Origin of the sequence: Rhodanobacter geophilus (assembly GCF_040812275.1) — a bacterium.
Taxonomy (GTDB): domain Bacteria; phylum Pseudomonadota; class Gammaproteobacteria; order Xanthomonadales; family Rhodanobacteraceae; genus Rhodanobacter_A; species Rhodanobacter_A geophilus.
Genome location: NZ_JBFOHL010000004.1, coordinates 172,150 through 227,760 on the forward strand (window position 1 = coordinate 172,150; position 55,611 = coordinate 227,760).

Genomic DNA, 55,611 nt, shown 5'->3' on the forward strand with positions numbered 1-55,611 from the left:
TCCGGCCTCCACTGCCGCCGCTCCGGCTTCCACCGCCGCTGCTCCTGCCTCCACGGCTGCTGCCCCGGCTTCCACTGCCGCTGCTCCTGCCGCTGCCAGCACCGCGAAGGACGCCATGGGTCACTGATCCACGGCTTTGTGGTTCGAAAAACGGCCGCCCCGCGCGGCCGTTTTTTTTGGGATTTGCTTATGCGTTCATCCTTGAACGCGGGAGTCAAACGGGCAGCCGTCCCCTGGCCGCACTTTTCGAGAAGAATCACTCCGAACCCGATTTTGGGGCACGCGCGATTTCGCCGCGCGCCGCTGCCGGTATCATCCACGGTTTCATCTCGACGGCAGCCGCGCATGAGTGTCATCGTCTCGCAGATCGATCCGCGTACCCCCGAGTTCCAGGCCAGCAACGAACGCCTGCGCCAGCTCACCGACGAACTGCGCCACGAACTGGCGAGCAGCGCCGAAGGCGGCGGCGCCAAGGCCCGCGAGAAGCACGTGGCGCGCGGCAAGCTGTTGCCGCGCGAACGTATCCGCGCCCTGCTCGATCCCGGCTCGCCGTTCCTCGAGCTCTCCCCGCTGGCCGCCCACGGCATGTACGACGATGCCGCTCCCGCGGCCGGCATCATCACCGGCATCGGCCGGGTACATGGCACCGAGGTGGTGGTGATCGCCAACGACGCCACGGTGAAGGGCGGCACCTACTTCCCGATGACGGTGAAGAAGCATTTGCGCGCGCAGGAAGTGGCGCTGGAGAACCGCCTGCCCTGCGTCTACCTGGTCGATTCCGGCGGCGCCTTCCTGCCGCTGCAGGACGAGGTGTTCCCGGACAAGGAGCACTTCGGCCGCATCTTCTACAACCAGGCGCGCATGTCGGGACTCGGGATTCCGCAGATCGCGGTGGTGATGGGCTCGTGCACCGCCGGCGGCGCCTACGTGCCGGCGATGAGCGACGAGACCGTCATCGTGCGCGGACAGGGCACCATCTTCCTGGGTGGCCCGCCGCTGGTGAAGGCCGCCACCGGCGAGGTGGTGGACGCCGAGACCCTGGGCGGCGCGGACGTGCATACCTCGATCTCCGGCGTGGCCGACCACTACGCCGAGAACGACGCCCACGCGCTGAGCATCGCGCGCGACATCGTCGCCAGCCTCAACCGCAGGAAGGCCATGCCGCTGGCGCTGCGCGAGCCGGTCGAGCCGAAGTACCCCGCCGAGGAGCTGTACGGCGTGATCCCCGAGGATACCCGCCGGCCGTTCGACATCCGCGAGGTGATCGCGCGCATCGTGGACGGTTCGGAGTTCCACGAGTTCAAGGCGCGCTACGGCAAGACCCTGGTGTGCGGCTTCGCGCACATCCACGGCTACCCGGTGGGCATCGTCGCCAACAACGGCATCCTGTTCGCCGAGAGCGCGCTCAAGGGCGCGCACTTCATCGAGCTGTGCAACCAGCGCAACGTGCCGCTGGTGTTCCTGCAGAACATCACCGGCTTCATGGTCGGCAAGAAGTACGAACAGGCGGGTATCGCCAAGGATGGGGCCAAGATGGTCACCGCCGTGGCCTGCTCGCACGTGCCGAAGTTCACCGTGGTGATCGGCGGCAGCTTCGGCGCCGGCAACTACGCGATGTGCGGCCGCGCCTACGGCGCGCGCTTCCTGTGGATGTGGCCGAACGCGCGGATCAGCGTGATGGGCGGCGAGCAGGCCGCCAGCGTGCTGGCCACGGTGAAGCGCGACGGCATCGAGGCCGCCGGCAAGTCGTGGAGTGCCGAAGAAGAGGATGCCTTCAAGGCGCCGATCCGCGAACAGTACGAACGCCAGGGCCACCCCTACTACGCCAGCGCGCGGTTGTGGGACGATGGCATCATCGACCCGGCCGACACCCGTCGCGTGCTGGGGCTGGCGATCTCCGCGTCGATGAACGCGCCGATCGAGCCGCAACGCTACGGCGTGTTCCGCATGTAGCGATCGCAGGCTGCCCTGCCGCGATCGCCGACGGACTCAGCGGCTGCGCGGGCGGAAATGCAGCGGCAACGCCTCCACCGCCATCCGCGCCTGCCCGGAAGCACCGGGGCCGTGCGACGTCGGCGGTGCCGGCGAAGCGGCAACCGGCCTCTTCGGCCCACAGGCGCCGCAGGTGGCACAGCCATCGGCACAATTGCCGGTGGCCTGTTTCGGCTGCAGGCGACGGCTGAGCGCCTGCGCGAGACGCGAATCGCGCCGCCGTGCGAGGCGGATCGAAGTCGCCGCCAGCCAGCGGTTGCTGAGTTGCGGCGCCAGCTTGCGGAACACCACCAGCACGCTGGCCGCCACGACCAGGCCGAGCACGATGTACTGGATCAGCAGGCCGGCGCTCATGCCAATGCGCTCGCGATCTGGAAGGTCAGGAACGAGGCCACGTAGGCCATCACGAACATGTAGCCGAACGAGATCGCCACGTTGCGCCAGGAATCGGTCTCGCGCTTGATCACCGCCAGCGTGGACATGCATTGCGGCGCATAGGCGAACCACACCAGCAGGGACAGCGCGCTGGCCAGCGAGATGTGCGAAGCCAGCGCCGGGCCGAGGCCGGCCGCGGTCTCGCCGCCCACGGCGTACACCGTGGCCAGCGCGGCCACCGCGGTCTCGCGCGCGGCGAAGGCCGGGATCAGCGCCAGGCTCATCTGCCAGTTGAAGCCGATCAGGGCGAAGATGTGCGCGAAGGCGCGGCCGAGATAACCGGCGAAGCTGTAGTCGATCGCCGGGCCGGTGGCGCCCGCCGGCGGCGCGGGAAAGCTGGACAGCGCCCACATCAGCACGGTGAGCGCCAGGATCACGCCGGTCAGCCGCTTCAGGAAGATCATGCTGCGCTCGTACAGGCCGATCCCGACATCGCGCACCTTGGGCAGGCGATACGAGGGCAGCTCCATCAGCAGCGCGTGCTCGCTGCGGTCGCGGCGGATGCGTTTCATCACCCAGCCCACCAGCATCGCGCCGGCGATGCCGGCCGCATACAGCGCGAACAGCACCAGGCCCTGCAGGTTGAACATGCCGAGCACCGCCCGCGAAGGGATGAAGGCGGCGATCAGCAGCGCGTACACCGGCAGCCGCGCCGAGCAGGTCATCAATGGCGCCACCAGGATGGTGGCGAGGCGGTCGCGCGGGTCGGTGATCGAGCGCGTGCCCATGATGCCGGGGATCGCGCAGGCGAAGCTGGAGAGAAGCGGGATGAACGAGCGCCCGGTCAGCCCCACCGACACCATCAGCCGGTCGAGCAGGAAGGCCGCGCGCGGCAGGTAGCCCGACTCCTCCAGCACGAGGATGAAGAAGAACAGCACCAGGATCTCGGGCAGGAAGCCCAGCACGGTGCCCAGGCCACCGCAGAGGCCGTCGGTCACCAGCCCCTGCAGCGGGCCCGCCGGCAACCACGTCGCCAGGTGGTTGCCCAGCCAGCCGAAACCGTCGCCGATCAGGTCGCTCATCGGCTTGCCGGCGGCATACACCGCCTGGAACACCAGGAACATCACCACCGCGAGGATGGCGAGGCCGAACACCGGGTGCAGCGCCCAGCGGTCCAGCGCGTCGTCCAGCTCCGCGGTCTGGCGCGGCATGCGCACGGTGGCGGCGAGCAGTTCGCGCACCTGCGCGTGCAGGTCGGCGCGGCTGGCCGCATCGTCGGCTTGCGCCGGCGACGGCTGCGGCAGCTCGCCGTCCACCCGCTCCACCAGTGCCTGCGCGCCACCGCGCTTCACCGCGACGGTTTCCACCACCGGCAGGCCGAGGCGACGCGACAGTTCCGCCACGTCGATCACGATGCCGCGCCGGCGCGCCGCATCCATCATGTTCAGCGCCAGCACCACCGGGCGGCCCAGCCGCCGCACCTCCAGCAGGAAGCGCAGGTGCAGGCGCAGATTGGTGGCGTCGGCCACGCAGACGATCAGGTCGGGTGGCGCCTCGCCGGGATAGTTGCCTTCCAGCACGTCGCGGGTGATCTGCTCGTCGGGGCTGACCGCGTCGAAGCTGTAGGCGCCGGGCAGGTCGAGGATCTGCAGCATGCGTCCGGACGGCGCCACGAAGCGCCCTTCCTTGCGCTCGATGGTGACGCCGGCATAGTTCGCCACCTTCTGCCTGCCGCCGGTGAGCAAATTGAACAGCGCCGTCTTGCCGCAATTCGGATTGCCGACCAGGGCGATGCGCAGCGCGTCCGCACTCATGCCGCCACCTCGGACCGGACCGCGACCCGCGCCGCCTCGGCACGCCGCAGCGCGAAGCGGGTGAAGCCGATCCGGATCAGCAGCGGATCGGCCCCCAGCGGCGCACAGGCCACCACCTGCACCGATTCGCCGTCGACGAAACCGAGGTCGCGCAGGCGCTGCGCGATCGGATCGTTCGCATGGGCGTCGTCCACGCGATCCACCACGGCGAGGGCACCCTTCGGCAAATCGGACAAGCGCACGGTCGACCCGATCACAAATAAGAATGGTTCGCATTGTACCCGCATTTCGCATTTGTTGCAGCGCCGCCCGGCCCTGGTTGCCCGACGATTTAAGATGTCGGCTTCCCCCAGCAGGATCCGTCGATGACCGCCTCCGTCCTGATCTCCGACCATGCCGGTGTGCGCACCCTCGCCATGCACCGCCCCGAGGTGCACAACGCCTTCGACGATGCGCTGATCGCCGAACTCACCGCCGCCATCGAGGCCGCCGGCCACGATCCGGCAACACGCGCCATCGTGCTCACCGGCAGCGGCGCCAGTTTTTCCGCCGGCGCCGACCTGAACTGGATGCGCGGCATGGCCAAGGCCAGCGAGGCGGAGAATCGCGCCGACTCGCTGCGCCTGGCGCGGCTGATGCGCAGCCTGCAGTTCTGTCCCAAGCCCACCGTGGCGCGCGTCAACGGCGCGGCCTACGGCGGCGGCGTGGGCCTGGTCGCCTGCTGCGACATCGCGATCGGCACGGACGCCGCGAAGTTCGGCCTCACCGAGGTGAAGCTGGGCCTGGTGCCCGCGGTGATCTCGCCCTACGTGGTCGCCGCGATCGGCCTGCGCCAGGCGCGCAGGCTGTTCCTCACCGGCGAGGTGGTGGACGCCGCCGAGGCGCAGCGCATCGGCCTGCTGCACCAGGTCGTCGCGCCCGCGGCATTGGACGACGCCGTGAACGGCGCGCTCAAGCTGCTCACCAAAGCCGGCCCCGAAGCGCAACGCCAAGCCAAGCAACTGGCCTTCCGCATGGGCGGCCTCGACGAGCACGCCGCCGAACGCGCCGACCATCGCAACGCCGAGCTGATCGCCCGCCTGCGCGTGTCGCCGGAAGGCCAGGAAGGGCTCGGCGCCTTCCTCGACAAGCGCGCGCCGGCGTGGATCGCTTCCTGACGGCGGCAGTGGCAAGCCGCATCTTTGCTGCGCTGCGCATCGGCGTGGCGCGACGCATCTGCTAATTTTCCGAGGCTTTGCCCCGGCCAAGGAACCCGCATGTTCGAACGCGTACTGATCGCCAACCGCGGCGAGATCGCCTGCCGCGTGATCCGCACCTGCCGCCGGCTCGGCATCCGCAGCATCGCGGTGTATTCGGAAGCGGACCGCGACGCGCAGCACGTGCGCCAGGCCGACGAGGCCTGGCCGATCGGCGGCCCGCGTCCGGCCGATTCCTACCTGCGCGTAGCCGCCATCCTCGACGCCGCGAAGAAGAGCGGCGCGCAGGCGATCCATCCCGGCTACGGCTTCCTGTCCGAGAACACCGCGTTCTCGCGCGCCTGCAGGGAAGCCGGCATCGTGTTCATCGGGCCGGATCCGGAGAGCATCGAGGCAATGGGTTCCAAGTCCGCCGCCAAGGCGCTGATGGCGAAACACGCCGTGCCGCTGGTGCCCGGCTACAACGGCGACAACCAGGACAACGCCTTCCTGGCTGCACAGGCGCACAAGATCGGCTACCCGCTGATCATCAAGCCCTCGGCCGGCGGCGGCGGCAAGGGCATGCAGATCGTGCGCGGCGACGCGGAATTCCCGGAGGCACTGGCCACCGCGCAGCGCGTGGCGCTGGCCGCGTTCGGCGACGCCAGCATGCTGCTGGAGCGCTACATCGAGCAGCCGCGCCACATCGAGTTCCAGGTGTTCGGCGACCGCCACGGCAACATCATCCACCTGGGCGAGCGCGAGTGTTCGGCGCAGCGCCGCTACCAGAAGGTGCTGGAGGAAACGCCCTCGCCCTTCCTCACGGACGAAACGCGGGCGGCGATGGGCGCCGCTGCCGTCGCCGCCGCGCGCGCGGTGGACTACGTGGGCGCGGGCACGGTGGAATTCATCGTGGGGCCGCAGGGCGATTTCCACTTCATGGAGATGAACACGCGGCTGCAGGTGGAGCACCCGGTCACCGAGCTCACCCACGGCGTGGACCTGGTGGAATGGCAGCTGCGCATCGCCGACGGCGAACCGCTGCCGCTCGCGCAGGACGAGGTGGTCTCGCGCGGACATGCGATCGAGGTGCGCCTGTACGCGGAAGACCCGGAGCAGAACTTCCTGCCCGGCTCCGGCAAGCTGCAGGCGCTGCGCCTGCCCGCGCCCTCGCGCCACGTGCGCATCGACGGCGGCGTGGCGCAGGGCGACACGGTGACGATCTTCTACGACCCGATGATCGCCAAGCTGATCGTGTGGGACGCCAATCGCCCGCAGGCCCTCGAGCGCCTGCGCCAGGCGCTGGCCGAATGCGAGATCGCGGGCCCGAAGTCCAACATCGCCTTCCTCGAACGGCTGGCGCGCCACCCGGCGATCACCGAGGCGCGCATCGACACCGGCTACCTCGACCGCCACCTCGACGAGTTCGTCGCCGGCCACAGCGAGCCTGATGCACGCACGCTGTTCGCCGCCGCCACTGCCGCGCTGCTGCATGACGAGGCGCACGTCGCGGCGAATCCCGCCGACCCGCATTCGCCCTGGGCCAGCGCCGACGCCTGGCGCGTGGGCCATGCCGGCAAGCGCGTCGTCGCGTTCACGCGCGGCGAGGCACGCTTCGAGATCGAAGCGCACGGCCACGCCGGCGACTACCGCCTGCGCCACGGCGACAGCACCTGCGACGTGCGCGGCGCGCGGCTGGACGGCAACGCGCTCAGCGCCCGCTACGACGGCGAGGCCGAACGCTACGCCCTGCGCGCCGATGCCCGCCGCGTATTGCTGCACGACGCCGCGGGTCGCCGCTGGCGCCTCGACCGTGCCGCCGCCTACGCCTGGGCGTCGAAGGGCGCCACGGGCGGCAACCAGGTCATCGCGCCCATGCCCGGTCGCATCGTGCTGGTGAAGGCCCGTCCCGGCGACAAGGTCGACGAAGGCCAGGAACTGCTGGTGATGGAGGCGATGAAGATGGAACTGGCCTTGAAGGCGCCTCGCGCCGGCACCATCGAAAGCGTGTCGGCCGCGCAAGGCGAGTTCGTCGAGGCCGACGCGGTGCTGGTGCGCTTCGCCAGCTGATCGGGGAGATCCGCCGTGGCCGAACTGTTCTACCGCGATCCCTACCTGCGCGAATGCGCGACCCAGGTCGTGCGCCACGACGAGGGCGGCCTGGTGCTGGCCGACACCATCTGCTACCCGGTCGGCGGCGGCCAGCCCGGCGACACCGGCACGCTGCGCCTGGCCGACGGTCGCAGCTGGCCCGTCCTCGACACCCGCCGCGACCGCGAGACGCGCGAGATCCTGCACCAGCTTCCCGCCGACGCGCCGCGGCTGGCGCCCGGCACGGCGGTCACGCTGGTGCTGGACTGGGAACGCCGCCACCGCCACATGCGCATGCATACCGGCCTGCACCTGCTCGGCTCGCTGATCAAGGCCGGCGTCACCGGCGGCAACCTCACCGACCATGGCGGCCGGCTGGACTTCGACCTCGGCGGCCTCGACATCGCGCTGGCCGCGGACGAGCTCACCGCCGGCCTGCAACGCCTGGTGGCCGCCGACGCGCCGCTGCACATCAACCACATCAGCGGTGCCGAGCTGGCCGCGCGGCCGGAGCTGATCCGCACCATGTCGGTCACCCCGCCGTTGCACCTGCCGCAGATCCGCCTCGTCGAGATCGAGGGCGTGGACCTGCAGCCCTGCGGCGGCACCCACGTGGCGCGCACCGGCGAAGTCGGCGCGCTGCGCGTGAGCAAGATCGAGAACAAGGGCAGCCACAACAAACGCGTGGCCGTGACTTTCGCGGACTGAGCCTGACCATGAACACTGACAACCACGTCCGCATCGTCGAAGTCGGCGCCCGCGACGGCCTGCAGAACGAGAAGACCCTGCTGCCGGCCGAGGTGAAGATCGCGCTGATCGACCGGCTCTCCTCCACCGGCCTGAAGACCATCGAGGCCACCAGCTTCGTCAGCCCCAAGTGGGTGCCGCAACTCGCCGACGCGGCCGAGGTGTTCGCCGGCATCCGCAAGGTGCCGGGCGTGGGCTATCCCGTGCTGGTGCCGAACCTGCAGGGCTACGCGCGGGCGCGCGAAGCAGGCGCCAGCGAGGTCGCCGTGTTCACCGCCGCCAGCGAGGCGTTCAACCGCAAAAACGTCAACGCCTCCATCGACGAATCCATCGAACGCTTCGCGCCGGTGCTGGAACGCGCGAAGGCCGATGGCGTGGCGGTGCGCGGCTACGTTTCCACCGTGCTCGGCTGCCCCTACCAGGGCGAGGTGCCGGTGGGCGACGTGGTGCGCGTGGCGAAGCGGCTGCACGCACTCGGCTGCCACGAGATCTCGCTCGGCGACACCATCGGCGTGGGCACGCCGGCGAAGGCGCGCGCGATGCTGCGCGCGGTGGCGCAGGAGGTGCCGATGGCTGCACTGGCCGTGCACTTCCACGACACCTACGGCCAGGCGCTGGCGAACATCCTGTCCTGCCTCGAAGAAGGCGTGCGCGTGGTCGACAGCGCGGTCTCCGGCACCGGCGGCTGCCCCTACGCCAAGGGTGCGACCGGCAACGTGGCCAGCGAGGACGTGGTCTACATGCTGCACGGCATGGGCATGCAGACCGGCATCGACCTCGACCTGCTGGTCGCCACCGGCGCCTGGCTGGCCGCGCAACTGCACAAGGACACCGCCAGCCGCGTCACCCGGGCGCGCACGGCCGCCGGCTGAGCTTCCCGCAACCCCTGGCGCGCTCGCTATCATCGGCCTCTCGATTGGCAAGGGGACGAACGATGCGCACAAGCCCGATGCTCCGGTGGACGACGGCACTCCTGCTGCTCCTGCTGTGTTCCCTGGCTGCCGCCGCAACGGCGCCCAAGGGCGACTGGCTGCTGCTGCCCGACCGGGTGTGGACCGCCGACGGCGACGCCGCGCATGCCGGCTGGGCCGTGCTGGTGCATGACGGCAGGATCGCCGCGGTGGGGCCGGCGGCGTCGATCGACGCGCCGGCCGGCGCGCAACGCATCGAGCTGCCGGGCACCACGCTCACGCCCGGCCTGACCGACCTGCACTCGCACCTGTTCCTGCATCCGTACAACGAGACGCTGTGGAACGACCAGGTGCTCACCGAGCCGCAGGACTACCGCACGCTCGAAGCCGCGAAGCACGCGCGCGATACCCTGCTCGCCGGCTTCACCACCTTGCGCGACCTCGGCACCGAGGGCGCCGGCTTTGCCGACGTGTCGGTGAAACGCGCCATCGACGAAGGGCTGATTCCCGGCCCGCGCCTGTTCGTGGCCACCCGCGCGATCGTCGCCACCGCCAGCTACGGCCCGGGGCCACGCGGCTTCCGGCCCGACCTGGAGCTGCCGCAGGGCGCGCAGCCGGTGACCGGCGTGGATGCCGCCGTGGCCGCCGTGCGCGAGCAGGCCGCCCGCGGCGCGGACTGGATCAAGCTCTATGCCGACTACCGCGTCGGCGACCACGGCGAAACCATGCCCACGCTGTCGCCGGCCGAGATCAAGGCCATCGTGGAGGCCGCCCACCAGATCGGCCGCCCGGTGGCCGCACACGCAGCCAGCGAGGCCGGCGTGCGCAACGCGGTGGAGGCCGGCGTGGACACCATCGAGCACGGCTACGGCGCCAGCGAGGCCACCTTCCGCCTGATGAAGCAGAAGGGCGTGGCCTACGAGCCCACGCTCACCGCGGTGGAGGCCACCTCCGAGTACTTCCAGCACTACGTGCCCGGGCAGTCGGCGCCCACGCCGGCCATGCAGGAATCCGAGCGCGCCTTCCGCACCGCGCTCAAGCTCGGCGTCACCATCGGCAACGGCAGCGACGTGGGCGTGTTCGCGCATGGCGAGAACTGGCGCGAGCCGGCCGCGATGGTGGCCGACGGCATGACGCCTGCGCAGGCGCTGCACGCCGCCACCGACGTGGCGGCGAAGATCCTCCGGCAGCAGGCCGTGTTCGGTCGCGTCGCCCCCGGCCTGCACGCCGACCTCGCCGCCTTCACGGGTGATCCGAGCGTGCACATCGGCGACCTCGCGCATCCGGTGTTCGTGATGAAGGACGGCGTGGTGTACCGCACGCCGGCGGGCACCCCATGAGCGCAGCCTTCCTGATCCGCCCCATCGAACCGCGCGACGACGCCGCGATCGCCGCGATCATCCGCGCAGTGATGCCCGAGTTCGGCGCCAGCGGCCCCGGCTTCGCGATCCACGACGCCGAGGTGGACACGATGTGCGCCGCCTACGCACAGCCGCGCTGCAGCTACTTCGTGGTCGAGCGCGACGGCATGGTGGTCGGTGGCGGCGGCGTGGCGCCGCTGGCCGGCGGCGAGCCGGACGTGTGCGAGCTGCGCAAGATGTACTTCCTGCCGGAAGCGCGCGGCATCGGCGCCGGTACGGCCATGATGCAGCGCTGCCTCGATGCAGCGCGCGGGCACGGTTTCGGCCGCTGCTACCTGGAGACGCTTACCGGCATGGATGCGGCCCAGGCGCTGTATCAGCGCAGCGGCTTCGTGCCGATCTGCGCCCCGCTGGGCGGCACCGGCCATCACGGCTGCGACCGCTGGTTCATCCGTGAACTGTGAGGCGACGAGGCGACGCCATGAGCACCCGTGACCCGCGCGTCGACGCCTATATCGCCGAATCCGCCGAGTTCGCCCGGCCCATCCTCGAACAGCTGCGCGCCGCGGTGCATGCCGCCTGCCCCGAGGTGGAGGAAGGCATCAAGTGGAGCATGCCGTTCTTCAGCTACAAGGGCTCGCCGATGTGCCACATGGCCGCGTTCAAGCAGCACTGCAGCTTCGGCTTCTGGCTGTCGAAAGATGTCATCGGCGGCAACGACGGGGACGGCATGGGCCAGTTTGGCAAGCTCGCCACGCCCAAGGACCTGCCCCCGAAGAAGGAACTGGCTGCCCTGCTCCGCAAGGCGATGGCCCTGAACGAAGCCGGCGTGAAGCATGCGCGCCCGAAGGCGGGCGGCAAGCCGCCGCCGGTAACGCCCGAGGATCTCGCCGCGCTGCTCGCGAAGCGGCGGCACGCCCCCGCGCGCAAGACCTGGACGGCTTTCCCGCCGGGCGCCCGGCGCGAGTATGTCGACTGGATCACCGGGGCAAAAACCGCAGCCACCCGCCAGCGGCGCCTCGCCACCACGCTGGAGTGGCTGGCCGAGGGCAAGCGGCGCAGCTGGAAATACGAAACATGCTGAGGGCCGTCCGCCGATGATCCGCATCGCCCGCGAGCAAGACGCCGCAGCCATCCAGGCGATCTATGCGCCGCATGTCAGCGACGGCACCGCCACCTTCGAGAACGTCGTGCCCGGCGTGGCGGCGATGCGCGAACGCCTGTTGGCCCGCCTGCCGCACTATCCATGGCTGGTGTGGGAAGAAGGTGGCGAGGTGCTGGCCTACGCCTATGCCGGCCGCTTCCGCGAACGCGCCGCCTACGACTGGATCGCCGAAACCTCGATCTACGTGCATCCCGACGCGCAGCGCCGCGGCATCGCACGCCGGCTCTACGGTACCCTGCTGGAGGCGATGCGCCTGCAGGGCCTCACCCAGGCGGTAGGCGTGATCACCCTGCCCGGCACGACCAGCGTGGCACTGCACGAATCGATGGGCTTCGTACCCGCCGGCGTATGGCGGCAAAGCGGCTACAAGCTGGGGCAATGGTGGGACGTGGGCGTGTGGCAGAAGACCTTGCAGCCGGCGACGATTCCGCCGCCGGCTGCCATGCCGTTCCAGTCGATTGCCGCGACGCCGGCGCTGCGCGCCTTGCTGGACTGAACGCCCGGCGCACCGGCCGCCATGCCTCAGTGGTTGAGCAGCAGATCGACGATCACGCCGGTGGTGACCGCCACCAGCAGGAAGTCGCCGGTGTCACTGCGCACCCAGTGGTAGCCACGCGGCGGCTCGCGCAAACGGGCGGCGCGCCAGTCGTACACCACATAGCGAGGGCCGCGGTATTCCGCCGGCAGGTAGCCGCCGCGCCTGTACCAGCCCTCGTGCATGCCGCGGTCATGCCAGCTCTTGTAGTGACCATAGGCGTGGCCGTCGCCATGCCCGTGGTCACGATCATCGTCGTGCCCGCGATCATGATGGCCATGGTCCTGCTGGTGGTGATCATGGTCGTGCCCCCAGTCGTTCCCGTGATCCTGCGCCAGCGCGGCGCCACTGGCCAGCATCAGCGTCACGCCGCAGGCGGCAGCCAGAACAAGCAGTTTCTTCATGCGTCCGATTCCTCCGAATGAGCCATGCGGCCCACCCTCATCGTATATGCAACCGCCTGGCGCCAATGCGCGATCCGTCACCAGGCGACCAACAGGCCGGCCGCCGGCCTGAACCGGCATCCAGCACCTGCCCCAGAAAAATAGAAAAATAGGGTACTGAGCGCGGTCGACGCGAAGCCGACGTCGCCGTCCCGGTCCCGCATGCCGGGCGACCACGCGCGAACGAATCACGGATCCGCACCGGACGAGGCCCTGCCGATCCCCCGGGGATCGACAGGGCCTCGCAGGCGACCTCAGTGACTGGCGGCAATGATGCTGGCGATCACGCCGGTGGTGATCGCCACCAGCAGGAAGTCGCCATTGTCACTGCGCACCCAGTGATAGCCGCGCGGCGGCTGGCGCAGGTGCGAATGGCGCCAGTCGGTCACCACGTACTGCCGGCCGCGATAGGCCTGTGGCACGTGGCCGCCCTTCTTGTACCAGCCCTCGTGGCGGCCTTGATCGTACATGCCGTGATACTGGCCATGATGCTGATGCTGATCCTGTCCATATCCCTGCGCGAACGCAGCGCCGCTCGAAGCCAGCAAGGAACCGCACAACACGAACGCGCCGATAACCTTTTTCATGGAAACCTCCTCAATTGGAAATCCATCGGATACGCATGCCTTGGCATGCCCCCCTCGATCCTGTGCGGGCCGGACCGCGGTGTGGCCACAATCCGCCAAGTCTCCCAAACCTGGCGTGAATTCGAAGGCAGCCCCACCGCCCTCGTTCGGTCATCATTGGGCTTTGACGCTGCGCTAACATAATGGTTTCGGCTTCCACGGAATATCCCAATCATGCAGCTCAACCAGGTCAAGGCGATCATCACCGGCGGCGCCTCCGGTCTCGGCCACGCGGTGGCGCAGCACCTCGTCGCCCACGGCGGCCAGGTGGCGCTGTTCGACGTCAACGAGGAGAAGGGCCACGCCGCCGCCAAGGCGCTGGGCGAGGCCGCGCGCTTCCACAAGACCGACGTGACCAGCGAAGACGGCGTGGCCGCCAGCGTGGCCGCCGCGCGCGAGGCGATGGGCGGGTTGAACGTGGTGATGAACTGCGCCGGCATCCTCGGCGCCGGCCGCGTGCTGGGCAAGGAAGGCGCGATGCCGCTGAACACCTTCGCCACTACCGTGATGGTCAACCTGGTCGGCAGTTTCAACGTGGCCAAGGCCGGCGCCGCGCTGATGCAGCACAACGAGGCGGGCGAGGACGGCGAACGCGGCGTGATCGTCAACACCGCCAGCGTGGCCGCCTACGAGGGCCAGATCGGCCAGGCTGCCTACTCCGCCTCCAAGGGTGGCGTGGTCGGCATGACCCTGCCGATGGCGCGCGAGCTGGCGCGCTTCGGCATCCGCGTGGCGACCATCGCGCCGGGCATCTTCTGGACGCCGATGGTGGACGGCATGCCCGAAGCCGTGCAGCAGTCGCTGTCCGCATCGATCCCCTTTCCCTCGCGTCTGGGCAGGCCCGAGGAATTCGCCGCCACTGTGGCCTTCATCCTCGCCAACCGCTACATCAACGGCGAAACGATCCGCCTCGACGGCGCGGTGCGGCTGCAACCCAAATAGATTAAGGATGAACCCACCCCGTGCGGGCCAAGGATGGTCGACGGCACCGGGCCAGTTCCCTTGCCGTCATTCCGGCGAAGGCCGGAATCCGGTCGAGTACGGGTGCGAAGCACGCAAATCTGTTTCGAATGCTTCGCATGGCGTATTTCACTGGATTCCGGCCTGCACCGGAATGACGAGCCCTCCATCACCCAACACCCGGTTCCAACCCATGAAAGCTTCCGACGTCAAGAAAGGCAACGTGGTCGAACACGAAGGCACCGTGTACCAGGTGCGCGACATCGAGCGCAGCTCGCCCACCGCGCGCGGCGGCAATGTCACGTTCCGCTTCACCCTGTATTCGATCCCCGGCGGTCGCAAGTTCGACCTCAGCCTGCGTGCCGACGACGACCTGAAGGAAATGGACCTGGTGCGCCGCGCCGCGAACTTCTCCTACAAGGACGGCGAGGCCTTCGTGTTCATGGACGCGGAGGACTACACCCAGTACCTGCTCGGCCCGGAACTGGTCGGCGACAACGCCGGCTACGTCGTGGAGGACGTGGAAGGTTTCTACGTGCAGCTGATCGACGACGCGCCGGTGGGCCTGCAGGTGCCCACCAGCGTGGTGCTCACCGTGGTGGACACCGCGCCGGAGCTGAAGGGCGCCAGCGCCACCAAGCGCACCAAGCCGGCCAAGCTCAACACCGGCGTGGAGATCCAGGTACCCGAATACATCACCAACGACGAGAAGGTGTGGGTCAACACGCTGACCGGGGAATTCGCCGGCAGGGCCTGAGCCACGCGACCGGTGGGCCGCGGACGGTTTTTGCCATACTCGCCACTCCCCCGCCATCGAGCGTTGCTCCATGCCCGCCAGCGGCTACTCCCTGCGCACCCAGCTCGTCGAAAGCCTGACGCTCATCAAGCGGCCGGACGTGCCGCTGTGGGTGGTGCTGCGCAATACCCTCGCGGTGGTATTGCCGCTGGGCGCAGGGCTGGCCACGGGCTTCCCGGAGGTCGGCCTGGGCGTGGCCGCCGGCGCGCTGGACACGATGTTCTCCGACCAGCCCGGCCCCTATCGCCAGCGCATGCGCCGCCTGCTGCTGGCGGCGCTGGTGGCGGGGCTGGCCGCACTGCTGGGCTTCACCATCGGCGGCCAGTTGCTGCCGATGCTGCTGGCCACCGCCGCGTTCGGCTTCTGCGGCGGCATGCTGGTGGTGTTCGGCGCGGACGCCGCGCGCGTGGGCATGACCAGCATGATCCTGCTGGTGATCGCCGCCGCCACGCCGATCTCGTCCGGGGACGCCCTGCTCGCTTCCGGCCTGATCGCCTGCGGCGGCCTGCTGCTCACCCTGTTCGCGGTGGCCGCCTGGCCGCTGCAGCGCTACCGGCCGGAACGCCATGCGCTGGCCGGGGTGTACGCCGGCCTCGCCGCGCTGGCGCGACAGCCGAACCAGGACGATGACGCGAACCTCGCGCTGACCGACGCGATGACTTCGCTGCAGCACACCCTGCTCGGCCGCGATCGCGCGCACGGCCGCGCGATGGAAGCATTCGCCGTGTTGCTGGAGCTGGCCGAGCGCATCCGGCTGGAGCTGACCGCGCTGCCCGAGCTGCATGCCGGCCCCGTCGCGCACGCGCGCGACCGCGACGACGCCGCCCGCGTGCTGGAGGCGGTCGCGCACGCGCTGGAAGCCGGCGAACCACCCCGCGAGGCGGAGCGCGCGCTGGCCGCCATGCGTGACCGGGCATCGTCCGGGCTCGACCACGGTGCAGGCGCCGGCGGCCTGGCCATGCATCTGGACGGCCAGCTCGCCGCCGCCGTGCGCAACGCGAACTGGGCGGGCAGTCGCGGCGAGCTGCGGGCGGCGGCGGCGGAAACCCGGTTGCCGCGCACCCTGCAAAGCGGCTCGGCGCGCGCCATGCTGCGCGCCAACCTCACGCCGCGCTCGGTGGCGTTTCGCCATGCCGTGCGCATGGCGGTCTGCCTCAGCGCGGCGCTGCTGGTCTCGCGCCTGCTGGCGCTGCCGCATGGCTACTGGCTGCCGATGACCACCGCGATCGTGCTGCGATCGGATTTCTCCGCCACCTTCAACTTCGGGCTGCTGCGCGTGGTGGGCACGGTGCTCGGCCTGGTGCTGACCACCGCGCTGCTGCACCTCACGCCGGATTCGCCGTGGGCGCACCTCGCGCTGATGGCGCTGCTGTGCATGGGGTTCCGCTGGCTGGCCAACGCGCACTACGGCATCGCGGTGGCCGCGCTCACCGGCACCGTGGTGATCCTGCTCGCGTACGAAGGCGTCGACTCCGGCGTGGCGGTGACCGACCGCGTGATCAACACCGCGCTCGGCTGCGGCATGGCGATGCTCGCCTACCTGGCGTGGCCGACCTGGGAGCGCGGCCGCGCGCACGATGCACTCGCCGAGATGCTGGGTGCCTATGCCGGCTACCTGCGCGCGCTGGCCGTGCCGGAGCAGCGCGAGGCGCAGCGCGAGACGCGCAGCCTGGCGCGCACCGCGCGCAGCAATGCGCTCGCCTCGCTCGAACGCATGCGGGCAGAGCCGGGGACGCCGCGCTCGCTGCTGGAACTGGCCCGTGCGCTGTTCGCCAACGGCAACCGGCTGGCGCGCACCGCGATGGCACTGGAGGCGCTGGGCGAGGCATCGCCGTCGCGGCCCGCCGCCATGAACGCGTTCGTCGCCACCTGCGCGGATGCCGTGCAGGCGATCGCCACCGCCCTGCGCGAGCGACGCGCCCCCGATGCGCTGCCCGACCTGCGCGCCCTGCAGCAGGCACTCCCCGCCGCGTTGCGGCAGGCCGGCGGACAGGCCGAAGCCGAGTCGCTGGTCCGGCTCGGCGACCGCCTGACCGACAACATCGACACGCTGGCCCACGTGCTGCGGCGTGCGTATCCCGCTACCGGAAACGCCTGACCCCGGTCAGCCGGCCAGTTCGCGCTGCAACCAGGCCCGCGCCAGCCGCCACTCGCGCTGCACCGTGCTGGTGGAGATCTCCAGCGCCGTCGCGATCTGTTCGGCGCTCATGCCCATGAAGAAACGCATCGCCACGATGTCCGCCTGGCGGCGGTCCAGCGTGGCCAGCAGGTCCAGGCACTCGACCAGGGCGCTGTAGTCGACCCCGTCGGACAGCTCCATGGAGATTTCGGTGATCTGCAGGCGGTCGGTCTCGCGCGGCCGCTTGGCGGCATTGCGACGGCGCGCCGAATCCACCAGCACTTCGCGCATCGCGCGTGCCGCCACGCCCAGCAGGTGGCGGCGATTCGCCCAGTCCGGCGCCTGCGTGCCGCCGAAGACCTTCAGATAGGCCTCGTTGACCAGGGCCGTGGCGCTCAGCGTGCGCTCCATCTGCTCGTTGCCGAGCTGGGCGCGGGCGATGCCGTGCAGCGCGTCGTACATCTGGCGCAAGGCCTCGTTCAGGGCTACCGGATCGCCCGCCTGGGCGTCGTGCAGCAGCCGGGTCACTTCGACCGTGTCGTTCAATGTCTCGCTCCTGTTCCGCCGGTCGCCTTCTCGGCGACCACGAGCAGCGGATCGTGACACGGCACCGATGACGAATCGACTGCCGGACCGCCCGGCATGGGCAAGCCGTCCGGCAATGGCCGGGCTGCCATCGCCCGGGGGCGGCAGTCCCTGCCGCGCGCCGGCGACCCGGGTGTCCGCCTGGTTCCTGCGGCAAGCGGCATCGTGCCGCTGCGCACCTGGCGCAGCCTGGCGTCCAGGCTTGCTGCATCGAGCGCCCGCGGATCCGTGGGCGCCGCCTTGCTCGCGCGGTTGAAGGCCGTCAGCCGGGCCAGCCATTGCGCCGCCTGGCCGGAGTGTCCGTCATGCAAGGCCGCTTCACCCTGCCCGGCCAGCGCACGGCCCCAGGCATCCGGCCGCTCCCGCGACCCGCGCGCGCCCAGCTGCGCCTGCGCCGCGCCGAAGTCCTGTGCAGCGGCGGACGCCTCGCCGCGCGCCAGCGCCGCTTCGCCCAGCACGATCAGGGCACTGGCGCGGTTGTCCTGCGCCCACGCCAGGCCGCTGCGCGCACGCGCGGCCAGCCGGGGCAGCTGCGGCTGCAGCAAGGCGACGGCATCGGCGCCGCGCCCCGTCTGCATGTACACCTTCGCCAGCTCGGTCAGCGTGTACAGCTCGAAATCGGGCGATTCGCCGGCGAAGGAGTGCACCAGTTGCGCGGAACGCTCCAGCGCGTCGCGTGCATCCGGCAGGCTGCCGGATCGGGCCAGCGCCACGCCGAAACAGGTAAGCAGCCCGGACATGCCGGGGCCGGCCGAGCCCACCTGCCGGTCGTAGTCGGCAACCGCGCGCCGGAACAGCTTCAGCGAGCCGGCGGGGTCCTGGCGCATCGACACCAGCGCCAGCACGAAGCGGTAGTAGACCAGCGCGGGGTCATCCTTCACGTACAGGCGCTGCGCCTCATCCAGCGCCTGCCGCGCGCTGGCGATCGCGCCGGCGTCGTCATCCATCGAGCCCTGTGCCATCGCCAGCACGGCCTCGGCCTGCAGATGCAGCTCGCGATCCGGCGGCGTGCGCGCGTCGAGCGAGGCGAGTATCTGGCGCGTTTCGCGCGCGATCGACCCGGCCGTCCCGGCCGGCCCACCCAGTTCGCTGTAGAGCAGGTTGATGCGCACCCGCAGGATCTCGTCGGCATGGTTGCCGGGCGCCCGTGCCAGCAGCGCCATGGCTTCGCGATCGAGCGGAATCGCCGCCGCCAGGTTGATCACGGTGGAATAGGCGCGCCCCAGCGCCGCCAGCACCCGCCCGCGCTCCAGCGCGTCGGCGTCGTAGGAGGCCTGCAGCTTGCGTGCCTCCTGCAGCAGCGGAATCGCCTGGCCACCGAGGCCGAGCTGGTTGTACGAGCGCGCCATCGACAGCAGCAGGCTGACCCGCACCGGCGCCGCGATGCCCCGTTGCGACATCAGGGTGGCCGCGCCGCGGTCGAGCACTTCGCGCACCGTGACCTTGCTGCCCTGCGCATGGGTGGGGTCGGCGTTCTCGAACAGGTCCTGCAGGAAGCCGGCGATCGCCGCCGTCTTGTCGCGCTCCAGTTCAAGCCGCCGCATCTGCTGCATCCGCTGCGTCGCGAAGGACACCAGCAAGGCCAGCACCAGCGCTGCCGCGCTGGCGCCCACCGCATGCCGGCGCAGGAACAGGCGCGCGCGATACCAGGCCGCGCCTTGCCGGGCGCGCACCGGCCGCGCGGTGAGGTAGCGCTGCAGGTCGGCGGCCAGCGCGTCCACGCCCGCGTAGCGCTCGCAGGGATCGCGCCGCAGCGACTTCATCACGATGGCGTCGATGTCGGCCGGCACCTCGCGCCGCAGCGACGTCACGTCGGATTTGCGCAGGCGCCGGCTCGGCGGCAGCAGCTTGCCGGTATCGATGGCCTGCGACAGCCTCACCGGCGAAACCTCGTCGCCGTCGCCGAACGGGCGCACGCCGCAGACCAGCTGGTACAGCACCACGCCCAGCGACCACACGTCGGCGCCGGTGCCCAGCGGCCGGCCGTGCAGCTGCTCGGGGCTGGCGTAGGCCAGGGTCAGGCTGCGCATGTCGGTCTGCGTCCGCGTGGCCGCCACGCCGCCGACATGGTCGAGCAGCCGGGCGATGCCGAAGTCCAGCAGCTTGGGCTCGCCCTCGTCGGTCACCAGGATGTTGCCGGGCTTGAGGTCGCGGTGGATCACCAGGTGCTGATGCGCGTAATGCACGGCCGCGCACACCTTGAGGAACAGGGCCACCCGCTCGCGCAACGGCAGGTTCTGGCGCTCGCACCAGCGGTCGATGCGCTCGCCCTGCACGTATTCCAGCGCCAGGAACGAGCGACCGTCGCTGGTGGTGCCACCGTCGATCAGGTGCGCGATGTTGGGATGGTTGAGCGTGGCGAGGATGCGGCGCTCCTCCGCGAAACGCCGCAGCGGTTCGTGCCCGGAGATGCCGCCGGCATGCAGGAACTTGATCGCCACCTGCTGGCGCAACTCGTCCGGCGTCCCCTCGCCCAGCGCCCGCTCGGCCAGGTAGACCACGCCGCCGCCGCCCTCGCCCAGGCGGCGCAGGATGCGGTAGCCGCTGCTGCCCGCCGCGTTGATCGTGGTGCCGACCACCTGCGGCGCCGCGGCCAGCCGCGGCAGGCTGCAGCCCACGGTCGCCTCGGCGGCCTCCAGCATCCAGCGCACTTCGTTGCGCAGGGTCTCGTCGCCGCCGCAGTTCGCGGCGACGTAGGGCTCTCGCTCCGTTTCGACCAGATCCAGCGCAGCCAATGCGATCGGTTTCGCGCGGAGGTAACGTAATCGACGTTCCTCGTTCACTGCAGTCCCCCTGTGCGCCTCGCTCCTTGACGCGCTTTCGGACTCCCGGAGTATAGGCTCCCGCCATCGCCGTGCGCATGTGCCTGGCCGGGCCAGGCTGGCGATGGCCAGCCTCCCCGGGAGCGGCCCCCGATGTGCGCTCGCGGCACGACGCAGGCAGGCCGGCGCTCTACACTCGCCGGATGCTCAAGATCGACACCCACGCCCACATCCTGCCCCGCGACTGGCCCAACCTCGCCGCCAAGTACGGCGACGAACGCTTCCCGGCGATGACCCACACCGACGGCCGCCACCGCATCTACAAGGACGGCAAGTTCTTTCGCGAGGTGTGGGACTCCGCGTTCGACCCGCAGACCCGCATCGACGACTACGCCCGCTTCGGCGTCGACGTGCAGGTGATCTCCACCGTGCCGGTGCTGTTCTCGTACTGGGCGCCGGGGCACCAGGCGCTGGAGCTGCACCGCCACCTCAACGACCACATGGCCGGCATCTGCCGCGACTTCCCGCGCCACTACGCCGGCATCGGCACCGTGCCGCTGCAGGCGCCGAGCCTGGCCATCCGCGAGCTGGAGCGCTGCATCGACGAACTGGGCCTGCAGGGCGTGCAGGTCGGCTCGCACTGCAACGACTGGAACCTGGACGCGCCGGAGCTGTTCCCGTTCTTCGAGGCCGCCGCCGACCTCGGCGCCGCCGTGCTGGTGCACCCGTGGGACATGATGGGCATGGCCGGCATGCCGAAGTACTGGCTGCCGTGGCTGGTGGGCATGCCGGCCGAGCAGGCGCGCGCGGCCTGCTGCCTCGCCTTCGGCGGCGTGCTGGAGCGCCTGCCCCGGCTGCGCGTGATGCTGGCCCATGGCGGCGGCAGCTTCCCCTGGACGATCGGCCGCATCGAGCACGGCTTCAAGATGCGCCCCGACCTGGTGGCCACCGACAACCCGCGCAACCCGCGCGAATACCTGAAGCGCTTCTATTTCGACTCCTGCGTGCACGACGACCGGGCGCTGCGGTGGTTGCTGGATGTGACCGGCGTCGAGCAGGTGATGCTGGGCACCGACTATCCTTTCCCGCTGGGGGAACAGGAACCCGGCAGCGGCATCGAGGCCCTTGGGCTGGACGATGCCGACCGCGCGCGCCTGTTCCACGGCACCGCGCTGGAATGGCTGGGCCTGCCCAGGCACCGCTTCGCATCCGCCACCACCGTCTGAGGACTTCGCATGGCCCTTCTGCGCTCCACCGTCATCGCCGTCGCGCTCGCCGCCGGCCTGCTGGCAACCGCCCCGTCCTCGGCCGCCGATGTCAGCATGGCCAACGGCAGCGTGAACTTCAGCACCCCGGACGGCTGGCTGGACATCATGCAGACCGACGGCGATCCGGAAGTACGCGTGTTCCAGGTGCCCGATCCCTCGCCCACCGGCCGCAGCACGCTGGCCCGCGTCACGGTGACGGTGAAGCAGGAGCCCGACATCAACGGCTTCCGCGGCTACATGGACCAGGCCACCGCCGCGGCGATGGCGCTGCCCGGCTACCAGGCCGCGGCCAAGGCGCCCGAACCCAACAGCTTCAGCTACACCGCGCGCGACGCCGGCGTGGCCTCCAGCTACCGCGAGCGCTACTGGTACCGGGACGGCCACGCGATCCAGCTGCGCTGCGTGCGCCCCGCCCAGAGCCAGGCCGGCGCCGCCTGGATCGCCGCCTTCGACCGCGGCTGCGACGCGATCGCCGCGCGGTTGAAGTAGGAGCGGCTTCAGCCGCGATACCTTTAGCCGCGATACAACGCCGGGGTCGTGGCTGAAGCCGCTCCTACGGTCGGCGCCCCACGCAGGAATCACCGATGTCCGACTTCCAAGCCACCATCGCCTGGGCCGAAGCCGCCGATGCCGCCGACCCGCTGCGCGCATTCCGCGACGAGTTCCTGATCCCGCCGCACGAGGGCCGCGACTGCGCATACTTCTGCGGCAACTCGCTGGGCCTGCAGCCGCGCGCGGTGCGCGCCGCGCTGGCCGCCGAGCTTGACGACTGGGCGCAGCTCGGCGTGGAAGGCCACTTCAAGGGCCGCCTGCCGTGGATGGACTACCACGAATTCGTGCGCGACCACCTCGCCGAGGTGGTCGGCGCGCAGCCGTCCGAAGTGGTGGCGATGAACACGCTGGGCGTGAACCTGCACCTGATGATGGTGAGCTTCTACCGCCCCACCGCCGCGCGCCCCGCGATCCTGATGGAGGCCGGCGCCTTCCCCACCGACCGCTACGCGCTGGAATCGCAGATCCGCTTCCACGGCTTCGACCCGGCCAGCGCGCTGATCGAGCTGGAAGCCGACGAGCCGAACGGCACGCTGTCGATGGCCGCGATCGAACGCGCGCTGGCCGAGCACGGCTCGCGCATCGCGCTGGTGATGCTGCCCGGCGTGCAGTACCGCACCGGCCAGGCCTTCGATCTCAAGGCCATCGCCGCACTGGGACACAAGCACGGCTGCCACGTCGGCTTCGACCTCGCCCACGCCGTGGGCAACCTGCCGCTGCGACTGCACGACAGCGGCGCCGACTTCGCGGTCTGGTGCAGCTACAAGTACCTCAACAGCGGGCCCGGCGCGGTCGGTGGCGCCTTCGTGCACGAGCGCCACGCACGTGCCGTGTTGCCGCGCTTCGCCGGCTGGTGGGGCCACGACAAGACCACCCGCTTCCGCATGGGCCCCGAGTTCGTGCCCACGCCCGGCGCCGACGGCTGGCAGCTGTCCAACCCGCCCATCCTCGCGCTGGCCCCGCTGCGCGTGTCGCTGGAAATCTTCCACCGCGCCGGCATGGCACGGCTGCGCGAGAAGTCGCTGCAGCTCACCGGCTACCTGGAATGGCTGGTGCGGACGCAACTCGCCGGGGTGCTGGACGTGCTCACGCCCGCCGATCCCGCCCATCGCGGCGCGCAGCTTTCCATCCGCGTTCGCGGTGGGCGCGAGCGCGGCCGCGCCCTGTTCGACCACCTGGTGGAACACGGCGTGGTCGGCGACTGGCGCGAGCCCGATGTCATCCGCATCTCGCCGGCCCCGCTGTACAACCGCTTCGCGGATTGCCTGGTGTTCGCGGAAGCGGTGCGCGCGTGGAGCCAGGCCTGGAGCCGGTCCGATATCTCCGCATGACGCGGGCGATTCGCATGACGCGGGCGATTTGGAAACATTGAGCAGGCACCCGGAGCCGGTTCAAGTCGATGCCGCGGTCAGCAAGCCCTGCGCGAACTCGTGCACGTAGTCGAGGAAGCGCGTCTGCACGCCGTTCAAGGGACTGTCCGGCCGGTAGACGGCGCGCAGGGTGACGTCCAGCTGCAGTTTCAGCGGGCGCATCTGCACCGGCTCCTTGCTGCACCGCGCGGTGAAGGGATCCACCAGCGCCAGACCGCCGCCGCGCGCGACCAGCGCGCACGCCAGCTGGTAGGTCTGCACCCATACGTTGATGCGCGGCGCGGGATCGACCTTGGCGAGATGGCCTTGCAGCATGTTGCCCAGCGCGTCCGCCACGGTGATGCCTATCATCGGCTGGCCGGCCAGCGCGGCTATCGGCAAGGGCTTGTCGAGTTCGCGCGCCGACCACCAGCCCGGCGGCGCGATCACCATCACGTTGCCGCCGCACAGCGGCTGCTCCAGCAGGCCGTGGTGACTCATGTCCTGCAGGGTGAGGCCGATGTCGCTCTCGCGCAGCATCAGCGACTCGCACATGGCCGCCGAATGCTGGGTGTACAGCTCGACGATGGTGCCGGGGTAGACCTTGCCCAGCCGGGCGATCGCGTCGGGCACCAGCATCTGCGCCATCGTGGGCGTGCAGGTGACGCGCAGCGGATGGCTCTCGGGCCGGGTGATGTTCGCCGAGAGGCGTTGCAGGTCGTACATCTCGCGCATGATGCGGTCGATGTGATGGCGCATCAGCAGCGCCTGCTGCGTGGGCTGCAGGCGGCCGCGGACGCGGCTGAACAGGGGAAAGCCCAGGTGGTTCTCCGCCTGCTGCAGCGCCTTGCTCGCGGCGGGCTGCGAGATGTTCAGGAGGTTCGCCGCGCCGGTCAGGCTGCCAGTGCTCAGCACGGCATGGAACAGCTCGATGTAGCGCAGGCGCATGTCTCTCCCCGTCCGGTTCGCGGCGACCGTCCGCGCCGAGTGCAACACATTGCGTTTTCGCAGGCAAACCATGCAGGCGGCACGGATCCGCCATGTCGCACGACATGCCGCATCCACAACCACCGGTTATGCCATCTGCCCGTCTTTTCATTGGCGACGCGCATCCGCCCATGACTATGCTCGCCGCGGCGCGCAACCCACGGAGCCCCAGCCACATGTCGAACCAAGGAGCAGAAACCGCAGTCCGGTGGGGGCCGCCGTACCTGCTGTACCTGGGCAGCGCGACCGACGACCTCTCGATCAAGACGGCACGCGGGCTGGCATATTGGCGGGCCGAGCATTGCCTCGGCCAGCACCGCCGCCCCGATTGCGCGGTGACGCTGGGCCTGCCCGACCTCGGCTTTGCCCAGGCCAAGGCCCGGGGCGCCGACACCATGGTGATCGGCGCGGCGAACGCCGGCGGCGTGATGGGCCCGGAGATCGTCGCCGACGCCGTCGCCGCGCTGGACGCCGGGCTCAACGTGGTCTCCGGCCTGCACCACAAGCTGCGCGACAACGCCGACATCGTGGCGGCCGCGCGCCGCAACGGCCGCGCATTGTTCGACGCGCGCGCCCCCGGCCCGAACATCCCGGTCGGCAACGGCAAGCCGCGCGCCGGCAGGCGCCTGCTCACGGTGGGCACGGACTGCTCGGTCGGCAAGATGTACACCACGCTGGCGCTGGAGCGCTCGCTGCGCGCACGCGGCCATGCGGCGGATTTCCGCGCCACCGGACAGACCGGCGTCCTGATCGCCGGCGCGGGCATACCGGTGGATGCGGTGGTGGCGGATTTCATCTCGGGCGCCGCCGAGGCCATCTCGCCGGCACGGGCGGACGGTGGCTGGGACCTGATCGAAGGCCAGGGCTCGCTGTTCCATCCCTCCTACGCCGGCGTGTCGCTGGGCCTGCTGCATGGCTCGCAGCCCGACGCCATCGTGCTCTGCCACGAGCCGACGCGGCAGCACATGCGCGGCCTGCCGCATTACCCGATCCCGGAGCTGGTGGCCTGCATGGAGGCCAACCTTGCCGCCGCACGCCTGACCAATCCCGCGGTACGGCCCGTCGGCATCGCGCTGAACACGTCGAAGATGCCGACGCACGAGGCGCAGGCCGCCTGCGGGCGGGTCGGCGCGCTGTTCGGGCTGCCCTGCCAGGATCCGGTCACCATGGGCGTCGAGGCCATCGTGGACAACCTCGTCGCATGCTTCCCGGGTTGAACATCCGGCATAGTGCTCCCTCCGTGGCCTGACCGCCGCCCGGGACAACCCAGCGTGCTGACACTCGATTCGATCCAGACCCTGGCCTGCGGCGGCCTGTTCCTGCTGGTCGGCTACATGATCCGGCGGCGCGTGCCGCTGCTGATGCGCTTCAGCATTCCCGCGCCGGTGATCGGCGGCCTGCTGGTGGCGCTGTTCATGCTCGCGTGCAGGCACTGGGGCGTCACCCCGATACGCTTCGACACCGCGTGGCAGCAGCCGCTGATGATCGCGTTCTTCACCGGCATCGGCTTCAACGCCAGCGCGACCCTGCTCAAGGTCGGCGGCCGCCAGATCCTGCTGTTTCTCGCCCTGGCCAGCGGGCTGGCGGTGGTGCAGAACCTGCTGGGCATCGGCATGGCCAAGGCCTTCGGCCTGCCCCCGCTGTTCGGCGTGATCACCGGCTCGGTCACGCTTGCGGGCGGCCCCGCCACCGGGCTGGCCTTCGCCCCGCTGTTCGACAAGGCGGGGATTCACGGCGCACAGAGCGTGGCGCTGGCCAACGCGATGGCCGGCATCGTCCTCGGTTCCATTTTCGGCTCGCCGATAGCGGCCATGCTGATCGACCGCCTCCACCTGCGCCCGGCCCATGCAGTCGCGGGCGCCAACATCGAAGCACCGGCGCCGATCGAAACCACGGACACCGGACGCGCCGCCGACCCGACCTATGCGGGACTCAAGAACCTGGTGTTCATGCTGCTGGCGATGGGCCTGGGCGCATGGATCAGCAACGGCCTGAGCCGGCTCGGCGTGACCCTGCCGAGCTACATCGGCGCGATGCTGGTCGGCGCGGCCATCCGCAACCTCGACGACTGGCTGGACTGGTTCGGCTTGTCGACGCGCGGCATGGAGCTGATCGGCAACACCGCGCTGTCGCTGTTCCTCGTGGTGGCGCTGATGAACCTGCACCTGTGGGACCTGGCCGGCCTGGCGTTGCCGCTGCTGGCGAACCTGGCGGTGCAGTCGATCCTGGTGCTGGCCTTCTGCTGCTGGCCGCTGCTGCGGTTGATGGGACGCGACTACGACGCCGCCGTGATGGCCAGCGGCTTCACCGGCTTCATGCTGGGCACCACGGCGAACGCCGTGGCCTGCATGAGCTCGTTGACCGAGCGCTACGGGCCCGCGCCACGCGCCTTCCTGGTGGCGCCGGTGGTGGGCGCGTTCCTGATCGACTTCACCAACGCGATCATCATCACGGGCTTCGTCAACGGCTGGCATTGACTGCAGCCTGGGCCTGCGAATCGGGCGATTCCGGTCATCTGCCGCAACTCGCTTTTCCCCTCTCCCGCTCGCGGGAGAGGGGAGCAAGGCGCTCATTGCTTCGGTGCGAGGATCTCGCTCAGGTAATCCGGCGTGCCGGGTATGCGCACGAGGTGCGGATACTTCAGCCCGCCGTCGTAGTGCACCGCATACGTGCGGCTGACGCCATCGGTCTCCGCCTGGATCCGGATCGGCTGCTTGTCCTTCTGCGCACGCACGATCGCATCGCGCAGGACGCGTGGCGTGTATGCGTGCCCGTCGACCGCCTGCAGCTTCATGCCCGGCGCAAGCCCGGCCTTGAAGGCCGGCCCCTGCCACAGCACGTCCATGATGCTGCCGTTGTGCCTGATGAACAGGCCCACCGAGAACGTCTCGTCGACGCCGGACGCGCTGAACTCGCTCTTGCCCACGTTCTCGACCGCGTTCTGGTAGCGCGAAGGCGTGTCGGTGTAGACCAGCTTCCAGCCGCTCTGCCCGATGCCGGACAGCAGCGGCACCTCGTCGCCCACGCCGTCCATCCAGCCGTGCAGGAATTTCGCCCAGTCCCAGGGCTGCACCGCGTTCAGTGCGGCCACGACGTCGTCGAAGGTGTAGGTATGGGTGACGTAGCTGCCGTCATCCACGCTGAAGAAGCGTTGCGCGAAATCGTCCAGCGTGCGCTTGTCGTGGCTGAGCGCGCGGATCCTGGTGTCCACCGCCAGCCACAGCAGCTGGCCTTCGCGGTAGAAGTCGGTGGCGCGGCGCCAGTTCACCCAGCCCGGATCGCCGCTGTACAGGAGTTGCGCGGCCCTGGTGGTGTCCGACAAGGGTCGCCATTCGCGGCCGGGGCGATGCGCGAACGTGGCCGCGCGATAAGCCAGCGCGTCGCGCCAGTCCTGCGCCGACCACAGGCCGCTGCGCGCGGTCAGCGCGTCGCCGAGGTAGACCGTGAGGCCCTCGTACACCCACAGCCCGTCGGCGATCTCGGGCTGCTCGAAGTCCGGCTGCCACAGGCCGGCCGGACGCATGAATTTGCCGTTCCACGAATGCGTGTACTCGTGCGGCAGCAACGAGCCGTCGAGCATGAAATGGTCGGGGTCGGCGAACATGCGCGAGCCGCCGCGCGCACGGTCGTCGCTGGACTGGTGATGCTCCAGGCCACCGACCGAGGTGTGGTCGCTCAGCGTCAGCAGGAAGTGGTAGTTCGCGTAGTGGTGCGAATGGAACAGGTCCTGCGCCTGCACGACCAGGTTGCGGTAACCCTCAAGCTGCCCGGGCTTGATCTGCAGCGCGGCATCGCTGTCGCCCACCATATCGAGCCAGCGATGCGCGCTGGAGTTCGCCGGGGTGACGTCGATCTGCCGGAAATGCTTGCCGGCGATCACCGGCGAATCGACCAGCGTGTTGAACGGCACGGGCTTGAAGCGGATGCGGCCGCCGTCACGCGCATCCGTCTCCAGCGCCGTGCCGTAACCCCAATCCGCCGGCATCTCCAGCGTGGGCCGGAACATCTGCGACTTGGTCGGCTCGCCGGCGCGGTACAGCGCCACGTGATCCCAGGTGAGGTCCATCAGGTTCGGCGTGATCCGGTCCGTGTCCGGAAACTGGAAGCCGATGTCGATGCTGTCCACGCCGGCCGGCACGTCCAGGTGGAAGGTGAACATGTCCACGGGATCGCGCTGCCACGCGATGTGCTTGCCGCCGGCGCTGATCTCCAGCCCCATCATCGTGCCGATGGGGCCGTCCGGCGCGTGGTCGCCCGGGATGTACTTCGGGTAATACAGCGTGAGCTTGCCCGGCGCGACCGGCATCGTCTCGCGCACGTACAGCACTTTCTGCGCCGGATTGGGCAGGCTCACCGTCAGTTCGACGGCTCGGGCTGGAGCGGCCGCCTCCGCCCATGCGATGCAGGATGCAGATGCGGCGAAGACAGACATCCCCAGCAGCAATGGCCAACGTTTCATGTATTTCCCCGCGCGCAAATGGAATGTGTGAGCAGCGAATGGAAACCCTTGCGCAAAAATTTTCAAGCGCCGAATGGCACGCATAACCCTCAGTTATGGCGCGAGCAAGATTTTTCATTGGCGACTTTTGCTTGTCACGGACTACGCTCGTTCAGCATTGTGGGCATGGAGGGTGTCCGCTTGATGCGCGTCGCCGGCAGGCGCGGGCTTCGTCCACGAGACGCCGCCACGCCGCACCCGTGCCGCGATGCCGCTCCATTCCGGCCACACCAAGCCCGTGTTCGATCTGCCGCCCCGCTTCTGTCGGAACCGGCGCACAGAGTTTCCATGGCAAAAGCATCGCGACTGCTGCGGTCAAAAGGGCTCCACGCGTCCTCGCTCCGCGCGATGCGATGAAACAACTGGCCCCGACGGGCCGAAGCTGCCGTACCCGGCGTTTCACCACAGTGGAGTGCATACATGAAGGGCAAATCCCGCAGCGCGCTGCATCGCAACGATGTCCTCAAGCGCAAGGCGCTGCCCCTTGCCATAGGCCTGCTCGCCTGTGGCGCCGCGGGCACGGCTTGGGCACAGGCGACCAACGGCACCATCTACGGCTCGGTGCCGGTGGCGCCGGGCGAAATCATCCAGATCACCAGCGGCGGCGGCTTCAACCGCAGCATCCCGGTGAGCGAGTCCGGCAGGTATTCGATCACCCTGCCGGTCGGCACCTACACGGTGTCGCTGCTGCAGAACGGCAAGGTCGTGCAGAGCCGCACCGACGTCACGCCGGTGGCGGCAGGCGCGGTGGCCGTCGATTTCTCGTCCACGGCCGGCGGTTCCGCCAACGCGGTCAACCTCAACGCGATCAACGTCACGGCCAACGCCATCCCGGCGATCGACGTGACCACCACCAACCAGGTCACCACGATCACCTCCAAGCAGCTGCAGCAGCTGCCGCTGGCGCGCACCGCCGAAGACATCGCCATGCTGGCCCCGGGCGTCAACATGGGTTCGCCCGAACTGGGCACCGGTCCGCTCGGCACGCCGATCAACGTGTTCGGCGGCGCCTCCACGGCGGAGAACGCCTACTACGTCGACGGCATGAACGTCACCGAGGCGCTCAACAGCCAGGGCGGCATCACCCTGCCCTACGGCGCCATCGACCAGCAGCAGACCTACATCAGCGGCTACGACGCCAGGTACGGCCGCTCCATCGGCGGCGTGATCAACCAGATCGGCAAGAGCGGCACCAACGACTGGCACTTCGGCGCACGCGTGCTGTGGCAGCCGGCCAGCCTGCGTGCGAACCCGGACAACCTCTATTACAACAACCCGCTGCTGGCTGGCGACCCGGTCTATTCGCCCGGCGACATGGCCGTTTACCGCAACGGCAACCGGTCCCAGGAAACGATCTATGACGCCTACGTCAGCGGCCCGCTCATCAAGGACAAATTGTTCTTCTTCCTGAGCGCGGAGCGGGACGACAGCCAGTACCGCAGCACGCCGGAGTTCGGCAACGGCGTCACCGACTCGTTCAGCGAGCACGATCCGAAGTTCTTCGGCAAGCTGAACTGGAACATCAACGACAGCAACGTGCTGACGCTGAGCTACCTGCAGAACGCGCACCAGACGCAGGGCACCTACTACGACTTCGACTACGACACGCTGAAGAGCGGCGCGTTCGACTATCTCGGCCAGTACAACAAGACCGTGTTCAAGATGGGGGTGCTGAACTACACCTCCTACCTCACCGACGACATCACGCTGAACGCCACCTACGGCAAGATGCACGGCCAGTACTACTCGACGCAGCCCGCGTATCCGGGCTACGACCCCGAACTGCCGCACATCGCCAGCGCGTCCCTGCAGGATCCGCGGTTCGCTCCGCCGGGCGGCATCGTCAACTCGCAGTCCAGTTCGGAACTCTCCGACCCCAACCATAGCGAATCGATCACCAACTACCGCCTCAGCCTCGACTGGAAGCTGGGCAGCCACGACCTCCAGGTCGGCATCGACAACATCAACTCCTTCGACATCGACGACGGCGCGCAGAACACCGGCCCGGGCTACCAGTGGATGTACGGCGCAACCGGTCCCAATACGCCGGTCTTCGGCGACGACCCCAACGTTCCGCCCTACGTCGCGCCATCGTCCCAATGCAGCCTCGGCTCCGACGGCAAGACCCACTGCTACTACGTGCAGAAGCACACCGACCTCAGCGTCGCCACGGTGCGCGTGACGCAACGCGCCCAGTACATCATGGACAACTGGCAGGTCACGCCGAACCTGCTGCTCAACCTGGGCCTGCGCAACGACCAGTTCGTGAACTACGACGCCTCCGGCGTGCCCTACATCCGCGAGACCAAGCCGCAATGGGCGCCCCGCCTGGGCTTCAGCTGGGACGTGCACGGCGATTCGTCGCTCAAGGTGTTCGGCAATGCCGGCAGGTACTACCTGGCGCTGCCCACCCAGGTGGCCCTGTCCATCGCCGCTCCCGTGACGAATGCCGGCATCTACGGCACCTATACCGGGATCGATCCGGTGACCGGCGTGCCAACCGGCTTCACGCCCCTGCCGCAAACCCCCTCGACCGGCGTGTCGATCGACAACGAATACGGCCAGGCGAAGGACCCGCGCGTTTCCGCGGCGCGCAACGCCAGGGCCGAATTCTCCGACAACTACGTACTGGGCATGCAGCAGCAGTTCCACATGCTGGGTACGAGCTGGGTGTTCGGCGCCACCGGCACCTACCAGCGGATGAGCCGCATCATCGACGATTTCGACGACGAACAGATCGAGTGCGCGGCCGGTCTCGCGCAGGGCTACTCCTGGATGACGCCGGCGGACTGCTCCGACTACGCGCAGAGCCTGGTGCTGATCAATCCTGGCGTGACCAACTACCTCTGGATGAAATCACCCAGCGGCGGTCTCGTGCCGGTGACGCTCAGCGCTGCCGACCAGGGCTTCCCGAAGGCGCCGGAACGCCGCTACTACTCGCTGGACCTGTCGCTGGAACACGCATGGGACGGCAAGTGGTTCGCCAAGTTCGACTACGTGTTCTCGCGCACCTGGGGCAACACCGAGGGCCCGGTGAGCACGTATTCGCAGCAGGGCGGCTCCTACGAATCCCTCACCACCGCATGGGACTTCCCGGAGCGCATGGAGTGGTCGGGCGGCGTGCTGCCGAACAACCGCGCGCACCAGTTCAAGATCTTCGGTGCCTACGCGCTCACCCCGGAATGGACGGTCGGCGCCGACCTGTACATCACCTCGGGCACGCCGGTGATGTGCCGCGGCGGCTACGGCCCGGCCCAGTTGGCGCTGCACGGTTCGCACACCTACTACTGGTGCGGCGGCGTGCCCGTGCCGCCCGGTTCGCTCGGCAACACGCCGTGGGTGCACAACGTCGACCTCAGCCTGGACTACAAGCCGGCGTGGGCACAGCACAAGCTCGACTTCAATCTCGCCGTGTTCAACGTGCTCAACGACCAGACGACGATCTTCTACAACGACTTCTACGGCACCACCAGCAGCCCCAACCCGGACTACGGCCGCGTGCAGGACACCCGTTCGCCACGCAGCGTCCGCTTCTCCATCGCCTACGACTTCTGATCTCCATACAAACTCTCCTCCCTGCGCCGGGTTCACGCCCGGCGTTTTTTTGCGGCTGCATGCTTGCGTCCGTCCATGAGCGCGAGGATCAGGAAGCGGCCATCCATGGCCACACTCTTCAAGAAGCCCCGGATACTCCCTCCAGGCGATCTTTTGCAGCCTTCCGGCGACTTGTGTAGTTTGACGACATGACCTCCGAGACCGCCCATTCCGCACCGTTGCCAGAGGCAGCCACCCGACTGCTGGCGCGGGCACGCGGCGAGTGGCAGCAACGGCAATCCGACGCCGCCGAACGCTCGATCCAGCAGGTGCTGGCACTCGCGCCCGGCAACGCGGACGCATTGCGCATGCTCGGCGTCATGGCCCAGCATCGCGGCGACCAGGCCAGGGCCGCCGACTGTTTCCGGCGGGTGCTGCCGGTCTGGCCCGACGACTCCGACCTGCATGTGGGACTGGGCATCGCCCTGCACGAACTCGGCGAGATCGGGGAAGCCATGTCGCACCTGCGGCGCGCCTGCGAACTGGCTCCCGCCTCCGCATCGGCCTGGTTCAACCGCGGCGAGGCCTGCTGGCGGCAGGCGTACACGGACGAAGCCATCGCCGCGTTGCAACGCGCGCTGGAGCTCGCACCGGCGCATCTTCCGGCCCGGCTGTCGCTGGCCAAGGCGCAGGCCAGCCTGGGCCAGGTCGACGACGCCGTCGCCGGCTTCCGCGAGGTGCTGCGCCTCGATCCCGGCAACGCCGAGGGCTGGTTCGGGCTGTCCAACCTCAACACCGTGCGCTTCGACGCCGCGGATGTGGCCAACCTGCGCCAGGCATGGGCGCGCGGCGGGCAACCGCCACGCCATCGCGAACTGCTCGGCTTCACCCTGGCCAAGGCGCTGGAAGACCAGGGCGATTACGCGCAGGCCTTCGAGCTGTTCCGGCAAGCGAATGCCTCGCGGCGCCAGCGCGTGCACTGGAACGCCGCGGGCGAACGGCAGCGCGTGGAAGCCATCCGGCGCATCTTCGCGCACGACATGCCACCGCCGCTGGATCCCGCGCTGGGCCACGAGGCCATCCTCATCGTCAGCGTCCCCCGTTCCGGCTCCACCCTGGTCGAGCAGATCCTGGCCTCGCACCCGGAAGTCGAGGGTGCGAACGAGATCAAGGACCTGTCGCAGGTGATCGATGCGGAAACACGCCGCCGCCACTCCGCGTTCCCGCTGTGGACGCCACACGCCAGTGCCGCGGACTGGCAACGCCTGGGCAAGGAATACCTCGCGCGCACCGCGCCGTGGCGCAAGACCAAGCCGCGCTTCACCGACAAGAGCCTGGTGACCTGGTACCTGGTGGGCGCCGCGCTGGCGATGCTGCCGGCGGCGCGCGTGGTGGTGGTGCGGCGCGATCCGTTGGAAACCTGCCTGGCGTGCTTCCGCCAGCTCTTCACCGAGCAGAGCGGCTTCACCTGCGACCTCGACGAGATGGCCGACTATTGCATCGACTTCCTGCGCCTGACGCGCTTCTGGCTGGAACGGTATCCGGGCCAGGTACTCGATCTCGAATACGAAACCCTGGTCGCCGAACCGGAACCGACCATCCGCCGCCTGCTGGACTTCTGCGGGCTGTCGTTCGACCCCGCCTGCCTGGCATTCCACAAGACCTCGCGCGCGGTGCTGAGTGCACCCAGCGCGGCGCAGGTGCGGCAACCCATGCGCCGCGACACCGCACGCAGCGCGCGTTACGGCGACAAGCTGGACCGCCTGCGCCAGCGCCTGCGCGATGCGGGCGTGGCAGTGGACTGAACTTCAGCCTGCCCGGCCGCGGAACACGGATCGCCGGCCACAACTGACAGTTATGCCGACTGTCCGTCTTTTCATTGGAGCCGCCGCCGCGCATGCGGCTATGCTCGTTCGTCGCAGCGTGGGAGGTTGAACGAATGTCCGACAGCAGCGCAGTGCAAGCCCGGGCCGGATCGAGCCGCACGATGGACAGGCAGCGCGCCACTCCGGGATGGCGACGTCACCTGCTGGCGGCGGCCCTCGCCGCCTGCTGCCTGCCGCTGCACGCACGCGATGCCGCTCCGCAGACTCCCGCGATCGCCAGCGCCCCCGCTGCCACCCGGGCGGTGCTGGCCAAGGCGCAGCCGGTCACCGCCAGGCACGGCATGGTGGTGAGCGCGCAGCACCTGGCCACCCTGGTCGGGCTGGACATCCTCAGGCAGGGCGGCAACGCCATCGACGCCGCGGTGGCGGTGGGCTACGCCGAGGCGGTGGTGCATCCCTGCTGCGGCAACATCGGCGGCGGCGGCTTCATGACCATCCACTTCAAGGACGGCCGCAACGTCTTCCTCGACTTCCGCGAGAAGGCCCCGCTGAAGGCCACGCCGACCATGTTCCAGGATGCCAAGGGCAACCTGGTCCCCGGGCTCAGCACCGACACCTGGCTCGGCGTGGGCGTGCCCGGCACGGTGATGGGGCTGGACGAGGCGCTGAAGAAGTACGGCACGCTGTCGCTCAAGCAGGTCATCGCGCCGGCGATCAAGCTGGCGAAGCAAGGCTACGTGCTCGAACAGGGCGACGTGCACATCCTCGACGACAGCGTGAAGGACTTCGCCAAGTACCCGAACGTGGCGGCGATCTTCCTCGACCACGGCAAGCCGTACGTGGCCGGCCAGCGGCTGGTGCAGACGCAACTGGCGCACACGCTGGAGCAGATCGCCGCGGGCGGCACCGACGCATTCTACAAGGGCCCGATCGCGCGCAAGCTGGTCGCGGCCAGCGAGGCCAACCACGGCATCCTCTCGATGCAGGACTTCGCCGACTACACCGTGCAGTGGGACAAGCCGGTGCAGTGCGACTACCGCGGCTACACCATCGTGTCCGCGCCGCCGCCCAGCTCCGGCGGCGTCACCGTGTGCATGATCCTCAAGCTGGTCGAACCCTACGCGCTCGGGCGCTGGGGCTACGGCTCAAGCAAGAGCCTGCACTACCTGGTCGAGGCGGAGCGCCGCGCCTTCGCCGACCGCAACACCTACCTCGGCGACCCGGCCTTCGTACACAACCCGATCGACCGGCTGCTGTCGGTCGACCACCTGGCCAGGCTGCGCGCCACCATCCTGCCCGACAAGGCCACGCCCTCGTCGGAGGTAAAGGGCAGCCTGGGCCAGGCCGAGGGCAACCACACCACGCACTACTCGGTGATCGACAAGGACGGCACCGCCGTCGCGGTGACCTATACCATCAACTACCTGTTCGGCATCCGCCAGATCGCCGGCGACACCGGCTTCTTCCTCAACGACGAGATGGACGACCTCACCGGCAAGCCCGGCGAGGCGAACGGCGCCGGGCTGGTGCAGGGCACGGTCAACCAGGTCGAGCCGGGCAAGCGCCCGCTCAGCTCGATGACGCCCACCATCGTGCTGCGCAATGGCAAGCCGTTCCTGATCACCGGCAGCCCCGGCAGCGCCACCATCATCTCGACCACGATGGAGAGCATCGTCAACGTGGTCGACTACGGCATGAACCTGCAGCAGGCCATCGACGCGCCGCGCATGCACCACCAGTGGTATCCCGACGTGGTGTACGTCGAGCCCGGGCTGCTCACGCCGCAGACGCGGAAGTCGCTGGAATCGATGGGCTACACGTTCAGGACGCGCCATTCGATCGGCGCCGACGAGGCGATCATGGTCGATCCCAAAACCGGCCTGCTGGAAGGTGCCAACGACCCCAGGCGCCCGGCCGGGCTCGCCGCGGGTTACTGACGCCTTGCGCGGCTCTCCGCGTGCCGCACCTGGCCGTCGCCGCGCACCACGAAACGCTCGATGGTGAGCGACTCCGCTCCCATCGGGCCATAGGCATGCAGGCGGGTCGTTGAAATACCGATCTCGGCGCCCAGTCCCAGCTCGCCGCCGTCGCTGAAGCGCGAGGAGGCGTTGACCATCACCACCGCCGAGCGGATCGCCTGCACGAAGCGCCGGGCCGCCGCCTCGTCGCGGCTGGCGATCACCTCGGTGTGGTCGGAGCCGTAGCGACGGATATGGGCAATGGCTTCGTCGAGATCGTCCACCACGCGCACGGCGAGGACCAGGTCGAGGAACTCGGCGGCGTAGTCGTCGTCGGTGGCGGGCTGCATCGCCGGCACCCGCGCGCGGCTGGCTTGGTCGCCGCGCAGCTCGACACCGCGTTCGCGCAAGGCCTGCGCCGCCAAGGGCAGGAAGGTATCGGCGACGTCGCGATGCACCAGCAGGGTCTCCAGCGCATTGCACACGCCGGGGCGCGAGGTCTTGCCATCGATCAGCAGGTCCAGCGCCAGCCGCGGATCGGCGGCACGGTCCACGTACAAGTGGCACACGCCCTTGTAGTGCTTGATCACCGGCACGCGCGCGTGTTCGGCGACGAAGCGGATCAGGCCCTCGCCGCCGCGGGGAATGGCAAGGTCCACGATGTCGGTCAGCTGCAGCAGAGCGACCATGGTTTCGCGGCTCAGGTCTTCCACCAGCGCCACCGCTGCTTCCGGCAAACCGTGCGAGCGCAAGGCCTGGTGCAGCGCGGCGGCGATCGCGGTGTTGGAATGGATCGCCTCGGAGCCACCGCGCAGGATCACCGCGTTGCCGGCCTTGAGGCACAACGCGGCGGCATCCGCTGTGACGTTGGGGCGCGCCTCGTAGATCATCGCCACCACGCCGAGCGGGATGCGCACGCGCTCCACCACGAGGCCGTTCGGGCGCGTCTCGCGGCGCGTCACCAAGCCAACCGGGTCGGGCAGGCCTGCCACCTCGCGCAAGGCGGCGGCGATGCCTGCCACGCGCGCCTCGTCCAGGCGCAGGCGATCCAGCATCGCGCCCTGCACGCCCTTCGCCGCGGCGGCCACCATGTCGCGTGCATTGGCGGCGAGCACGTCGTCGCAGTGCTCGTCCAGCGACGCCGCCATGTCGTGCAGCAAGGCCGCCTTGGCCGCGCTGCCCAGCGCCGCGATGGCCGGCGCCGACTCGCGGCAGGCGAGTGCCAGGGATCGGATCTCGTTCATGCTTCGATGCCTCCGGCATTTTCGGCGGGGACCACGGTGATCAGGTCGTCGCGATGCACGATCTCGTGACCATGGGTATAGCCCAGCACGTCCTCGATATCGCGGCTGTGCCGTCCGGCCAGCCGGCGCACCTCGCCCGCGGCATACTGGCTGAGGCCACGCGCCACGGCCCTGCCGTCGGCATCCGCGATCTCCACCAGGTCGCCGCGCTGGAACTCGCCCAGCGCAGTGGCCACGCCGCCCGGCAGCAGCGAGGCGCGTCCGCCGGCCAGTGCACGCGCCGCGCCTGCATCCACGCGGATGCAGCCCGGTGCGGCCGGCGCATGGCGCAGCCAGTACTTGCGCGCCTGCATGCGACTGCTGGCGGCATCGATCAGGGTGCCGTGCAGGTGGCCATTCGACAGTGCGCCCACCGTGGCTCCATCGCGGCCGCTGAACAGCGCGGTGGGAATGCCTGCCGCCGCGGCCTTGGCCGCGGCTTCCAGCTTGGTGCGCATGCCGCCGGTGCCGACCGTGCTGCCGCTGCCGCCGGCCATGGCGAGGATTTCCGGCGTGAGCGCGGCGACGCGCGGCAGTGGCACGGCGGCGGCATCGCGCCGCGGGTCGGCGCTGTACAGCGCGTCCACGTCCGAGGCGATCAACAGCAGGTCGGCATCGACCAGGGCGGCGACGATGGCGGCGAGGTTGTCGTTGTCGCCCAGCTTCAGCTCGTCCACCGCCACGGTGTCGTTCTCGTTCACCACCGGCAGCACGTCCAGCGCCAGCAGGCCGCGCAGGGTGGCGCGCGCGTTGAGGTAACGGCGGCGGTTGCGCAGGTCGTCGTGGGTGAGCAGCACCTGCGCCACCGGCCGCGCGGACAGCGACTGCCACAGCGCGATCATCGGCGCCTGGCCCAGTGCCGCCAGTGCCTGCCTTGCCGCCAGGTCGCCCGCGGCCGGCGCGTGCTCGCGCAGCAGCGCGCGGCCGGCCGCCACCGCGCCGGACGAGACCAGCACCACCTGCCGTCCCGCGGCGTGGCTGGCGGCCACGAAACCGGCCAGCGCCGACGCGTGGCGCGCCGTGAGGCCGCCACCGTCGGCCGCCAGCAGGTTGCTGCCGACCTTGAGCACGGCGCGTCGCCAGTGCGGCAGCAACTGTCCATGCAGCCCGCGTTCGGGAGACGACCGGTTCATGACGTGGCATCCGGCGGCGCGGGGATGCGGTCGCCATGGCTCTTCGGCGCCGACACCACCAGGAAGCGCACGTAGCCGCTGCTTTCGTTGCGCATCTGGTGTGCCGCGCCCGGCGGCACGTGCAGGCCTTCGCCACGGCGCAGGCGATGCGGCATGCCGTCCATCTCCAGCACGGCCTCGCCGTCCAGCACGTAGAAGAACTGGCGTGCGTGCGCATGGCTATGGGGCTGCTCCGCCGTTCCCGGCGGCATGCGCTCCTCGATCACGCTGAGGTCGTCGCCGGCCAGCAGGTGCCAGCCGTCGCAACCCTGCCCCCAGCGGTAGTGCTCGGCATTCCCCGTACCGATCGCCGCCATGAATCCTCCCGTTCAGCCGTCCAGATGCCCGAGCCTGGCGCGCAGCTCGTCCAGGCGCAGATCGTTGCCCGCGCCCGGCGACACGCGTTGCGCCAGGCTGCCTTCGGGCGTGCGCCCCTGCCCCGCCGAACCGGCCGCCTCGGCGGCGGCGCGATAGGCATCGCGGAACGGCACGCCGGCGGCGGCCTGCTCGATCGCCACGTCGGTGGCGTACATCGCCGGCTCGATCGCCGCACGCATCGCCCCCTCGTTCCACTGCAGGCGCGCCAGCAGGTCCGGTACCAGTTCCAGCGCCATCAGGCCGTGGCGCACGCCGTGGAAGATCGAGCCCTTGGAGAACTGCAGGTCGCGCTGGTAGCCCGAGGGCAGCGACAGCAGCTGCTCGATCTCGGTGCGTGCGGCGGCCACGCTGGCGTAGCTGGCGCGCAGCAGTTCCACCACGTCCGGGTTGCGCTTGTTCGGCATGATCGAGCTGCCGGTGGTGTATTCCGGCGGCAGCGACACGAAGCCGAACTCGGCGGTGGTGAACAGCGACAGGTCCCAGGCCAGCCGGCGCAGGTCGAGCAGCGCGCCGGCGATGGCTTCCAGCACGGCCATCTCGTACTTGCCGCGCGAGAGCTGGGCGTAGATCGGGCTGACCTGCATGCGCGCGAAGCCGAGCGCGTCGGTGGTGTGCCCGCGATCCAGCTTCAGGTTCACGCCATAGCCGGCGGCGGTGCCGAGCGGGTTGGCGTCGATCAGCTCGCGCGTGCCGCGGGCGCGGAAGGCGTTGTCGATGAAGCCTTCGGCGAAGCCGGCGAACCACATGCCGGTGGACGACACCACGGCGCGCTGCAGGTGGGTGTAGCCCGGCAGCGGGATCGCCGGCTGCGCGGCGCGCTGCAGGCAGACGTCGGCGATGGCGCGGCAATGCGTTTCCAGCGCCGCCAGCTTTTCCTTCAGCCACAGCCGCGTGGCGACCAGGATCTGGTCGTTGCGGCTGCGCCCGGTATGCACGCGGCGGCCGGCGTCGCCCAGGCGCTCGGTGAGGCGCGCCTCGATGGCGGAGTGGCCGTCCTCGAAACGCTCGTCCAGCACGAAGGCGCCGCTGCGGAAGTCATCCGCCAGCACATCCAGCTCGCGCTTCAGCGCGGCGGCCTCGTCGGCGCCCACCACGCCGATGTTCGCCAAGCCTTCCACGTGCGCCTTGCTGGCGGCGATGTCGTGCAGGAAGAACTCGCGGTCCAGCACCACGTCGTCGCCGGCGAGGAAACGCATGATCCTGGCGTCGATCTGGATGCCGGATTTCTGCCAGAGGGGTTGGGTCATGGAGGTGTCCTGAAAGCGGGATACGGCAATGATTTTTCGTAGGAGCGGCTTCAGCCGCGATTTTTTGGTATCGGGAAGAACATCGCGGCTGAAGCCGCTCCTACGGAAGGTTTTACGCGGGAATCGCGGTGTATTCGTCCACGCCAAGCACGCGGTTGATGTTCTGCATCGCCTGCGTCGCCGCGCCCTTGAGCAGGTTGTCCAGCGTGGCCACCACCACCACGCGCCTGCCGTCGGCCGACAGCGCGAAGCCGCCGATCTCGGCATGGTGCCGATGGGCGATGCGGCTGACCCAGGGCGCCTCGTCCAGTACTGTCACCAGCTTCTCGCCGTCGTAGGCCTGGTGGAAACGCGCCAGCACGTCCTCGCGCTTCAGCGGCCTGGCAAGGTAGAGGTTGGTGGTGACGGTGAGTCCACGGAAGTGCGGCGCCACGTGCGGCATGAACTCCACCGGCAGGCCGAGCTGGAAGCTCACTTCCTTCTCGTGGGTATGGCCGGTGAGCGCATACGGCATCAGGTTGTCGCGCAGCTTCTCGGGATCGTTCTTGTCCGAGGGCGTGGTGCCGGCGCCGGAATAGCCGGAAACGCCGAAGCACACCGGCGGCGCGGCGAGCAGATCCTTCAACGGCGCGATGGAGAGTTCCATCGCGGTGGCGTAGCAGCCCGGGTTGCTGATCCGCTTCTCGCCGCGCCACTTCTCGCGGGTGAGTTCGGGCAGGCCGTAGTACCAGGCCTTGTCGAAGCGGTAATCGGCGGAGAGGTCGACGATCAACGTGTCCGGCGTCGCCCGGTCGATCGCCTCCACGTAAGGCGCCGCCTTGCCGTTGGGCAGCGCCAGGATCACCACGTCGGCGCGCTTGGCCGCCACGGCGGCCGCGTCAAGGTTCTCGTAGCGCAACTCGCCCGCGTAGGCGTCGCTGTGCTCGCCCACGCGCTGGCCGTCCAGCTCGCGCGAGGAGACGAAGGCCAGCTCCAGCATGGGATGCGCCGCGATCAGCCGGATCAGTTCCGCACCGGTATGGCCGCGCGCGCCGACGATGCCGATGCTTTTCTTCTGTTGCGCCATTTCATTCACCCGATCAGCGTCGGCTGCCGCTGTGCGCAATGCGCCACGCAGCGGGCGATGGTGTCGAAATTTCCATCGAGGCCGTACCAGAACACCTTCCACTTCGGCTGCTTGAGGCAACCGTCGGATTCGGCGTAGTAAAAAATGTTGACCTGGTTGCCGTGGCGCGAGCGCCAGAACAGCTGCGGGTTCTCCTCGCGCATCACCTGCCAGACGGCACGACCCAGGCCCTCGCCCTGCGCATCATCGAGCACGGCGAACTTGTCGAGATATGGAAGGCCATCCTCCATGGTGAGTATCATCGCCGCGCGGTAGTTCTCGCTCACGTAGATGCGGTACGGCGCGGTGCGCTCGAAATAGTCCGCCACCAGCTCGCGGCCGAAGCTGGATTCGATCAGTTCGCGCATGCGCGCCCGGTCGATGCCATCCCACGACTCGAAGCGCTGCACCTTCTCGCCACGCCGCACCAGGGTGCCCGATCCCTTGTGCGTGAACAGTTCCTTGGCCAGCTCGGCGGGGCGCGTGATCGACACCGACGAGGTGAGCGGCAGGCTATTCAGCAGGTCGGCGATCTGCTCGATCTTCAGGCGCATGCCGCCGTTGATCCACGGCTGCGCCATCAGGTGCTCGTACTCGGTGCTGAGGTTGATCGAGTCGATCACCTTGCCTTCGCCGTCGAGCAGGCCGCCGGTGCCGGTGAGGAACACGATCTTGTACGGCTGCAGCACGCGCACCAGCTCGTTGGCGGCGACGTCGGCGTTGATGTTGAGGATCTGCCCCTCGTCGGTCTCGCCCAGGCTGGCGATCACCGGGATCGAGTTGGCGCGCAGGCCCGCCTCGATCGGCGCAAGGTTGATGCTCTCCACCTTGCCGACCATGCCCAGCGCATCGCGGTCTAGGTAGCTTGCCATGAAAACGCCGGAGGCCACCGAGGTGGCGCGCGTGTCCATCGCCTGCAGCGCCTCGACCAGCTTGAGGTTCTGCTGCTGGAACACGCGGCGCACGATGCCCAGCGCCTTCGGCGAGGTGACGCGCAGGCCGTTCACCGTCTGCTTCTCGATGCCGGCGGCGGACAGCTCCTCGTCGAGCTGCGGGCCGGCGCCATGCAGCACGATGGGCGTGAGGCCCACCTGCTGCAGGAAGGTGAGCGAGGAGGCGAGATCCTGCAGCTCGTCGCGCAGCACCGCGCCGCCCACCTTCACCACGGCGAAGCGCTTGGCGTCCACCTCGGAGAAGCGCTTGAGGTACTGCTGGATTTCCTTCGCGCTGCCCATGGCCGAGAGCAGGCGCACGATGGTCTTGCGGGTGTGCTTGTGCGTTTCCACTGTCATGTTTTCCTGTGCGTTCATTCCTGAACGCTAGAGTCAAAAGGCGGCCTTCCATGGCCGCACTTCTCGATAAGGCGAAAAATCACTTCGGCGTAATGCTGCAACTGGTCGAGCGCCACCCACTCGTCGGCGGTGTGCGCCTGCGCGATGTCGCCCGGGCCATAGACGAAGGCGGTATAGCCGGCGGCGGAAAACAGCGAGGCCTCGGTCCAGAAATCCACCGCATTGCCCACGGGGATCTCCAGTTCGTCGGCCAGATCGCGCGCCGCCAGCCGGCGCGCCTCGGCGGTGGCGGTATCCCCCGCCGGCAGCGAAGGGCCGCGGAAGGTTTCCTCGAAATGCGCAGGCGCCGGCTCGGCCAGCGCGCGGAAGCGTTCGAGCAGACCGTCGGGATGCATCGTCGGCAGGGGCCGCATGCCGAAGCGCAGCTCGGCGCTGGGCGCGATCATGTTCGCCTTGATGCCGCCCTCGATGCGGCCGATGTTGAAACGCAGGCCGGTGAGCCCGCCAAAGCGCTCGTGCGATTGCGCGGCCACGAAATCCAGCGCGGCATCGCCCCAGCGCACCGCCTGGTGCAAGGCGCTGTCGCCCGGCTTCTGCTCGCCCGACGCATGGCCGGCATGGCCGGCAAAGCGCATCAGCACCGACTGGATGCCACGGTGCGCCAGCACCGCTTCGCCCCTGGTGGGCTCGGCCACGATCACCGCTTCATAGCCCCTCTCCCCTCGGGAGAGGGGTTGGGGTGAGGGTTCGATATTGCCGCCACGCCCTGCTCCGCCCGTACCCTCACCCCGACCCTCTCCCAAGGGGAGAGGGGGAAAAGCGTGGAGGAAACTCGCGATGCAACGCGGATCGTTGGCCTCTTCATCGGTGGTGAACAGCAGCGCCATGTCGCCGCCGCTGGCATTCGCCACCGCCAGCAGCGCCGCAGCGGCACCCTTGATGTCGCAGGCGCCAAGGCCGATGGCGCAGCCCGCCGTCACGCGAAGCTCGTGCGGACTGGCCGTCCACGCCGGCGAATCGGGCACCGTGTCCAGGTGCACGTTGAACAGCAGCTTCGGCTGGCCACGCACCGCATGCAGGCCGACCGCACCGGCGCCGTGGTCGCTCACCGTGATGTCGAAGCCGGGCAGCTGCGCGCGGATGTAGTCGAAGATGCCGCCCGTGCTGATCGCACGCGGCGGGTTGCGCGTGTCGAACGACACCAGCGCCTTCAGGTGTTCCAGGGTGGATTGCAGCAACGGACTCATGGCTGGCCTGATGCTCTCGTGTAGATGTCCTGATCGAGTTTTTCCATCAGGTTCTGCGGCCGCGCGGGTGCGGTGAAACCAAAACCGGCATACAGGCCATGCGCGTCGCCGGTGGCCAGGCTGAAACGGCGCAGCCCCTGCAATTGCGGGTGCGCCATCACCTCCGCCATCAGCGCCTTGGAATGGCCCTGCCCGCGATGTCCCGGCAGCACGAACACGTCGGCCAGATAGGCAAACGTGGCGCCGTCGGTGACCACGCGCGCGAACGCCACCTGGCGTCCATCCACATAGCCGCCGAAGCACAGCGAACCGGCGATGGCCCGTTCCACCGTCCCGCGCGGGATGCCGCGGCACCAGTAGGCCTCGGTGGCGAGGAAACGGTGGATCAGTCCGATGTCGAGCCGATCCTTGTCCGTGCTGACCTGCAAGGCGCTCATGGGGCAGCGCTCCCGTGTTCGCGGCGCCACGGCTCCGTCGTGTGCAGATAGACGTTGATGGTGTCGGCGGGGCGCGGCAGCGACAAGGCATCGAGGATCTGCCCGACCGCGCCCCGGTGGTAGGCGCCATGCACGATCAGGTGCTGCAGCATTTCGGCGCGCGACATCTCGCCCGCCTTGCCGTCGGTGAAATGGAAGCGGATGCGGTCGCCCATGCGCTCCGCCGGCAGCTCGCGCGCATAGCCGGCCAGCCAGGCATCGCTGGCGCGGATGCTTGCCGCCAGGACCGCAAGCTCCGGCGTTTCCTCGGTATTGGTGGCGGCGTACGGGTTTGGCTCGCCCAGCAGATGCGCCGCGAAGATCCGGTCCACCACGAACGTGTGGTTCATCACGCGGATGGCCTTGCGCCGCTGCTCGGGGAAACGCCCGCCGTCGATGGCGAGCATGGCCTCCAGCATGGCGGCGTTCGCCCACGCCTTGTACGCGAACAGGGATGCGAACATGTCAGCAGTTGACCTCGGCCCACAGCGTGCTGCTCATGCCGAACAGCTTGATGAAGCCCTCGGCCTCGGCCACGCCCCAGTCGGCCGACTGCGCGTAGGTGGCGCCCTTGGCGTTGAGGATGTGCTTCGACGCGACGGCCACGGCATTCACCACGCCGCCGTGGGTCTCCAGCGTGACCTCGCCGTTGACGGTGGACTGGCTGGAGGCGAGGAAGGCTTCCAGGTCGGCCTTGAGCGGGTCGTGGAAGAAGCCCTCGTACACCACCTCCACCCACTTGCGCGCCACCTCCGGCTTGAAGCGGTTCTGCTGCTTGCTGAGCACCGCCTCTTCCAGCGCGCGGTGCGCGGCCAGCAGCGAGACCAGGCCCGGCGCCTCGAAGATGATGCGGCCCTTGAGGCCGATGGTGGTGTCGCCGGTGTAGAGGCCGCGGCCCACGCCGTAGGGCGCGAACAGCGCGTTGAGCTTCGCCAGCAGCTTGTGGCCGGCGAGCTTCTCGCCGTCCAGCGTCACCGCCTCGCCCCGCTCGAAACCGATCTTCACGCGCAGCGGCGCAGACGGCCATTCGGCACGCGGCTTGCACCAGCCGCGCGCGCCCTCGCCCGGGGCTTCCCACTTGTCGATCTCGCCGCCGGACATGGTGACGCCGAGCAGGTTCTCGTTGATGGTGTAGGCCTGCTGCTTGGCACGCACGCCGAAGCCGCGCTCCTCCAGGAACTTCTGCTCGTAGGCGCGCGTCTGCGTGTGCTCCTTCTGGATCTCGCGGATCGGCGCCACGATCTCGTAGTCGCCCAGCGACTTCACCGCAAGGTCGAAGCGCACCTGGTCGTTGCCCATGCCGGTGCAGCCATGCGCGATGGCGCGCGTGCCCAGCTCGGCGGCGCGCTTCAGCGCGGCTTCCACGATCAGGTAGCGGTCCGACACCAGCAGCGGGTACTGGCCCTGGTAGCCCTCGCCCGCCCACACGAAGGGCTTCACAAAGCCCGCCCAGATCGCCGGGCCGCCGTCCACGGTGACGTGGCTGGCCACACCCAGTTCCTGCGCGCGGTTCTCGATGAAGGCGCGCTCCTCGGCATCCACGCCGCCGGTGTCGGCGAACACGGTGTGCACGGCCCAGCCGCGTTCCTTGAGGTAGGGCACGCAGAAGCTGGTGTCGAGGCCGCCGGAGAAGGCGAGGACGATGTCTTTGCTCATGGCTTGCGAATCCTGGTCGGGGAAGATGTCAATCGGAGGAAACGACGATGCGCGGCTCGCAACGCACCGGGAAATTCACGGAGTTGGCGATGAAGCAGGCGTGGTGCGCGGCCTCGTGCGCGGCCAGCGCCTTGGCGGGATCGCTGTCGGCGCGGATGGTGACCACCGGGCGCAGCACCACTTCGGTGAAACGGCCGCCGTCGCCCTCAGCGAGCATCGTGCCTTCGGCGCTGTCGTCGTAGGCCACCACGACCACGCCGGCCACGGTGGCCATGTGCAGGTAGGACAGCATGTGGCAGGTGGACAGCGCGGCCACCAGCATGTCTTCCGGGTTGTGCCTCGTGGCGTCGCCGCGGAAGGTGGGATCGGACGAACCGGCCAGCTCCGGCTTGCCGGGCACGCGGATCACATGGTTGCGGCTGTAGTTGCGATAGCCGTCGGTGCCGGTGCCGCGATTGCCGGTCCAGACCACGTCGACGCGATAGCGGTGCGTGTGGCTCACGGCGCGCCCTCTTCCAGTCTGGCCATCCATTCGGCCAGCGTCGCATCACCGTCGCCGCCGCGGCGGCGCAGGCCGGCGATCACGCCGAGGCGGTTGCGCTCCGGGTGGTTCTGGCTGAGCTTGAACTTGCCCTCGATGCTCTCGACGGCGATCTCGATGCCGACGATGGCCTGCAGCAGCTTCGCGACGTGGTCGTCCGGTGCGTCGGCGACCCGCCACGGCCGCGGCTCGGTGGCCTCGTGGTGGTCGGTGAGCCGCTCCAGCAGCGCGCGCAGCCAGGCCGCATCCTCGACGATCTTCAGGCGTCCGCGCACGTGCACCACCGCGTAGTTCCAGGTCGGCACTTCGCGCTGCGTCTCCGCCTTGGTCGGATACCAGTTCGGGCTGACATAGGCCTGCGGCCCCTGGAAGACCGCCAGCACCTCGGCGCCATCCATCCGCGCCAGTTCGTTGCCGCGCGCCACGTGGCCGTGCAGCGCGCCGTCCACCAGCTCCAGCGGAAAATGGTTGGCTACGACGCCCTCCGCCGCGCTCGCCACCACGGTGGCGAACGGGTAGTCGCGGATCAGCCCGTGCAGGGCTTGCGGGCGCGTCTCGACGAACGACTTGGGCATGTACATGGGCGGCTCAGCGCCGGCCGGCCAACGTGGCCATCACCGCCTTCTGCACGTGCAGGCGGTTCTCGGCTTCGTCGATGGCGATGCAGTACGGTGCGTCCATCACCGCGTCGGTGGCCTTGACGTTGCGCCGCAGCGGCAGGCAGTGGCTGAACAGGCCATGGTTGGTCAGTGCCATCTTGGCCTCGTCCACGATGAAGTGCCTGTGCGCCTCGCGAATGGGCTTCTCCTGCTCCCACCGGCCGAAGTACGGCAGCGCGCCCCAGCTCTTGGCGTACACCACGTCGGCGCCGCTGTAGGCTTCCTCGATGTCGTGGCTGACCTTGAGCGAGCCGCCGTTCTGCTCGGCATTCAGACGGCCGAATTCCATGTAGCGCTCGTCCAGCACGTAGTCGGGCGTGGGGCACAGCAGGGTCACGTCCATGCCCATCTTGGTGGCGATCAGCAGCGCGGAGTTGGCCACCGCGGTGTTGAGCGGCTTGGGGTGGTAGGTCCAGGTGAGCACGTACTTCTTCTTCGCGAGGTCGCCCAGGTGTTCGCGCAGCGCCAGCGCATGGGCCAGTTCCTGGCAGGGATGGGTGATCGTCTCCATGTTGATCACCGGCACCGTGGCGTACTGCGCGAAAGCCTTGATGACCTTGTCCTGGCGGTCCACCGACCAGTCCTGGAACTTCGGGAAGGCGCGCACGCAGATCAGGTCGGCGTAGCGGCTCAGCACGCGCGCCACCTCGGCGATGTGCTCCTCCGGCTCGCCATCCATCACCATGCCCGGCTCGAACTCGATCGGCCACGCGTCCTTGCCGGGCGACAGCACCACCGCATGGCCGCCAAGCTGGAACGCACCCAGTTCGAAGCTGGTGCGCGTGCGCATCGAGGGGTTGAAGAACAGCAGCGCCACCGACTTGCCGGCCAGCTGCGCACCCGCGGGCGAACGCTTGAACGCGGCGGCCTGCTCCAGCAGCGCGTCGATCTCGGCGCGGCTCCAGTCCTGGGTGGTGAGGAAGTGGCGGATGGTCATGGGTGGAATCGCCCTCGGTGAAATGCTGTTGTCGATGATCCGGCCATGGGCGGCCGGCTTTGCCGTGCGCGGACGGATCCGCGTGAAACAACTCCAGAATCCAGAACAAAAAACCCGGCACGATGGCCGGGTTTTCGTCGATACGTGATGCAGCAGCGCGCGACAGCCTACCCGGCCGAATGTCCGTCCAGCGGTCGGCGCGCACGCGACGTCATGCCGGCAGCCATGCGGGCGCTGGTCAGGACATTGGCGGTATAGACGGCTGTGGACACGGGAGGTTCCAGTCGGGCGAGGCGCCATCATGACGGGATTTTCGCTGCCATGCAACATGCCGTTGCAAGTGCGGCATGGATGGCCGCCCATTTGGTCCTCGCGATCAAGGATGATCGCCAAGGCATGGGCGAAGGCGCCGTCAGCAGGCGGCGCCTCCGAACATCAATCGGCGGGAGTCACGCTCACCCGCACGCGCAGGCGCTCGCCGGGGTCGTAGTTCAGGCGCGACTCGTAGACCTCGCCACGATAGCGGTATTCCACGTCGTAGCCCATGATCTGGCGCTGCTCGCTCACCGTGCTCACCTGGTGGCAATTGGTCACCGTCTGCGTGGTCTGGCTGCCGCTGTTCGCCGCCACCTGGCCACCGACCGCGCCACCGGCCACGGCACCCACCGCCGTGCTGAGCGTGCGACCGTTGCCGTGTCCGACCGTGCTGCCCAGCACGCCACCCACGACGGCACCCAGGATGGAACCCGCGGTCGTGTTGCCCGGGCGCTGCTGCACCACGGTCTGGTCCTGGCATACCTGGCGCGGCACCTCGGTGCGGGCAACGCCATACACCGGATCGACCCGCAGCACGTCGGCCCAACCGTAGTGGGCGTTGTCGTCCTGCGGCGGCGGCCCCGGCGGCGGGCCGGGGTAGCGCGCGTCCTGCGCCTGGACGCCGGTGGCGACCAGGGCCAGCACCAGCGTGGCAAGAAGAAGCTTGGGCATTTCACGGACTCCAGAGGATGTTTCGGACGCAACTTCGGCGCATGACCGATTGCAGCAAATGGACACTGAATCGCGGCTTAGAATTCCCCGGGTGCGGCGCCTTGCCGCCGCCCTGCTTACACCTTGTTAAGATGCGCGGCTGGCCCGCATCCGCAGCCACCGCCCGGAACCCCGCCGATGCCGATTTCGCTCTACAACAGCCTGACCCGTCGTACCGAGCCGTTCCTGCCGCTCGTCCCCGGGCGGGTGACGATGTACGTGTGCGGCCCCACCGTCTACAACTACGTGCACATCGGCAACGCGCGCGGCCCGGTGGTGTTCGACGTGCTGGCCAAGCTGCTGCGCCGGCATTACCCGCAGGTGGTCTACGCCCGCAACATCACCGACGTGGACGACAAGATCAACGCCGCCGCGCTGGAACAGGGCGTGGGCATCGAGGCGATCACCGGCAAGTTCAGCGCCGCCTACCGCGAGGACATGGCGAAGCTGGGCATCGCACCACCCGACGTGGAACCCTGTGCCACCGCGCACATCGGCCCGATCGTGGCGATGATCGGGCGGCTGATCGCCGGCGGTCACGCCTACGCGGCGGAAGGCCACGTGCTGTTCGACGTGGCCAGCTACCCCGACTACGGCAAGCTCTCCGGCCGCGACACCGAAGAGATGATCGCCGGCGCCCGCGTGGAAGTGGCGCCGTACAAGAAGAACCCTGCCGACTTCGTGCTGTGGAAGCCTTCCACGCCGGAACTGCCCGGCTGGGACAGCCCCTGGGGACGCGGCCGCCCCGGCTGGCACATCGAGTGCTCGGCGATGGCCGGGAAGCACCTGGGCGAGACCATCGACATCCACGCCGGCGGCAACGACCTGCTGTTCCCGCACCACGAGAACGAGATCGCCCAGTCCACCTGCGCCCACGGCGGCAAGGTCTTCGCGCGCTGGTGGCTGCACAACGGCATGCTCACCTTCGACGGCCGCAAGATGTCCAAGTCGCTGGGCAACGTGCTGCAGCTGCACGAGCTGCTGAAGCACCATCCCGCCGAGGCGCTGCGCCTGCGCCTGCTGAGCGGCCACTACCGCCAGCCGCTGGACTGGTCCGGCGCCGCGATCGCGCAGTCGGTGGGCACGCTGGACGGCTGGTACCGCGTGCTGCGCGATCTCGCCGATGTCGACGTGGACACCGCGCGACTGCCGGCACCGGAATCGATCGAGGCCGCATTGTGCGACGACCTCAACACGCCGCAGGCGTTGGCCGAACTTTCCGTGCTGGCCGACGCCGCGCGCGCACGGGGCACGCCCGAAGCCAAGGCCGCCCTGCTCGGCGGCGGCGCCCTGCTCGGCCTGTTGCAGCAGGATCCGGAGGCCTGGTTCAAGCAGGCCGGCGGCGCCGCTGTCGATGCCGCAAGGGTTGAAACGTTGCTGGAAGAGCGCCGCGCGGCCCGCGCCGCACGCGATTTCGCCCGTGCCGACGCGATCCGTGCCGAGCTCACCGCGATGGGCGTGGTGATCGAGGACGGTGCCCAGGGTACGCGCTGGAGCGTGGCCAAGGCCTGATACCCGCCATTTCGCGCTGCGCCGGCGCACGCGCGATAATGGGCGCATGAACACCACTGCCACATCGAGCGCCGACGAGGCGCAACGCGAGATCGCCGAGGAGTTCGCCTACTTCAGCGAGTGGAGCGAGCGCTACCAGTACCTGATCGACCTCGGCCGGCAATTGCCGCCATTCCCCGATGAGTACCGCAGCGAGGCCTGGCGCGTGCACGGCTGCCAGTCGATGGTGTGGCTGGTGCCCGGCGGCGACGCTGCGCGCATGCATTTCGCGGCAGCCAGCGACTCGGCGATCGTCTCCGGCCTGATCGCCCTGGTGCTGCGCGTGTATTCCGGCCGCCCGGCCGCCGAGATCGTGGCCACCGAACCGGACTTCATCCAGGCCATCGGCCTGGCCAAGCACCTCTCGCCCACGCGTTCGAACGGGCTGGCGGCGATGCTGGCGAAGCTGAAGAGCTACGCCGCGGCGGCCACCGACGGCAAGGAATAAGAAAAGAGCGGGCCTCTTTTCGTTTCGCGCCCACACAAAAAGCCCCGCTCGAGGCGGGGCTTTTTGTGTGGAGTCCGGCATGGATGCCGGTTTGATCTTCGCGCTCATGGAGGAGCGCAGAGAACCGCCATCAATCCCCCATCTGCTTCTGCAGGTGCTCGCGCCGCTCCTGGGCATCCAGCGACAGCGTGGCGATCGGGCGTGCATCGAGGCGGTCGACGCCGATCTCCTCGTCGGTTTCCTCGCAGTAGCCGTAGCTGCCTTCCTCGATGCGGCGCAGCGCCTTGTCGATCTTGGAGATCAGCTTGCGGTAGCGGTCGCGGGTGCGCAGTTCCAGCGAATTCTCGGTCTCGCGCGTGGCGCGCTCGGCCTCGTCGCCCACGTCGCGCACCTCGTCGCGCAGGTTGTCCATGGTCTGGCGCGACTCCTCGACCAGCTGGTCGCGCCAGTCGCGCAGCTTGTTGCGGAAGTAGGCCAGGTGCATCGGGTTCATGTACTCCTCCTTGCTGGAGGGGCGATAACCCTTGGGCAATGCGATCTGGGTGGTGGCGGGCAAGGCGTAGCGCCCGTCTTCGCGGGTCACGCCGTTGTCTAGGATTTTTGCAGCCTGCTTGTTCATTGAGGACGATGCGTTTTTCGATGGCTTGTGGGATGCATGAGCCGTGGCGCTCGCGGTACGCGGCAACACCATGGCCGTGGCACTCGCCACCTTGCCCTTGAGCGGCAAGGCGGCGGGCGGGGATGGTTTCTTCTCGGCAGGCGCGGCCTTGGCCGGTGCGGCCACGGGCCGGGAAACGACAGGCTTGTCCTTGCCCGGCCTGGCAACGGCCGCCGGCTTCGCCGCAACCGGCTTCGGCGCCGGCTTCGGTACCGGCTTCTGCGCCGGCTTGGCAGCCGGTTTCGCAACCTTCTTCGCGGCCGGTTTCGGCACGGACTTGGTCACTGCCTTGCGGGCGATGACCGGCTTGGCGGCTGGCTTTTTTGCAGCCGGCCTTGTCGACTTCGCGGCTGCGGGCTTCCTGGCCGCTGGCTTCGTGACTTTCTTCGCCGCCTGCTTGCTGGCAGCTGCCGGCTTCCTTGCCGCGATCTTCTTCGCCACGGGCTTCTTGGCCACCGGCTTTTTCACGGCGGGCTTGGCCACCTTCTTCGCGACAGGCTTCTTGGCTGCAGCCTTTTTCGCGGGGGTCTTCACCGTGGCCTTCGATGTCCGCGCGCCGACGGCTTTCGCCTTGCCGGCTGCAGCATCATGCGCCCGGGCCCGAGCCTTTCCCTTGGTAGCCTTGGCGGTGGTCGAACTGCGCGTGGTTTTCGCCATATTCCTTCACCATTTTTGGCCTTGGCGGCCGGGTGTTATAGCCCATGTGTCCTACACCGGCAAGCCGGCTTCTGGGATACTAGGCAACACTACCGGCGGCAAGTTGTTCCGGCAACGTGAATGTTCCGACCCGATTCCTGCTGTTCCTGCTGCGCCTCTACAAACGCTGGCTCAGCCCCCTCCTGGGACAGCGTTGTCGTTTCTACCCCAGTTGCTCCGATTATGCACGGGTCGCAGTCACGCGCTTCGGTCCCTGGCGCGGTTGCCTGCTCACCGGTTGGCGCCTGCTGCGCTGCCAGCCGCTGTGCGAGGGGGGCGAGGATCCGGTGCCCGAGCGCTTCCATTTGCGGCCATGCCGCTCGCACGGGGATCGGCACGTGCACTGAGGACGGTGCCGCGCACGCAGGGTCAAAAGGCCCGGTGACCGAGCGTGGACCAATCAGGCGCCGAAGCCCCCGGGCACGCCCTTGCTGGCGTAGGCCACCGCGTCGTGGGGATGCAGGCTCTCCTGATGCTCGACGCGCACATGGAAATCGGCGAGGCGCTCGTCGGCGTCCAGCGCGAGCTGGATGCGGCGTGCGGCGTCCTCGCAGAACATCAGGTTGCCGCCGTTGGCGAGCGCGAAGGCCTGTTCGTCCTCGCGCTTGACCGCGGTCTGCACCGGGGTGCCCAGCGCCTGCTCCACGCGGTCGAGCGTGTCGATCAGGTCGAACGGCACGCCTTCCCTCAGGCGCACCAGCAGCCGCGCCACGCTGCGCTGCGCGTGCGGGGTGGCGACGATGCCGCGCTCGCTGCCCAGCCAGGCCAGCACGGCGGCAGGGTCGACCGGGCTCGCCGCGTTGAAGTCCTTCGCGAACTGTTCCTGGATCAGCTGGCGTGACAGCGCGGCGGAGGCCGGGCAGGTGGAGGAGTAGACCACCTCGGTGCCCAGCTCCAGCCGGAAGCCGTCCGGGCCCAGGCTGGCCTCGACCGACACCGGATAGCTGCGCCAGCCGCTGTGGCCGCTGCGCAGGGCGTTGCGGCGCACCAGCGCGTCGAAGCGGATGCTGAGGCGGGCGTGGTCGGACAGGCCGGCGTGTGACTCGAGGAAGGCGCGCAGCAGGTTTTCCAGCATCGCCGCGCCCAGCGGCTGCGTGCCGAGATGGTGGTCGACCAGCAGGTACAGGCGTGACATGTGGATGCCGCGCTTGTCCGGATGCACCAGGTTGACGAAAGCGCCGACCTGGGCATTGGCGCGTTGCACTTCGCCGTCGCCGGCATCGAAGCGCACCGGCACCTCGATGCCGTCCATGCCCACCCAGTCCAGCGCGCCGCGCAGATGTGGCTGCGCCTGGGCGGCGACGTCGGGCATCAGGCGGGCGGTGTTTTCGTGGCTGTGCATGGGTGTTCTCGCAGGGCGGAGCGGCGTTGCCACCACCGAAGCTGCCTATTTTGGGCCAGCCTCTCGCATTGCAACAGCAGACGGCAGGGAAACGCTGCGTTCCGCCGCGCTCAGTCCGTCGCACCGTGCCAGCGTCGAGCCGCCTGCCAGGCGGCGAAGGTCGTGCCGAAGCCCCCGCGGCCGCCCTGCTGCAACACGGTCAGCGGATCGTCTACGCCACGGGCACGGCGCAGCAGGCGCTCGGCCTCGCGCGATTCCAGTGCCCGGAACACGCTGAGCGGACCGGGCAGGCGCGCCGATGCGCGCCAGGCCGATTGCAGGTCGGCCAGCTGCGCCTTGACCGCCTCGTCGCGCGCCGCGCTGCGCTGGCGCAAGCCGGTGCGGGCCAGGCCGTAGCGGGCCAGCTGCGCCATCGGCAAGGGCAGGCGATCGCGCTCGGCGTCGTCCTCCAGTCGGCGCAGCGCGTACAGCAGGTGACCGAGCACGGCCACGCGCGCAGCACGTTCCGGCACCGCCGCGTCGCCGTACCACCACGCGGTTTCCAGCGCCGCCAGCGCGCCATGCAGTGGTCCGGCAGCGGCCAGCTGCGCGGAAAAATCCGCCGCCGTGCCCTCTTCCAGTTGCGCCATCGCGGCCAGCACCGGGGCCAGCCAGCATTCGACGGGAATCGCATGGGCGCGTTCGTCGTCGAACAGCACCTGGGTCAGCGGATGACGGCCGCCGCTGGCCGCGGCGCCGGACAGTTCCTCGGCCCACCAGTTGAGCTTGCCCAGCGCCACCTGCGGCTCGCGGATGCCGTAGCTGGCGGACAGCAGTTCCTGTTCCAGCGCAGCCAGCGCGACATGGCCGGGGTACTTTGCCGGATCGACGAAGGCCAGCGCCACGCGCTGTGCCGGCTGCACCGCCAGCCACTTGTCGACGTAGCTCTGCAGCGCGCCGTGGGATACCGCCAGCTCGTTCACACCGTCACCTGCAGCCCCAGCAGTTCGGCCAGCTGGCGCGGATGGTCGAGCACCGCGTCGGCGCCCCAGCTTTCCGGGTCGCCGCCGTCCAGATAGCCCCAGCGCACCGCCACCGTGTACAGGCCGGCGGCGCGGCCGGCCTCGACGTCGCGCGCGTCGTCGCCCACGAACACGCAGCGCGCGGGCTCCACCTGCGCGTGCTCGCAGGCCAGCAGCACGGGCGCAGGGTCGGGCTTCTTCACCGGCAAGGTGTCGCCGCAGACCACCGCGCTGGCGCGCAGGTCCCAGTCCATGCGCTGGATCAGCTCCTCGGTGAGGAAGCCGGGCTTGTTGGTGACGATGCCCCAGCGCAGCTCCTGCGCCTCGATGGCCTCCAGCAGGGGAGCGATGCCGTCGAATGGCCGCGTGTGCGTCGCCAGCATGCCCTGGTAGATCTCGAGGTAGCGCGGCAGGCGCGCCAGCAGCGCTTCGTCGTTCTCGGCGAACGCGCAACGCAGGATCGCCCG

Annotated in this window: 53 protein-coding genes (2 of these 53 cut by a window edge); 26 read left to right on the plus strand and 27 right to left on the minus strand. The window is 69.2% G+C overall.

Translation table 11 applies throughout. From position 1 onward, the window contains the following. Nucleotides 1–127 carry the end of a hypothetical protein gene (locus ABQJ56_RS06290; protein ID WP_367844140.1) on the plus strand. It extends 155 nt beyond the left edge of the window, so only the last 127 of its 282 coding nucleotides appear in the window; its start codon lies beyond the left edge, outside the window; its stop codon occupies nucleotides 125–127. A gap of 218 nt (nucleotides 128–345) precedes the next feature. After that, complete coding sequence (locus tag ABQJ56_RS06295) at nucleotides 346–1,953, plus strand: carboxyl transferase domain-containing protein (RefSeq protein WP_367844141.1); 1,608 nt, start codon at nucleotides 346–348, stop codon at nucleotides 1,951–1,953. 36 nt (nucleotides 1,954–1,989) lie between these two features. Here ABQJ56_RS06295 and ABQJ56_RS06300 read toward each other — a convergent pair whose 3' ends face one another. From ABQJ56_RS06300 to ABQJ56_RS06310, 3 genes are read right to left on the minus strand one after another with little or no spacing between them, the layout of a single operon-like run. After that, entirely contained in the window at nucleotides 1,990–2,346 is a 357-nt protein-coding gene (locus ABQJ56_RS06300; protein ID WP_367844142.1) for a DUF6587 family protein, read from the minus strand. After that, nucleotides 2,343–4,181, minus strand: a complete 1,839-nt coding sequence (gene feoB / locus ABQJ56_RS06305) for a ferrous iron transporter B (protein WP_367844143.1) — start codon at nucleotides 4,179–4,181, stop codon at nucleotides 2,343–2,345. The genes ABQJ56_RS06300 and feoB overlap by 4 nt, the downstream gene beginning before the upstream one ends. Continuing rightward, on the minus strand, nucleotides 4,178–4,423 hold the full coding sequence (locus tag ABQJ56_RS06310) for a FeoA family protein (RefSeq protein ID WP_367844144.1): 246 nt from the start codon (nucleotides 4,421–4,423) through the stop codon (nucleotides 4,178–4,180). The genes feoB and ABQJ56_RS06310 overlap by 4 nt, the downstream gene beginning before the upstream one ends. A 123-nt stretch (nucleotides 4,424–4,546) precedes the next feature. Between ABQJ56_RS06310 and ABQJ56_RS06315 the strand changes: the two genes are divergently transcribed. From ABQJ56_RS06315 to ABQJ56_RS06350, 8 genes are all read left to right on the plus strand, one after another. Further along, on the plus strand, nucleotides 4,547–5,338 hold the full coding sequence (locus ABQJ56_RS06315; RefSeq protein WP_367844145.1) for an enoyl-CoA hydratase-related protein: 792 nt from the start codon (nucleotides 4,547–4,549) through the stop codon (nucleotides 5,336–5,338). Between the two features lie 99 nt (nucleotides 5,339–5,437). After that, nucleotides 5,438–7,426 (plus strand): acetyl/propionyl/methylcrotonyl-CoA carboxylase subunit alpha, encoded by a 1,989-nt coding sequence (locus ABQJ56_RS06320; RefSeq protein WP_367844146.1) that lies wholly within the window; start codon nucleotides 5,438–5,440, stop codon nucleotides 7,424–7,426. A gap of 15 nt (nucleotides 7,427–7,441) precedes the next feature. Beyond that, complete coding sequence (locus tag ABQJ56_RS06325) at nucleotides 7,442–8,155, plus strand: alanyl-tRNA editing protein (protein WP_367844147.1); 714 nt, start codon at nucleotides 7,442–7,444, stop codon at nucleotides 8,153–8,155. 8 nt (nucleotides 8,156–8,163) lie between these two features. Continuing rightward, on the plus strand, nucleotides 8,164–9,066 hold the full coding sequence (locus tag ABQJ56_RS06330; RefSeq protein WP_367844148.1) for a hydroxymethylglutaryl-CoA lyase: 903 nt from the start codon (nucleotides 8,164–8,166) through the stop codon (nucleotides 9,064–9,066). 62 nt (nucleotides 9,067–9,128) lie between these two features. Continuing rightward, a complete protein-coding gene (locus ABQJ56_RS06335; RefSeq protein WP_367844149.1) occupies nucleotides 9,129–10,445 on the plus strand; it encodes a metal-dependent hydrolase family protein in 1,317 nt (438 codons plus the stop codon). Beyond that, entirely contained in the window at nucleotides 10,442–10,930 is a 489-nt protein-coding gene (locus ABQJ56_RS06340) for a GNAT family N-acetyltransferase (protein ID WP_367844150.1), read from the plus strand. Before ABQJ56_RS06335 ends, ABQJ56_RS06340 begins: the two co-directional genes overlap by 4 nt. Before the next feature lie 17 nt (nucleotides 10,931–10,947). After that, nucleotides 10,948–11,550, plus strand: a complete 603-nt coding sequence (locus tag ABQJ56_RS06345) for a YdeI/OmpD-associated family protein (protein WP_367844151.1) — start codon at nucleotides 10,948–10,950, stop codon at nucleotides 11,548–11,550. Between the two features lie 13 nt (nucleotides 11,551–11,563). Then, on the plus strand, nucleotides 11,564–12,127 hold the full coding sequence (locus ABQJ56_RS06350) for a GNAT family N-acetyltransferase (protein WP_367844152.1): 564 nt from the start codon (nucleotides 11,564–11,566) through the stop codon (nucleotides 12,125–12,127). A 26-nt stretch (nucleotides 12,128–12,153) separates the two neighbouring features. On the opposite strand, the gene ABQJ56_RS06355 is transcribed toward ABQJ56_RS06350, so the two are convergent. Together ABQJ56_RS06355 and ABQJ56_RS06360 are read right to left on the minus strand one after the other, a co-directional pair. Next, complete coding sequence (locus ABQJ56_RS06355) at nucleotides 12,154–12,570, minus strand: RcnB family protein (RefSeq protein ID WP_367844153.1); 417 nt, start codon at nucleotides 12,568–12,570, stop codon at nucleotides 12,154–12,156. A 293-nt stretch (nucleotides 12,571–12,863) separates the two neighbouring features. Next, nucleotides 12,864–13,079 (minus strand): RcnB family protein, encoded by a 216-nt coding sequence (locus ABQJ56_RS06360; RefSeq protein WP_367844154.1) that lies wholly within the window; start codon nucleotides 13,077–13,079, stop codon nucleotides 12,864–12,866. A gap of 15 nt (nucleotides 13,080–13,094) precedes the next feature. Here ABQJ56_RS06360 and ABQJ56_RS06365 point away from each other — a divergent pair, with 15 nt between their 5' ends. The 4 genes from ABQJ56_RS06365 (at nucleotide 13,095) to ABQJ56_RS06380 (ending at nucleotide 17,089) form a co-directional block, all read left to right on the plus strand. Beyond that, nucleotides 13,095–13,379, plus strand: coding sequence for a hypothetical protein (locus tag ABQJ56_RS06365; protein ID WP_367844155.1), 285 nt, complete (start codon nucleotides 13,095–13,097; stop codon nucleotides 13,377–13,379). A 30-nt stretch (nucleotides 13,380–13,409) separates the two neighbouring features. Further along, the gene (locus tag ABQJ56_RS06370) at nucleotides 13,410–14,177 is read left to right on the plus strand and encodes an SDR family NAD(P)-dependent oxidoreductase (RefSeq protein WP_367844156.1); all 768 of its coding nucleotides are present in this window, start codon (nucleotides 13,410–13,412) and stop codon (nucleotides 14,175–14,177) included. Nucleotides 14,178–14,388: 211 nt separating this feature from the next. After that, entirely contained in the window at nucleotides 14,389–14,952 is a 564-nt protein-coding gene (gene efpL, locus ABQJ56_RS06375) for an elongation factor P-like protein EfpL (protein ID WP_367844157.1), read from the plus strand. 70 nt (nucleotides 14,953–15,022) lie between these two features. After that, complete coding sequence (locus ABQJ56_RS06380) at nucleotides 15,023–17,089, plus strand: FUSC family protein (RefSeq protein ID WP_367844158.1); 2,067 nt, start codon at nucleotides 15,023–15,025, stop codon at nucleotides 17,087–17,089. A 6-nt stretch (nucleotides 17,090–17,095) separates the two neighbouring features. Here ABQJ56_RS06380 and ABQJ56_RS06385 read toward each other — a convergent pair whose 3' ends face one another. Beyond that, nucleotides 17,096–17,656 (minus strand): ECF-type sigma factor, encoded by a 561-nt coding sequence (locus ABQJ56_RS06385; protein ID WP_367844159.1) that lies wholly within the window; start codon nucleotides 17,654–17,656, stop codon nucleotides 17,096–17,098. Further along, a complete protein-coding gene (locus ABQJ56_RS06390) occupies nucleotides 17,653–20,478 on the minus strand; it encodes a serine/threonine-protein kinase (protein ID WP_367844160.1) in 2,826 nt (941 codons plus the stop codon). Before ABQJ56_RS06390 ends, ABQJ56_RS06385 begins: the two co-directional genes overlap by 4 nt. 182 nt (nucleotides 20,479–20,660) lie before the next feature. Between ABQJ56_RS06390 and ABQJ56_RS06395 the strand changes: the two genes are divergently transcribed. The 3 genes from ABQJ56_RS06395 (at nucleotide 20,661) to kynU (ending at nucleotide 23,608) form a co-directional block, all read left to right on the plus strand. Continuing rightward, nucleotides 20,661–21,683: an amidohydrolase family protein gene (locus ABQJ56_RS06395; RefSeq protein WP_367844161.1), complete on the plus strand. Its 1,023-nt coding sequence runs from the start codon at nucleotides 20,661–20,663 to the stop codon at nucleotides 21,681–21,683. A 9-nt stretch (nucleotides 21,684–21,692) separates the two neighbouring features. Beyond that, nucleotides 21,693–22,214 (plus strand): hypothetical protein, encoded by a 522-nt coding sequence (locus ABQJ56_RS06400; RefSeq protein ID WP_367844162.1) that lies wholly within the window; start codon nucleotides 21,693–21,695, stop codon nucleotides 22,212–22,214. Nucleotides 22,215–22,309: 95 nt separating this feature from the next. Next, the gene (gene kynU / locus ABQJ56_RS06405) at nucleotides 22,310–23,608 is read left to right on the plus strand and encodes a kynureninase (protein WP_367844163.1); all 1,299 of its coding nucleotides are present in this window, start codon (nucleotides 22,310–22,312) and stop codon (nucleotides 23,606–23,608) included. A 60-nt stretch (nucleotides 23,609–23,668) separates the two neighbouring features. Here the strand turns inward: kynU and ABQJ56_RS06410 are convergent, their stop codons facing one another. Then, nucleotides 23,669–24,574, minus strand: coding sequence for a LysR substrate-binding domain-containing protein (locus ABQJ56_RS06410; protein ID WP_367844164.1), 906 nt, complete (start codon nucleotides 24,572–24,574; stop codon nucleotides 23,669–23,671). A 215-nt stretch (nucleotides 24,575–24,789) separates the two neighbouring features. Between ABQJ56_RS06410 and dgcN the strand changes: the two genes are divergently transcribed. Both dgcN and gltS read left to right on the plus strand, forming a co-directional pair. Beyond that, a complete protein-coding gene (dgcN, locus tag ABQJ56_RS06415) occupies nucleotides 24,790–25,830 on the plus strand; it encodes an N-acetyltransferase DgcN (protein WP_367844165.1) in 1,041 nt (346 codons plus the stop codon). Between the two features lie 54 nt (nucleotides 25,831–25,884). Further along, a complete protein-coding gene (gltS, locus tag ABQJ56_RS06420) occupies nucleotides 25,885–27,090 on the plus strand; it encodes a sodium/glutamate symporter (protein ID WP_367844166.1) in 1,206 nt (401 codons plus the stop codon). Nucleotides 27,091–27,182: 92 nt separating this feature from the next. Here gltS and ABQJ56_RS06425 read toward each other — a convergent pair whose 3' ends face one another. Next, nucleotides 27,183–28,967 carry a M61 family metallopeptidase gene (locus ABQJ56_RS06425; RefSeq protein WP_367844167.1) on the minus strand — a complete coding sequence of 595 codons (1,785 nt, stop codon included), beginning with the start codon at nucleotides 28,965–28,967 and terminating at the stop codon, nucleotides 27,183–27,185. Nucleotides 28,968–29,531: 564 nt separating this feature from the next. On the opposite strand from ABQJ56_RS06425, the gene ABQJ56_RS06430 reads away from it, so the two are divergent. The 3 genes from ABQJ56_RS06430 to ggt all read left to right on the plus strand — a co-directional run bounded on the left by ABQJ56_RS06430 (nucleotide 29,532) and on the right by ggt (nucleotide 36,408). Further along, nucleotides 29,532–32,666 (plus strand): TonB-dependent receptor, encoded by a 3,135-nt coding sequence (locus ABQJ56_RS06430; protein WP_367844168.1) that lies wholly within the window; start codon nucleotides 29,532–29,534, stop codon nucleotides 32,664–32,666. A gap of 188 nt (nucleotides 32,667–32,854) precedes the next feature. Continuing rightward, nucleotides 32,855–34,450 (plus strand): tetratricopeptide repeat-containing sulfotransferase family protein, encoded by a 1,596-nt coding sequence (locus ABQJ56_RS06435; RefSeq protein ID WP_367844169.1) that lies wholly within the window; start codon nucleotides 32,855–32,857, stop codon nucleotides 34,448–34,450. A 182-nt stretch (nucleotides 34,451–34,632) separates the two neighbouring features. After that, a complete protein-coding gene (gene ggt, locus ABQJ56_RS06440; protein ID WP_367844170.1) occupies nucleotides 34,633–36,408 on the plus strand; it encodes a gamma-glutamyltransferase in 1,776 nt (591 codons plus the stop codon). On the opposite strand, the gene ABQJ56_RS06445 is transcribed toward ggt, so the two are convergent. The 13 genes from ABQJ56_RS06445 to ABQJ56_RS06505 form a co-directional block, all read right to left on the minus strand. Continuing rightward, on the minus strand, nucleotides 36,402–37,673 hold the full coding sequence (locus ABQJ56_RS06445) for a glutamate-5-semialdehyde dehydrogenase (protein ID WP_367844171.1): 1,272 nt from the start codon (nucleotides 37,671–37,673) through the stop codon (nucleotides 36,402–36,404). The two genes, ggt and ABQJ56_RS06445, sit on opposite strands and share 7 nt — an antisense overlap. Beyond that, entirely contained in the window at nucleotides 37,670–38,845 is a 1,176-nt protein-coding gene (gene proB, locus ABQJ56_RS06450) for a glutamate 5-kinase (protein ID WP_367844172.1), read from the minus strand. The genes ABQJ56_RS06445 and proB overlap by 4 nt, the downstream gene beginning before the upstream one ends. Beyond that, nucleotides 38,842–39,201, minus strand: a complete 360-nt coding sequence (locus ABQJ56_RS06455; RefSeq protein WP_367844173.1) for a cupin domain-containing protein — start codon at nucleotides 39,199–39,201, stop codon at nucleotides 38,842–38,844. Before ABQJ56_RS06455 ends, proB begins: the two co-directional genes overlap by 4 nt. A gap of 12 nt (nucleotides 39,202–39,213) precedes the next feature. Continuing rightward, nucleotides 39,214–40,509 (minus strand): argininosuccinate lyase, encoded by a 1,296-nt coding sequence (locus tag ABQJ56_RS06460; RefSeq protein ID WP_367844174.1) that lies wholly within the window; start codon nucleotides 40,507–40,509, stop codon nucleotides 39,214–39,216. A gap of 112 nt (nucleotides 40,510–40,621) precedes the next feature. Beyond that, a complete protein-coding gene (gene argC / locus ABQJ56_RS06465; protein ID WP_367844175.1) occupies nucleotides 40,622–41,575 on the minus strand; it encodes an N-acetyl-gamma-glutamyl-phosphate reductase in 954 nt (317 codons plus the stop codon). Nucleotides 41,576–41,580: 5 nt separating this feature from the next. Then, the gene (locus ABQJ56_RS06470; protein ID WP_367844223.1) at nucleotides 41,581–42,906 is read right to left on the minus strand and encodes an acetylglutamate kinase; all 1,326 of its coding nucleotides are present in this window, start codon (nucleotides 42,904–42,906) and stop codon (nucleotides 41,581–41,583) included. 14 nt (nucleotides 42,907–42,920) lie between these two features. Next, nucleotides 42,921–44,153, minus strand: coding sequence for an acetylornithine deacetylase (locus ABQJ56_RS06475; protein WP_367844176.1), 1,233 nt, complete (start codon nucleotides 44,151–44,153; stop codon nucleotides 42,921–42,923). Beyond that, complete coding sequence (locus ABQJ56_RS06480; RefSeq protein ID WP_367844177.1) at nucleotides 44,150–44,590, minus strand: GNAT family N-acetyltransferase; 441 nt, start codon at nucleotides 44,588–44,590, stop codon at nucleotides 44,150–44,152. Before ABQJ56_RS06480 ends, ABQJ56_RS06475 begins: the two co-directional genes overlap by 4 nt. Continuing rightward, on the minus strand, nucleotides 44,587–45,093 hold the full coding sequence (locus ABQJ56_RS06485; protein WP_367844178.1) for a DinB family protein: 507 nt from the start codon (nucleotides 45,091–45,093) through the stop codon (nucleotides 44,587–44,589). Before ABQJ56_RS06485 ends, ABQJ56_RS06480 begins: the two co-directional genes overlap by 4 nt. A 1-nt stretch (nucleotide 45,094) precedes the next feature. Beyond that, the gene (locus ABQJ56_RS06490; RefSeq protein ID WP_367844179.1) at nucleotides 45,095–46,285 is read right to left on the minus strand and encodes an argininosuccinate synthase; all 1,191 of its coding nucleotides are present in this window, start codon (nucleotides 46,283–46,285) and stop codon (nucleotides 45,095–45,097) included. A gap of 28 nt (nucleotides 46,286–46,313) precedes the next feature. Further along, nucleotides 46,314–46,787, minus strand: a complete 474-nt coding sequence (locus tag ABQJ56_RS06495; protein WP_367844180.1) for an OsmC family protein — start codon at nucleotides 46,785–46,787, stop codon at nucleotides 46,314–46,316. Then, on the minus strand, nucleotides 46,784–47,407 hold the full coding sequence (locus ABQJ56_RS06500; RefSeq protein WP_367844181.1) for an FMN-binding negative transcriptional regulator: 624 nt from the start codon (nucleotides 47,405–47,407) through the stop codon (nucleotides 46,784–46,786). Before ABQJ56_RS06500 ends, ABQJ56_RS06495 begins: the two co-directional genes overlap by 4 nt. A 7-nt stretch (nucleotides 47,408–47,414) precedes the next feature. Beyond that, nucleotides 47,415–48,422 carry an N-acetylornithine carbamoyltransferase gene (locus tag ABQJ56_RS06505; protein ID WP_367844182.1) on the minus strand — a complete coding sequence of 336 codons (1,008 nt, stop codon included), beginning with the start codon at nucleotides 48,420–48,422 and terminating at the stop codon, nucleotides 47,415–47,417. Here ABQJ56_RS06505 and ABQJ56_RS06510 point away from each other — a divergent pair. Beyond that, entirely contained in the window at nucleotides 48,421–48,570 is a 150-nt protein-coding gene (locus ABQJ56_RS06510) for a hypothetical protein (RefSeq protein ID WP_367844183.1), read from the plus strand. The two genes, ABQJ56_RS06505 and ABQJ56_RS06510, sit on opposite strands and share 2 nt — an antisense overlap. Before the next feature lie 287 nt (nucleotides 48,571–48,857). Here ABQJ56_RS06510 and ABQJ56_RS06515 read toward each other — a convergent pair whose 3' ends face one another. After that, nucleotides 48,858–49,409: a glycine zipper 2TM domain-containing protein gene (locus tag ABQJ56_RS06515; RefSeq protein ID WP_367844184.1), complete on the minus strand. Its 552-nt coding sequence runs from the start codon at nucleotides 49,407–49,409 to the stop codon at nucleotides 48,858–48,860. Nucleotides 49,410–49,586: 177 nt separating this feature from the next. Here ABQJ56_RS06515 and cysS point away from each other — a divergent pair, with 177 nt between their 5' ends. Beyond that, the gene (cysS, locus tag ABQJ56_RS06520; protein ID WP_367844185.1) at nucleotides 49,587–50,960 is read left to right on the plus strand and encodes a cysteine--tRNA ligase; all 1,374 of its coding nucleotides are present in this window, start codon (nucleotides 49,587–49,589) and stop codon (nucleotides 50,958–50,960) included. Between the two features lie 46 nt (nucleotides 50,961–51,006). Continuing rightward, nucleotides 51,007–51,447 carry a SufE family protein gene (locus ABQJ56_RS06525; RefSeq protein ID WP_367844186.1) on the plus strand — a complete coding sequence of 147 codons (441 nt, stop codon included), beginning with the start codon at nucleotides 51,007–51,009 and terminating at the stop codon, nucleotides 51,445–51,447. A gap of 130 nt (nucleotides 51,448–51,577) precedes the next feature. On the opposite strand, the gene dksA is transcribed toward ABQJ56_RS06525, so the two are convergent. Continuing rightward, nucleotides 51,578–52,762, minus strand: a complete 1,185-nt coding sequence (gene dksA / locus ABQJ56_RS06530; RefSeq protein ID WP_367844187.1) for an RNA polymerase-binding protein DksA — start codon at nucleotides 52,760–52,762, stop codon at nucleotides 51,578–51,580. A gap of 116 nt (nucleotides 52,763–52,878) precedes the next feature. On the opposite strand from dksA, the gene yidD reads away from it, so the two are divergent. Beyond that, nucleotides 52,879–53,148: a membrane protein insertion efficiency factor YidD gene (gene yidD, locus ABQJ56_RS06535; protein WP_367844188.1), complete on the plus strand. Its 270-nt coding sequence runs from the start codon at nucleotides 52,879–52,881 to the stop codon at nucleotides 53,146–53,148. 53 nt (nucleotides 53,149–53,201) lie between these two features. On the opposite strand, the gene folE2 is transcribed toward yidD, so the two are convergent. From folE2 to gph, 3 genes are all read right to left on the minus strand, one after another. Beyond that, nucleotides 53,202–54,143: a GTP cyclohydrolase FolE2 gene (gene folE2, locus ABQJ56_RS06540; protein WP_367844189.1), complete on the minus strand. Its 942-nt coding sequence runs from the start codon at nucleotides 54,141–54,143 to the stop codon at nucleotides 53,202–53,204. A 110-nt stretch (nucleotides 54,144–54,253) separates the two neighbouring features. After that, entirely contained in the window at nucleotides 54,254–55,105 is an 852-nt protein-coding gene (locus ABQJ56_RS06545; protein WP_367844190.1) for a squalene/phytoene synthase family protein, read from the minus strand. Continuing rightward, on the minus strand, nucleotides 55,102–55,611 hold the 3' portion of the coding sequence (gph, locus tag ABQJ56_RS06550; RefSeq protein WP_367844191.1) for a phosphoglycolate phosphatase. Its footprint extends 165 nt past the window's final position; the window shows 510 of its 675 coding nt (coding positions 166–675); its start codon lies off the right edge, out of view — the gene reads right to left on this strand; its stop codon occupies nucleotides 55,102–55,104. The genes ABQJ56_RS06545 and gph overlap by 4 nt, the downstream gene beginning before the upstream one ends.

Coding starts and splice junctions, on each gene's coding strand:
- feoB (WP_367844143.1), bottom strand. CDS start 4,181: ATGAGTGCGGACGCGCTGCGCATCGCCCTGGTCGGCAATCCGAATTGC.
- ABQJ56_RS06490 (WP_367844179.1), bottom strand. CDS start 46,285: ATGAGCAAAGACATCGTCCTCGCCTTCTCCGGCGGCCTCGACACCAGC.
- ABQJ56_RS06485 (WP_367844178.1), bottom strand. CDS start 45,093: ATGTTCGCATCCCTGTTCGCGTACAAGGCGTGGGCGAACGCCGCCATG.
- ABQJ56_RS06395 (WP_367844161.1), top strand. CDS start 20,661: ATGCTCAAGATCGACACCCACGCCCACATCCTGCCCCGCGACTGGCCC.
- dgcN (WP_367844165.1), top strand. CDS start 24,790: ATGTCGAACCAAGGAGCAGAAACCGCAGTCCGGTGGGGGCCGCCGTAC.
- ABQJ56_RS06300 (WP_367844142.1), bottom strand. CDS start 2,346: ATGAGCGCCGGCCTGCTGATCCAGTACATCGTGCTCGGCCTGGTCGTG.
- ABQJ56_RS06380 (WP_367844158.1), top strand. CDS start 15,023: ATGCCCGCCAGCGGCTACTCCCTGCGCACCCAGCTCGTCGAAAGCCTG.
- proB (WP_367844172.1), bottom strand. CDS start 38,845: ATGAACCGGTCGTCTCCCGAACGCGGGCTGCATGGACAGTTGCTGCCG.
- ABQJ56_RS06295 (WP_367844141.1), top strand. CDS start 346: ATGAGTGTCATCGTCTCGCAGATCGATCCGCGTACCCCCGAGTTCCAG.
- efpL (WP_367844157.1), top strand. CDS start 14,389: ATGAAAGCTTCCGACGTCAAGAAAGGCAACGTGGTCGAACACGAAGGC.
- ABQJ56_RS06505 (WP_367844182.1), bottom strand. CDS start 48,422: ATGACCATCCGCCACTTCCTCACCACCCAGGACTGGAGCCGCGCCGAG.
- ABQJ56_RS06470 (WP_367844223.1), bottom strand. CDS start 42,906: ATGACAGTGGAAACGCACAAGCACACCCGCAAGACCATCGTGCGCCTG.
- ABQJ56_RS06525 (WP_367844186.1), top strand. CDS start 51,007: ATGAACACCACTGCCACATCGAGCGCCGACGAGGCGCAACGCGAGATC.
- ABQJ56_RS06360 (WP_367844154.1), bottom strand. CDS start 13,079: ATGTACGATCAAGGCCGCCACGAGGGCTGGTACAAGAAGGGCGGCCAC.
- cysS (WP_367844185.1), top strand. CDS start 49,587: ATGCCGATTTCGCTCTACAACAGCCTGACCCGTCGTACCGAGCCGTTC.
- ABQJ56_RS06355 (WP_367844153.1), bottom strand. CDS start 12,570: ATGAAGAAACTGCTTGTTCTGGCTGCCGCCTGCGGCGTGACGCTGATG.
- ABQJ56_RS06455 (WP_367844173.1), bottom strand. CDS start 39,201: ATGGCGGCGATCGGTACGGGGAATGCCGAGCACTACCGCTGGGGGCAG.
- ABQJ56_RS06515 (WP_367844184.1), bottom strand. CDS start 49,409: ATGCCCAAGCTTCTTCTTGCCACGCTGGTGCTGGCCCTGGTCGCCACC.
- argC (WP_367844175.1), bottom strand. CDS start 41,575: ATGGCGCAACAGAAGAAAAGCATCGGCATCGTCGGCGCGCGCGGCCAT.
- ABQJ56_RS06500 (WP_367844181.1), bottom strand. CDS start 47,407: ATGTACATGCCCAAGTCGTTCGTCGAGACGCGCCCGCAAGCCCTGCAC.
- ABQJ56_RS06400 (WP_367844162.1), top strand. CDS start 21,693: ATGGCCCTTCTGCGCTCCACCGTCATCGCCGTCGCGCTCGCCGCCGGC.
- ABQJ56_RS06460 (WP_367844174.1), bottom strand. CDS start 40,509: ATGACCCAACCCCTCTGGCAGAAATCCGGCATCCAGATCGACGCCAGG.
- ABQJ56_RS06480 (WP_367844177.1), bottom strand. CDS start 44,590: ATGAGCGCCTTGCAGGTCAGCACGGACAAGGATCGGCTCGACATCGGA.
- ABQJ56_RS06445 (WP_367844171.1), bottom strand. CDS start 37,673: ATGAACGAGATCCGATCCCTGGCACTCGCCTGCCGCGAGTCGGCGCCG.
- ABQJ56_RS06365 (WP_367844155.1), top strand. CDS start 13,095: ATGATGCTGATGCTGATCCTGTCCATATCCCTGCGCGAACGCAGCGCC.
- ABQJ56_RS06435 (WP_367844169.1), top strand. CDS start 32,855: ATGACCTCCGAGACCGCCCATTCCGCACCGTTGCCAGAGGCAGCCACC.
- ABQJ56_RS06335 (WP_367844149.1), top strand. CDS start 9,129: ATGCGCACAAGCCCGATGCTCCGGTGGACGACGGCACTCCTGCTGCTC.
- ABQJ56_RS06370 (WP_367844156.1), top strand. CDS start 13,410: ATGCAGCTCAACCAGGTCAAGGCGATCATCACCGGCGGCGCCTCCGGT.
- ABQJ56_RS06510 (WP_367844183.1), top strand. CDS start 48,421: ATGGGTGGAATCGCCCTCGGTGAAATGCTGTTGTCGATGATCCGGCCA.
- ABQJ56_RS06330 (WP_367844148.1), top strand. CDS start 8,164: ATGAACACTGACAACCACGTCCGCATCGTCGAAGTCGGCGCCCGCGAC.
- ABQJ56_RS06430 (WP_367844168.1), top strand. CDS start 29,532: ATGAAGGGCAAATCCCGCAGCGCGCTGCATCGCAACGATGTCCTCAAG.
- ABQJ56_RS06320 (WP_367844146.1), top strand. CDS start 5,438: ATGTTCGAACGCGTACTGATCGCCAACCGCGGCGAGATCGCCTGCCGC.
- ABQJ56_RS06345 (WP_367844151.1), top strand. CDS start 10,948: ATGAGCACCCGTGACCCGCGCGTCGACGCCTATATCGCCGAATCCGCC.
- dksA (WP_367844187.1), bottom strand. CDS start 52,762: ATGGCGAAAACCACGCGCAGTTCGACCACCGCCAAGGCTACCAAGGGA.
- kynU (WP_367844163.1), top strand. CDS start 22,310: ATGTCCGACTTCCAAGCCACCATCGCCTGGGCCGAAGCCGCCGATGCC.
- folE2 (WP_367844189.1), bottom strand. CDS start 54,143: ATGCACAGCCACGAAAACACCGCCCGCCTGATGCCCGACGTCGCCGCC.
- ggt (WP_367844170.1), top strand. CDS start 34,633: ATGGACAGGCAGCGCGCCACTCCGGGATGGCGACGTCACCTGCTGGCG.
- ABQJ56_RS06340 (WP_367844150.1), top strand. CDS start 10,442: ATGAGCGCAGCCTTCCTGATCCGCCCCATCGAACCGCGCGACGACGCC.
- ABQJ56_RS06410 (WP_367844164.1), bottom strand. CDS start 24,574: ATGCGCCTGCGCTACATCGAGCTGTTCCATGCCGTGCTGAGCACTGGC.
- ABQJ56_RS06315 (WP_367844145.1), top strand. CDS start 4,547: ATGACCGCCTCCGTCCTGATCTCCGACCATGCCGGTGTGCGCACCCTC.
- ABQJ56_RS06475 (WP_367844176.1), bottom strand. CDS start 44,153: ATGAGTCCGTTGCTGCAATCCACCCTGGAACACCTGAAGGCGCTGGTG.
- ABQJ56_RS06350 (WP_367844152.1), top strand. CDS start 11,564: ATGATCCGCATCGCCCGCGAGCAAGACGCCGCAGCCATCCAGGCGATC.